The organism is Acidovorax sp. LjRoot204 (genome assembly GCF_056175785.1).
In genome coordinates this window covers 1-46,470 of sequence record NZ_JBGFFF010000017.1, presented here as the reverse complement: position 1 = coordinate 46,470, position 46,470 = coordinate 1, and the positions used below count along the sequence as shown (strand labels likewise).

Annotated in this window: 68 protein-coding genes; 36 read left to right on the top strand and 32 right to left on the bottom strand. The window is 63.5% G+C overall.

Features of this window, described 5'->3' with window-relative positions; translation table 11 throughout:
- The 5 genes from AC04MI_RS05770 to AC04MI_RS05750 form a co-directional block, all read left to right on the top strand.
- The coding region (locus tag AC04MI_RS05770) for a glutamine synthetase family protein (RefSeq protein ID WP_476497325.1) at window positions 1-604 on the top strand (604 nt) is incomplete at its 5' end.
- A 222-nt stretch (window positions 605-826) separates the two neighbouring features.
- Window positions 827-1,348, top strand: a complete 522-nt coding sequence (locus AC04MI_RS05765; protein WP_476497323.1) for a hypothetical protein — start codon at window positions 827-829, stop codon at window positions 1,346-1,348.
- 81 nt (window positions 1,349-1,429) lie between these two features.
- Complete coding sequence (gene glnL / locus AC04MI_RS05760) at window positions 1,430-2,455, top strand: nitrogen regulation protein NR(II) (RefSeq protein ID WP_476497326.1); 1,026 nt, start codon at window positions 1,430-1,432, stop codon at window positions 2,453-2,455.
- 51 nt (window positions 2,456-2,506) lie between these two features.
- Window positions 2,507-4,144, top strand: a complete 1,638-nt coding sequence (gene ntrC, locus AC04MI_RS05755) for a nitrogen regulation protein NR(I) (protein WP_476497322.1) — start codon at window positions 2,507-2,509, stop codon at window positions 4,142-4,144.
- A gap of 228 nt (window positions 4,145-4,372) precedes the next feature.
- Window positions 4,373-5,320 carry a ferritin-like domain-containing protein gene (locus tag AC04MI_RS05750; RefSeq protein ID WP_056743687.1) on the top strand — a complete coding sequence of 316 codons (948 nt, stop codon included), beginning with the start codon at window positions 4,373-4,375 and terminating at the stop codon, window positions 5,318-5,320.
- Between the two features lie 146 nt (window positions 5,321-5,466).
- On the opposite strand, the gene xth is transcribed toward AC04MI_RS05750, so the two are convergent.
- From xth to AC04MI_RS05590, 32 genes are all read right to left on the bottom strand, one after another.
- Window positions 5,467-6,246, bottom strand: a complete 780-nt coding sequence (xth, locus tag AC04MI_RS05745; protein ID WP_476497321.1) for an exodeoxyribonuclease III — start codon at window positions 6,244-6,246, stop codon at window positions 5,467-5,469.
- A gap of 117 nt (window positions 6,247-6,363) precedes the next feature.
- A complete protein-coding gene (locus tag AC04MI_RS05740; protein ID WP_476497319.1) occupies window positions 6,364-6,561 on the bottom strand; it encodes a helix-turn-helix transcriptional regulator in 198 nt (65 codons plus the stop codon).
- Window positions 6,558-6,767: a hypothetical protein gene (locus AC04MI_RS05735; protein WP_476497318.1), complete on the bottom strand. Its 210-nt coding sequence runs from the start codon at window positions 6,765-6,767 to the stop codon at window positions 6,558-6,560. The genes AC04MI_RS05740 and AC04MI_RS05735 overlap by 4 nt, the downstream gene beginning before the upstream one ends.
- A complete protein-coding gene (locus AC04MI_RS05730) occupies window positions 6,764-7,261 on the bottom strand; it encodes a DUF1643 domain-containing protein (RefSeq protein ID WP_476497317.1) in 498 nt (165 codons plus the stop codon). The genes AC04MI_RS05735 and AC04MI_RS05730 overlap by 4 nt, the downstream gene beginning before the upstream one ends.
- Window positions 7,258-7,575: a hypothetical protein gene (locus tag AC04MI_RS05725; protein ID WP_476497316.1), complete on the bottom strand. Its 318-nt coding sequence runs from the start codon at window positions 7,573-7,575 to the stop codon at window positions 7,258-7,260. Before AC04MI_RS05725 ends, AC04MI_RS05730 begins: the two co-directional genes overlap by 4 nt.
- Complete coding sequence (locus tag AC04MI_RS05720; protein WP_476497315.1) at window positions 7,572-7,778, bottom strand: hypothetical protein; 207 nt, start codon at window positions 7,776-7,778, stop codon at window positions 7,572-7,574. The genes AC04MI_RS05725 and AC04MI_RS05720 overlap by 4 nt, the downstream gene beginning before the upstream one ends.
- On the bottom strand, window positions 7,775-8,734 hold the full coding sequence (locus tag AC04MI_RS05715; protein WP_476497314.1) for a phage Gp37/Gp68 family protein: 960 nt from the start codon (window positions 8,732-8,734) through the stop codon (window positions 7,775-7,777). The genes AC04MI_RS05720 and AC04MI_RS05715 overlap by 4 nt, the downstream gene beginning before the upstream one ends.
- 62 nt (window positions 8,735-8,796) lie before the next feature.
- Complete coding sequence (locus AC04MI_RS05710) at window positions 8,797-9,399, bottom strand: hypothetical protein (protein ID WP_476497313.1); 603 nt, start codon at window positions 9,397-9,399, stop codon at window positions 8,797-8,799.
- Window positions 9,399-9,638, bottom strand: a complete 240-nt coding sequence (locus AC04MI_RS05705) for a hypothetical protein (protein ID WP_476497312.1) — start codon at window positions 9,636-9,638, stop codon at window positions 9,399-9,401. Before AC04MI_RS05705 ends, AC04MI_RS05710 begins: the two co-directional genes overlap by 1 nt.
- Window positions 9,635-10,669, bottom strand: coding sequence for a hypothetical protein (locus AC04MI_RS05700; protein ID WP_476497311.1), 1,035 nt, complete (start codon window positions 10,667-10,669; stop codon window positions 9,635-9,637). Before AC04MI_RS05700 ends, AC04MI_RS05705 begins: the two co-directional genes overlap by 4 nt.
- 379 nt (window positions 10,670-11,048) lie before the next feature.
- Window positions 11,049-12,806, bottom strand: coding sequence for a DNA cytosine methyltransferase (locus AC04MI_RS05695; protein WP_476497310.1), 1,758 nt, complete (start codon window positions 12,804-12,806; stop codon window positions 11,049-11,051).
- Between the two features lie 80 nt (window positions 12,807-12,886).
- Window positions 12,887-13,420, bottom strand: coding sequence for a hypothetical protein (locus AC04MI_RS05690; RefSeq protein WP_476497309.1), 534 nt, complete (start codon window positions 13,418-13,420; stop codon window positions 12,887-12,889).
- 2 nt (window positions 13,421-13,422) lie between these two features.
- Complete coding sequence (locus tag AC04MI_RS05685; protein WP_476497308.1) at window positions 13,423-13,569, bottom strand: hypothetical protein; 147 nt, start codon at window positions 13,567-13,569, stop codon at window positions 13,423-13,425.
- Window positions 13,566-14,720 carry a recombination-associated protein RdgC gene (locus tag AC04MI_RS05680; protein WP_476497306.1) on the bottom strand — a complete coding sequence of 385 codons (1,155 nt, stop codon included), beginning with the start codon at window positions 14,718-14,720 and terminating at the stop codon, window positions 13,566-13,568. Before AC04MI_RS05680 ends, AC04MI_RS05685 begins: the two co-directional genes overlap by 4 nt.
- Before the next feature lie 42 nt (window positions 14,721-14,762).
- On the bottom strand, window positions 14,763-15,770 hold the full coding sequence (locus AC04MI_RS05675; RefSeq protein WP_476497305.1) for a DNA-methyltransferase: 1,008 nt from the start codon (window positions 15,768-15,770) through the stop codon (window positions 14,763-14,765).
- Between the two features lie 59 nt (window positions 15,771-15,829).
- Complete coding sequence (locus AC04MI_RS05670) at window positions 15,830-16,138, bottom strand: KTSC domain-containing protein (RefSeq protein WP_476497304.1); 309 nt, start codon at window positions 16,136-16,138, stop codon at window positions 15,830-15,832.
- Between the two features lie 62 nt (window positions 16,139-16,200).
- On the bottom strand, window positions 16,201-17,997 hold the full coding sequence (locus AC04MI_RS05665; protein WP_476497302.1) for a YqaJ viral recombinase family protein: 1,797 nt from the start codon (window positions 17,995-17,997) through the stop codon (window positions 16,201-16,203).
- 8 nt (window positions 17,998-18,005) lie between these two features.
- Entirely contained in the window at window positions 18,006-18,893 is an 888-nt protein-coding gene (bet, locus tag AC04MI_RS05660) for a phage recombination protein Bet (RefSeq protein ID WP_476497300.1), read from the bottom strand.
- Window positions 18,890-19,090 carry a hypothetical protein gene (locus AC04MI_RS05655; protein ID WP_476497299.1) on the bottom strand — a complete coding sequence of 67 codons (201 nt, stop codon included), beginning with the start codon at window positions 19,088-19,090 and terminating at the stop codon, window positions 18,890-18,892. The genes bet and AC04MI_RS05655 overlap by 4 nt, the downstream gene beginning before the upstream one ends.
- A 98-nt stretch (window positions 19,091-19,188) precedes the next feature.
- Entirely contained in the window at window positions 19,189-19,914 is a 726-nt protein-coding gene (locus tag AC04MI_RS05650) for a hypothetical protein (RefSeq protein ID WP_476497298.1), read from the bottom strand.
- A complete protein-coding gene (locus tag AC04MI_RS05645; RefSeq protein ID WP_476497297.1) occupies window positions 19,911-20,159 on the bottom strand; it encodes a hypothetical protein in 249 nt (82 codons plus the stop codon). The genes AC04MI_RS05650 and AC04MI_RS05645 overlap by 4 nt, the downstream gene beginning before the upstream one ends.
- 1 nt (window position 20,160) lies before the next feature.
- Window positions 20,161-20,334, bottom strand: coding sequence for a hypothetical protein (locus AC04MI_RS05640; RefSeq protein WP_476497296.1), 174 nt, complete (start codon window positions 20,332-20,334; stop codon window positions 20,161-20,163).
- 8 nt (window positions 20,335-20,342) lie between these two features.
- Window positions 20,343-21,053: a phosphoribosylanthranilate isomerase gene (gene trpF, locus AC04MI_RS05635; RefSeq protein ID WP_476497294.1), complete on the bottom strand. Its 711-nt coding sequence runs from the start codon at window positions 21,051-21,053 to the stop codon at window positions 20,343-20,345.
- Window positions 21,050-21,247 carry a hypothetical protein gene (locus AC04MI_RS05630; protein ID WP_476497292.1) on the bottom strand — a complete coding sequence of 66 codons (198 nt, stop codon included), beginning with the start codon at window positions 21,245-21,247 and terminating at the stop codon, window positions 21,050-21,052. The genes trpF and AC04MI_RS05630 overlap by 4 nt, the downstream gene beginning before the upstream one ends.
- A gap of 51 nt (window positions 21,248-21,298) precedes the next feature.
- Window positions 21,299-21,508: a hypothetical protein gene (locus AC04MI_RS05625; protein ID WP_476497291.1), complete on the bottom strand. Its 210-nt coding sequence runs from the start codon at window positions 21,506-21,508 to the stop codon at window positions 21,299-21,301.
- Between the two features lie 3 nt (window positions 21,509-21,511).
- Window positions 21,512-22,225: a hypothetical protein gene (locus AC04MI_RS05620; RefSeq protein WP_476497290.1), complete on the bottom strand. Its 714-nt coding sequence runs from the start codon at window positions 22,223-22,225 to the stop codon at window positions 21,512-21,514.
- Between the two features lie 429 nt (window positions 22,226-22,654).
- A complete protein-coding gene (locus AC04MI_RS05615; protein WP_476497288.1) occupies window positions 22,655-22,852 on the bottom strand; it encodes a hypothetical protein in 198 nt (65 codons plus the stop codon).
- 652 nt (window positions 22,853-23,504) lie between these two features.
- Window positions 23,505-23,822 carry a hypothetical protein gene (locus AC04MI_RS05610; RefSeq protein ID WP_476497287.1) on the bottom strand — a complete coding sequence of 106 codons (318 nt, stop codon included), beginning with the start codon at window positions 23,820-23,822 and terminating at the stop codon, window positions 23,505-23,507.
- Window positions 23,823-23,943: 121 nt separating this feature from the next.
- Window positions 23,944-24,243: a hypothetical protein gene (locus tag AC04MI_RS05605; RefSeq protein ID WP_476497285.1), complete on the bottom strand. Its 300-nt coding sequence runs from the start codon at window positions 24,241-24,243 to the stop codon at window positions 23,944-23,946.
- A 112-nt stretch (window positions 24,244-24,355) separates the two neighbouring features.
- On the bottom strand, window positions 24,356-25,177 hold the full coding sequence (locus tag AC04MI_RS05600) for a DUF3037 domain-containing protein (protein WP_476497283.1): 822 nt from the start codon (window positions 25,175-25,177) through the stop codon (window positions 24,356-24,358).
- A complete protein-coding gene (locus tag AC04MI_RS05595; protein WP_476497281.1) occupies window positions 25,174-25,905 on the bottom strand; it encodes a hypothetical protein in 732 nt (243 codons plus the stop codon). Before AC04MI_RS05595 ends, AC04MI_RS05600 begins: the two co-directional genes overlap by 4 nt.
- Window positions 25,902-26,405 carry a hypothetical protein gene (locus AC04MI_RS05590; RefSeq protein ID WP_476497280.1) on the bottom strand — a complete coding sequence of 168 codons (504 nt, stop codon included), beginning with the start codon at window positions 26,403-26,405 and terminating at the stop codon, window positions 25,902-25,904. The genes AC04MI_RS05595 and AC04MI_RS05590 overlap by 4 nt, the downstream gene beginning before the upstream one ends.
- A gap of 86 nt (window positions 26,406-26,491) precedes the next feature.
- Between AC04MI_RS05590 and AC04MI_RS05585 the strand changes: the two genes are divergently transcribed.
- From AC04MI_RS05585 to AC04MI_RS05435, 31 genes are all read left to right on the top strand, one after another.
- Window positions 26,492-26,749 carry a YdaS family helix-turn-helix protein gene (locus AC04MI_RS05585; protein ID WP_476497279.1) on the top strand — a complete coding sequence of 86 codons (258 nt, stop codon included), beginning with the start codon at window positions 26,492-26,494 and terminating at the stop codon, window positions 26,747-26,749.
- 135 nt (window positions 26,750-26,884) lie between these two features.
- Window positions 26,885-27,148: a hypothetical protein gene (locus tag AC04MI_RS05580; RefSeq protein WP_476497278.1), complete on the top strand. Its 264-nt coding sequence runs from the start codon at window positions 26,885-26,887 to the stop codon at window positions 27,146-27,148.
- Between the two features lie 90 nt (window positions 27,149-27,238).
- Window positions 27,239-27,655, top strand: a complete 417-nt coding sequence (locus tag AC04MI_RS05575) for a transcriptional regulator (protein WP_476497277.1) — start codon at window positions 27,239-27,241, stop codon at window positions 27,653-27,655.
- Window positions 27,652-27,918 (top strand): hypothetical protein, encoded by a 267-nt coding sequence (locus AC04MI_RS05570; RefSeq protein ID WP_476497276.1) that lies wholly within the window; start codon window positions 27,652-27,654, stop codon window positions 27,916-27,918. The genes AC04MI_RS05575 and AC04MI_RS05570 overlap by 4 nt, the downstream gene beginning before the upstream one ends.
- On the top strand, window positions 27,918-28,199 hold the full coding sequence (locus AC04MI_RS05565; RefSeq protein ID WP_476497275.1) for a hypothetical protein: 282 nt from the start codon (window positions 27,918-27,920) through the stop codon (window positions 28,197-28,199). Before AC04MI_RS05570 ends, AC04MI_RS05565 begins: the two co-directional genes overlap by 1 nt.
- Window positions 28,196-29,146, top strand: coding sequence for a DUF1376 domain-containing protein (locus AC04MI_RS05560; RefSeq protein ID WP_476497273.1), 951 nt, complete (start codon window positions 28,196-28,198; stop codon window positions 29,144-29,146). Before AC04MI_RS05565 ends, AC04MI_RS05560 begins: the two co-directional genes overlap by 4 nt.
- Window positions 29,130-29,990, top strand: coding sequence for an ATP-binding protein (locus AC04MI_RS05555; protein ID WP_476497272.1), 861 nt, complete (start codon window positions 29,130-29,132; stop codon window positions 29,988-29,990). The genes AC04MI_RS05560 and AC04MI_RS05555 overlap by 17 nt, the downstream gene beginning before the upstream one ends.
- Complete coding sequence (locus AC04MI_RS05550) at window positions 29,987-30,205, top strand: hypothetical protein (RefSeq protein WP_476497271.1); 219 nt, start codon at window positions 29,987-29,989, stop codon at window positions 30,203-30,205. The genes AC04MI_RS05555 and AC04MI_RS05550 overlap by 4 nt, the downstream gene beginning before the upstream one ends.
- Window positions 30,202-30,471: a hypothetical protein gene (locus AC04MI_RS05545; protein WP_476497270.1), complete on the top strand. Its 270-nt coding sequence runs from the start codon at window positions 30,202-30,204 to the stop codon at window positions 30,469-30,471. The genes AC04MI_RS05550 and AC04MI_RS05545 overlap by 4 nt, the downstream gene beginning before the upstream one ends.
- The gene (locus AC04MI_RS05540; RefSeq protein WP_476497269.1) at window positions 30,468-30,659 is read left to right on the top strand and encodes a hypothetical protein; all 192 of its coding nucleotides are present in this window, start codon (window positions 30,468-30,470) and stop codon (window positions 30,657-30,659) included. Before AC04MI_RS05545 ends, AC04MI_RS05540 begins: the two co-directional genes overlap by 4 nt.
- Complete coding sequence (locus AC04MI_RS05535) at window positions 30,652-30,930, top strand: hypothetical protein (RefSeq protein ID WP_476497267.1); 279 nt, start codon at window positions 30,652-30,654, stop codon at window positions 30,928-30,930. The genes AC04MI_RS05540 and AC04MI_RS05535 overlap by 8 nt, the downstream gene beginning before the upstream one ends.
- A complete protein-coding gene (locus AC04MI_RS05530; protein WP_476497266.1) occupies window positions 30,920-31,237 on the top strand; it encodes a hypothetical protein in 318 nt (105 codons plus the stop codon). The genes AC04MI_RS05535 and AC04MI_RS05530 overlap by 11 nt, the downstream gene beginning before the upstream one ends.
- Window positions 31,234-31,584, top strand: a complete 351-nt coding sequence (locus AC04MI_RS05525) for a RusA family crossover junction endodeoxyribonuclease (protein WP_476497265.1) — start codon at window positions 31,234-31,236, stop codon at window positions 31,582-31,584. The genes AC04MI_RS05530 and AC04MI_RS05525 overlap by 4 nt, the downstream gene beginning before the upstream one ends.
- Entirely contained in the window at window positions 31,577-32,077 is a 501-nt protein-coding gene (locus tag AC04MI_RS05520; protein ID WP_476497263.1) for a hypothetical protein, read from the top strand. Before AC04MI_RS05525 ends, AC04MI_RS05520 begins: the two co-directional genes overlap by 8 nt.
- Window positions 32,078-32,241: 164 nt before the next feature.
- Window positions 32,242-32,661, top strand: a complete 420-nt coding sequence (locus tag AC04MI_RS05515) for a nuclease domain-containing protein (RefSeq protein ID WP_476497261.1) — start codon at window positions 32,242-32,244, stop codon at window positions 32,659-32,661.
- An 18-nt stretch (window positions 32,662-32,679) separates the two neighbouring features.
- Window positions 32,680-33,171, top strand: a complete 492-nt coding sequence (locus AC04MI_RS05510) for a hypothetical protein (protein WP_440597227.1) — start codon at window positions 32,680-32,682, stop codon at window positions 33,169-33,171.
- 176 nt (window positions 33,172-33,347) lie between these two features.
- Window positions 33,348-33,884, top strand: a complete 537-nt coding sequence (locus AC04MI_RS05505) for a phage protein NinX family protein (RefSeq protein ID WP_476497260.1) — start codon at window positions 33,348-33,350, stop codon at window positions 33,882-33,884.
- Between the two features lie 31 nt (window positions 33,885-33,915).
- On the top strand, window positions 33,916-34,599 hold the full coding sequence (locus tag AC04MI_RS05500) for a terminase small subunit (RefSeq protein ID WP_476497258.1): 684 nt from the start codon (window positions 33,916-33,918) through the stop codon (window positions 34,597-34,599).
- Window positions 34,596-36,182 carry a terminase gene (locus AC04MI_RS05495; protein WP_476497257.1) on the top strand — a complete coding sequence of 529 codons (1,587 nt, stop codon included), beginning with the start codon at window positions 34,596-34,598 and terminating at the stop codon, window positions 36,180-36,182. Before AC04MI_RS05500 ends, AC04MI_RS05495 begins: the two co-directional genes overlap by 4 nt.
- Window positions 36,183-36,187: 5 nt before the next feature.
- Window positions 36,188-38,320 (top strand): portal protein, encoded by a 2,133-nt coding sequence (locus AC04MI_RS05490; protein WP_476497255.1) that lies wholly within the window; start codon window positions 36,188-36,190, stop codon window positions 38,318-38,320.
- 303 nt (window positions 38,321-38,623) lie between these two features.
- Window positions 38,624-39,064 carry a hypothetical protein gene (locus AC04MI_RS05485; protein ID WP_476497254.1) on the top strand — a complete coding sequence of 147 codons (441 nt, stop codon included), beginning with the start codon at window positions 38,624-38,626 and terminating at the stop codon, window positions 39,062-39,064.
- A gap of 36 nt (window positions 39,065-39,100) precedes the next feature.
- Complete coding sequence (locus AC04MI_RS05480; protein ID WP_476497253.1) at window positions 39,101-40,141, top strand: hypothetical protein; 1,041 nt, start codon at window positions 39,101-39,103, stop codon at window positions 40,139-40,141.
- Between the two features lie 168 nt (window positions 40,142-40,309).
- Window positions 40,310-41,410, top strand: a complete 1,101-nt coding sequence (locus AC04MI_RS05475) for a N4-gp56 family major capsid protein (RefSeq protein ID WP_440597235.1) — start codon at window positions 40,310-40,312, stop codon at window positions 41,408-41,410.
- A gap of 71 nt (window positions 41,411-41,481) precedes the next feature.
- On the top strand, window positions 41,482-41,895 hold the full coding sequence (locus AC04MI_RS05470) for a hypothetical protein (protein WP_476497252.1): 414 nt from the start codon (window positions 41,482-41,484) through the stop codon (window positions 41,893-41,895).
- 85 nt (window positions 41,896-41,980) lie between these two features.
- Window positions 41,981-42,331, top strand: a complete 351-nt coding sequence (locus AC04MI_RS05465) for a hypothetical protein (protein ID WP_476497250.1) — start codon at window positions 41,981-41,983, stop codon at window positions 42,329-42,331.
- A gap of 3 nt (window positions 42,332-42,334) precedes the next feature.
- Complete coding sequence (locus AC04MI_RS05460) at window positions 42,335-43,006, top strand: phage adaptor protein (RefSeq protein WP_476497249.1); 672 nt, start codon at window positions 42,335-42,337, stop codon at window positions 43,004-43,006.
- A 49-nt stretch (window positions 43,007-43,055) separates the two neighbouring features.
- Window positions 43,056-43,718 (top strand): hypothetical protein, encoded by a 663-nt coding sequence (locus AC04MI_RS05455; RefSeq protein WP_476497248.1) that lies wholly within the window; start codon window positions 43,056-43,058, stop codon window positions 43,716-43,718.
- On the top strand, window positions 43,718-44,971 hold the full coding sequence (locus AC04MI_RS05450; protein ID WP_476497247.1) for a hypothetical protein: 1,254 nt from the start codon (window positions 43,718-43,720) through the stop codon (window positions 44,969-44,971). The genes AC04MI_RS05455 and AC04MI_RS05450 overlap by 1 nt, the downstream gene beginning before the upstream one ends.
- The gene (locus AC04MI_RS05445; RefSeq protein ID WP_260667521.1) at window positions 44,968-45,489 is read left to right on the top strand and encodes a hypothetical protein; all 522 of its coding nucleotides are present in this window, start codon (window positions 44,968-44,970) and stop codon (window positions 45,487-45,489) included. Before AC04MI_RS05450 ends, AC04MI_RS05445 begins: the two co-directional genes overlap by 4 nt.
- 13 nt (window positions 45,490-45,502) lie before the next feature.
- A complete protein-coding gene (locus AC04MI_RS05440) occupies window positions 45,503-45,946 on the top strand; it encodes a hypothetical protein (protein ID WP_476497246.1) in 444 nt (147 codons plus the stop codon).
- A gap of 5 nt (window positions 45,947-45,951) precedes the next feature.
- Window positions 45,952-46,470: hypothetical protein (locus tag AC04MI_RS05435; protein WP_476497245.1), on the top strand; the 519-nt coding region annotated here is incomplete at its 3' end.

Sequence of the window (46,470 nt, the reverse complement as noted above, 5' to 3'; positions counted from 1 at the left end):
GCACGTGCACCAGTCSGTCTGGAAGGACGGCAAGAACCTGTTCGCYGGCGACGGCTATGCKGGYCTGTCGGACTTCGCGCTGYACTACATCGGCGGCATCATCAAGCACGCMCGTGCMCTGAACGCCATCACMAACCCYGGYACCAACAGCTACAAGCGCCTGGTGCCYSRCTTCGAAGCMCCGGTGAAGCTGGCCTACTCGGCCAAGAACCGYTCSGCTTCGATCCGYATCCCTTACGTGGCCAACCCCAAGGGCCGTCGCGTGGAAGCCCGCTTCCCCGATCCACTGATGAACCCCTACCTGGGCTTCGCAGCCCTGCTGATGGCCGGTCTGGACGGCGTGGAAAACAAGATCCATCCTGGCGAAGCCGCTACGAAGGACCTGTACCACCTGCCTCCAGAAGAAGACAAGCTGGTGCCCACCGTGTGCCACAGCCTGGACCAGGCCCTGGAACATCTGGACAAGGACCGTGCGTTCCTGACCAAGGGTGGCGTGTTCACCGACAGCATGATCGACGCCTACATCGATCTGAAGATGAACGAAGTGACCCGCTTCCGCATGGCAGTGCACCCCGTCGAGTWCGACATGTACTACTCGCTGTAATCGTCTGCCTGCAGACCATTGCTCAGGAAAAGGCGGCGCAAGCCGCCTTTTTTCATGGGTGGGCGGTGGCGCTACCTGCGCCGAACGCGTGCGGCGGAACCAAGACGCCAGGTGTTGCATCCGTATACACAGCCCTTCAAGGGTCTGCCCTTGTTGGATTGGAGATGTAGGGTGATTGGGAGATACTCCCCTGTCCCCTGCATGTCAGTGCGAGGAAACCGAATGAATAAAACGCTCATCACCCTGCTCCTTATCGCCGCCACCGTCCCCGCAGTCCAGGCGCAAGACCGCATCTACCGTTGCGGCAACGAATACACCAACAACGCCCAGCAAGCCAAGGAGCGCGGCTGCAAGCTGGTGGAGGGCGGCAACGTTACTGTGGTGCAGGRCACCCGCCCAGCGTCTGCCGCAGCTCCTGCAGCGGGTGGTGCGGCAGCCCCGTCGTCTGCGACCTCGCCTGCCAACGCTCCACGCGTCAGCAACAACGAACAAAAATCCCGCGACTCGGATGCCCGCGCGATTCTGGAGTCCGAGCTGCGCAAGGCGGAAACGCGCCATGCCGAACTGCTCAAGGAATACAACAACGGCGCCCCCGAGCGCAACGCACTCGATCTGCGCAACCCCCAGCGCTACACCGAACGCACGGCCGAGCTCAAGGCCAGCGTGGCCCGCAGCGAGAGTGACATTGCGGGTATCAAGCGCGAGATTGCCCGCCTGCCTGCCCCTGCTGCACCCACCAACTGATAGCGGTGATTGCGTGTGAGTGCCCCTTCTTCCTCCGACCTTCCCGGCACTGACACCGGGCGTTTTCATTCCCTGGACCTGATGTCCACCCTGGTGGCGGTGCTGCGCGCTGACGATGGCGCGGTGCAGTTTGCCAATGCCGCGCTGGAAAACACACTGGGCCTCTCGCGCCGCACCCTGGAAGGGGCGGACTTCTCTACCTTCTTCACCGACCCCGCCTTGCTGCAGACGGCCCTGGCGGGCGCCAGGGGCAAGGACTTTGCCGCGCTGCGCTACGAGGCCAGCCTGAAGCGCCTGCACCAGGACCCGGTGCCTGTGCATGTCAACGTGGCCGATGCCGAGCAGGTGGGCGAAATCCTGGTGGAGTTGTGGCCGCTSGAGCAGCAGGYSCGCCAGGACCGCGARGAGCGCCTGCKYGACCAGGCSCAGGCCAACAAGGARCTSATCCGCAAYCTSGCSCACGAGATCAAGAACCCGCTGGGCGGCATTCGGGGTGCGGCACAGCTGCTGGAGATGGAGCTCGACAACCGGGAGCTCACCGAATACACCCAGGTCATCATCCACGAGGCCGACCGCCTGCAAAGCCTGGTGGACCGGCTGCTCGCGCCCCATCGCCACCCCCACCTGGTGGGCGATGTGAACATCCACGAGGTGTGCGAGCGCGTGCGTTCGCTCGTGCTGGTCGAATACCCGCAGGGCCTCAGGGTGCAGCGCGACTACGACACCTCGATTCCCGAGTTTCGCGGGGACCGCGCGCAGCTTATTCAGGCGGTGCTGAACATCGTGCAGAACGCGGCCCAGGCGCTGTCAGAGCGCATCGCCAAGGGGGATGCCGTGATCACGCTGCGCACGCGTGTGGCCCGCCAGGTCACGTTCGGCCGACAACGCTACCGGCTGGCACTGGAATTGCATGTCATCGACAACGGACCGGGCGTACCCGATGCCATCAAGGAGCGGATTTTTTATCCACTGGTATCGGGTCGGGACGGCGGATCAGGGCTGGGGCTGACGTTGGCGCAAACCTTCGTGCAGCGTCACCACGGGTTGATCGAATGCGACAGCGTACCGGGTCGCACCGACTTCCGAATCCTGATCCCCTTGCCCTGAGAGCGCATGACGGTCCCTGACACGCAACCACAGGGAAGGTAAGAAAAACATATGAAGCCGATCTGGATAGTAGATGACGACCCCTCGATCCGCTTCGTCCTGGAAAAGGCGCTGGCCCGCGAGAACCTGCCCACGCGCAGTTTCACGCACCCGCGCGAAGTGCTGGACGCACTGGCCGATGTCACCGCAGGCGACCCCGCGCGCCAGGGCCCCCAGGTTCTGGTGAGCGACATCCGCATGCCCGGAGGTTCGGGCCTGCAACTGCTGGAGAAGGTGCGCGAGCTGCAGCCCGGCCTGCCCGTCATCATCATGACGGCGTWYTCCGACCTCGACAGCGCSGTKTCGGCSTTYCAGSGCGGYGCSTTCGAATACCTGCCCAAGCCSTTYGACCTGCCCAAGGCGGTGGAGCTGATCCGCCGAGCGGTGGAAGAAAGCCAGCGCGAAGAAGTCACCGAAGAGCGCCAGACCGCGACCCCCGAAATGCTGGGCCAGGCGCCCGCCATGCAGGACGTGTTCCGCGCCATCGGSCGGCTSTCGCARAGCMASGTCACGGTGCTCATCACCGGCGAATCGGGCTCGGGCAAGGAACTGGTGGCGCGCGCGCTGCACAAGCATTCGCCCGTGGCAGACGGCCCCTTTGTGGCCATCAACACCGCAGCCATTCCCAAGGACCTGCTGGAGAGCGAACTCTTCGGCCATGAGCGCGGCGCCTTCACCGGCGCCCAGACCCAGCGGCGCGGCCGCTTCGAGCAGGCCGAGGGCGGCACGCTGTTCCTCGACGAAATTGGCGACATGCCGTTTGATTTGCAGACGCGCTTGCTGCGCGTGTTGTCCGACGGCCAGTTCTACCGCGTGGGCGGCCATGCGGCCGTCAAGGCCCATGTGCGTGTGATTGCCGCCACCCACCAGAACCTGGAGCAGCGCGTCAAGGAAGGCGGCTTCCGCGAGGACTTGTTCCACCGCCTCAATGTGATCCGCCTGCGCCTGCCCGCGCTGCGTGAGCGGCATGAAGACGTGCCCATGCTCACGCGCCACTTTCTGCAGCAAAGCGCGCGGCAACTGGGCGTGGAGCCCAAGCGCATTGCCGATTCGGCACTGGCGCGGCTGGAGCAGTTTGCCTTCCCGGGCAACGTGCGCCAGCTSGAGAACATCTGCCAYTGGCTSACSGTGATGGCRCCKGCCCAGGTGATCTCGCTGCAGGACCTGCCGCCCGAGGTGCTGGAAGCCCCGGTGTACCAGCCGCCAGTGCGCGCCACGGCGGGCGCCGAGCCTGCGGCGGCCACGGTCACATCAATGCCGGTGGCCCCGCYGGCGCCTGTTGCGCCAGTGGCGCAGCCTGCACCCGAATTGGTGGGGGGCCTGCACCCCGCAGCGCAGGTGTCCGCTCCAGTGTCGGCGTCTGCACCTGCGGCCGTTGCGTCCTGGTCGGCCGACGCCGCCGTAGCCCCTGTGGCTGCCGCCCACAGCTGGGAGCAGGCACTGGAAACCGAAGCGCAAAAACTGCTCGCAGGCGGCCAGCCCGAGGTGTGGGATGCGCTCACGCGGCGCTTTGAGTCGCGCCTGATCCGCACGGCCCTGGTGGCCACCCACGGCCGTCGCATGGAGGCCGCGCAGCGCCTGGGCATTGGGCGCAACACCATCACCCGCAAGATCCAGGAGTTGGGGCTGGACGCACCGGATGAAGTATGAAAATGGCCGCAGGTGCGTGTTTATCATGCCTCTGCAGCTATTGAAATAGTAGCAATGCAAGGTGCCACTACATCGCTGGTGGCATCGCTGTAACCCGGCCCGGATGCGCGCTGCGCATCGCACTGCATGGCGGGCCATGTCCTACATGCAGGCCCTCCCTGGGCCGACCCGGCACTCCGGAGGTGGCTTCAACAATGAAGTCACTGTCAACCAACCGGAGATGTTCCTATGTCGGATTTCAACGATGCCAACCGTGACCCCTTGACCAATGAGCCAGGTGCTCACCCCGTCGGAACGGGCGTGGGCGCCGCCCTCGGGGGCGCCGCTGCCGGGGCTGCTGCAGGTGCTTTTGGCGGCCCGGTCGGCGCTGCCATTGGTGGCGTGGCGGGTGCTGTGGCGGGCGGCCTGGCGGGCAAGGCGGCTGCCGAGGCCGTCAACCCCACCGAAGAAGACGCCTACTGGCGCGAGACCTACCACCGCGAGCCCTACTACGTGGGCGGCCGTACGTACGACCAATACCGGCCGGCCTATGAACTGGGCTGGTCGTCGGTAGGCCGCTACGAGGGCAACTTTGACGCCATCGAGCCGCGCCTGGCCGACGACTGGCGTGCACGCCACGGCAGCGACGGCCTGGCCTGGACCGACGTGCGCCCCGCCACCCGCGCCGCGTGGGAGCGCGCCGCCAACCGCGCTGCGCTGGCCAGCGACCGCCCGATGGACGTGATCGACGCCGAAGACGTGGTCGATGTGCTCAACGACCTGCTGGAGTCTGCACGTGACGGCGAATACGGCTTCCATGCCTGTGCCGAGCACGCAGAGTCGGGCCAGCTCAAGGGCATCTTCCAGCGCCACTCGCGCGAGTGTGCGGCTGCCGCCGTGGAGCTGGAGCACGAGATCCGCCGCCTCAATGGCGACCCTGCGCAGGGGGGGACCGTGGCGGGCGCGTTGCACCGGGGCTGGGTGTCGGTGAAGACCGCTTTGTCCACCCAGGACGATAAGGCCGTGCTCGAAGAATGCGAACGTGGCGAGGACGCTGCGGTGGCCCGCTACCGCAAGGCGCTGAAGGCTGCGCTGCCTGCCGATGTGCGCGCTCTGGTGGAGCGCCAGGCCCAAGGCGCCCAGCGCAACCACGACGAGGTGCGTGCGCTGCGCGACGGGTTCTCGCCCCGGCCCTGATCCCAGGTGCCGAGGGCGACCCTTGGGTAAACCGCACCTGACCGGGCGTCGGTTGCTGCGCTGAGGGCTGACCCCAAGAAAAAGGCTGCCAGAGCATTCCTCTGGCAGCCTTTTTTGCGTCGCGTGCGGACCGGCTCAGGGGCGCATCAGGCGCTCATCGTGACAACCACCGGCGCATGGTCGCTGGGCTGTGGGTTCTTGCGCGGGGCGCGGTCCACCAAGCAGGCCGTCACCGTGGGCTTGAGGGCCTCGCTCACCAGAATGTGGTCGATGCGCAGGCCCCGGTTTTTCTGGAAACCCAGCATGCGGTAGTCCCACCACGAAWAGCTCTTTTCGGGCTGCTCGAACATGCGGAAGGCATCGGTCAGCCCCAGGGACAGCAGGGCCTGGAAGTGGTTGCGCTCTTCGGTGGTGTGGTGGATGGTCTCGCGCAGGCCCTCGGGGTCGTACGAGTCGCGGTCTTCGGGCGCCACGTTGAAGTCGCCCACCAGCACCAGGCGCGGGTGGGCGGCCATCTCGGCGCGCACCATGTCCTGCAGCGCCTGCAGCCAGCGCATCTTGTAGGCGAACTTTTCCGAGCCCGGCTCCTGGCCGTTGACGAAGTAGCCGTTGAGCAGGCGCAGCGGGCCTGCCGGCGTGTCCAGCGTGGCGGCGATGACGCGGGCCTGCTCGTCGCCAAAGGCGGGGATGTTGCGCACCACATCGCGCAGCGGGTGGCGGCTCAGGATGGCTACGCCGTTGTAGGTCTTTTGGCCGAAGGCGACGGCTTCGTAGCCGGCCTCTTTCAACGCGTCGTGGGGAAACTTGTCGTCGGTGAGCTTGAGCTCCTGCAGGCACAGGGCATCGACCGGGTTGGCGGCCAGCCAGGCCAGCACCTGGGGCAGGCGCACCGACAGGGAGTTCACGTTCCAGGTGGCAATTTGCATTGGCTGAAAAATCTCTTGTAAATCAATCGGTTGCTGTTGTGTGGGTTGCATTTTTTGGTCTAGCTACCCACCTGGCTACCCGGATTTTGTGCCCTTGGGTAGCCGTGTTGGAAGGGCCTAGCCGGCATTGTCGCCGCACCGAGACTCCAGGTAGTCGTGGATGCTTTTCGCGGTGATCCGGCTGGCACGCTTGCCGACTTTCACCAGCGTCAAATGCTTGTCCTTGACCAGCCGGTAGATGGTTGCGCGCGAGACATCGAGCTTTGCGGCGGCGTGGTTGATTTGATAGGCGAGGGGATGTTGTGCGGTGTTCATGTTGTTCTGGCTCCTGGCAATTCGCCGGTAGCGGGTAAGGCGAAGTACGCGACGCCCGCATCAGTGGGGCGGTGGTTGATCCCTTGGAGCAGGCCCTTGCGGTGCAGGGCCTGCAGGGTGCGGTGGTCATTGGAGGGCGGCTGCCCCACCGTTGCGCGCCACAGCGCGTTGCGCTGGGCGGGCGAGAGGGAGGGGCGTTTGGTCATGCCGAGCGCCCATCAAGAAAGGATGTCAGAGGTGTGTCGTACCCCAGCATCAGCGGATGCATTGGGTCACCCGCCTTTGTGAGGCCGAAGCAGCGCACCGGCTTGCCGGAAGACACCAGCGCGTCAGCCAGCACATCGAAGAACTCCTGCAGCGCGGGCGGCACCTTCGATGTGTTTCCCCAGCACGGAACCAGAATGTCGGCCTCCGTGATGATGTCGGTGATGTGGTCGCCGATGTCAGGGCCGTGTGGGTCATCGACGGCGGCCAGCGTCTTCACATCTGTGGCTCGGTATGCGAACACGTTGCCCACTATGAAGCGCGAAGCGCCCCAGCGCTTGGCGAAACCAGTCCACTTGCGCACGGTGGCGTCGTCCTCTGTGGCATCGGCAGTGCTGGGGTTGATGCCGAAGAACGCGTACACCGGACCGTCCATGGCCACCTGGCGCTCCAGGCGGTAGCGGTACAGGCCGCATGGCGAAAGGACGGCGCTCACGCTGCACCGCCTTCCAGCTCAATGCGCGCACGCTCCTGCAATGTCGCCAGTTCGGCGCGCTTGTTCTCGATGTGGGCTCGGATCACTGACTCGGCCAGCACCGGCGAGACATTGAGGATGCGGTGGGCGTTCTCGCCGCTCGGAATTCCAAGCTGGAGGTGCCGTGGTTGGCCGAAGGCGTCTCTGATGGTCGGCGCTGTCTTGTCCAGGCGTTCGCGCTCTCGGATGGTCTTCATGTCATCGAGCAGCGTTTGGCCCGCTTCGAGTTCTCGGTAAGCTTGGTAGATCAGGGCGGCGGTTTCTTGGGTAATCATGGTGTGGTCCTTACCGGCCGCTTCAGCAGCCAGGTGAAATGCGGGGGCATGCCCGCGGCTCGATAGGTGGCCCACAGCTCCGTGCCCGTAGGGCAGCGCTGCAGGTTGTTGGGGTTGCCGCCGGCGGCGCGGCATGTGGCACAGCCGGTGTGGTGGAGCTGGTAGGCCTTGTCTGCAGCTGACCAGTCGGGCGGGGTGGTCATGGGTTGGGGAAGCCGTCCCAAGTGCGGCCATCCAGCAGGCGGCCTGCCGCCTTCTTGCCCACGCGCGCGGCGCCCTGTCCGTCAGGCCAGTCGTGGAATGCTGGCTGGTCAGGGCCGTGTGGCGCGCCCTTCTCAAACACCAGTTTCACGGTGTCGCCTTCGCGGATCGTCGGCATCCACTCGCCCCACTGCTTGAACAAGAACGGCACCCCAGCGGCCTCGCACTGGTCGCGCAGGCTGCGGGCCCATTCGGGGTGCATGGGGCGCGCGCCGGGGCCGCTCTCACCGCCGACGATCACCCAGTCCAGCGCTGGAACATCGTCGGCTGGCTCACCCTCATCATTCACGCAGTTGGTCGTGCCCTTGAGCGGGAAAATCACGGCGTCACCGCCGAAGACATCAATGCTCGTCAGATCAACCGGCCCCAGCAGCGGCTCCATGCTCAGGAACCGCACGCGCGCTGGCACCTGCAGCAGCTTGGGTATGTCGCGGTCGGCCTCGGCCTGGTTCACGATGGTGGCGCCGATCCAGACATTGGGGAAATGCCGGTCGAAGTCGAAGGGCACCGGCAGCATGTTGCCCACGTTCCCGATGCGCTTTGTCAGCAGCAGCCAATCGAGTTTGGGCGTTGCGGCGATCAACTCGAATAGGTCCGAGCGCCACTGCGGGTCCACCGCGTTGTCGAACACATCGGCCAGCGAGGCGCAGAAAACTCGCTGGCGGCGGCCGTACTGCGCCATGAAGGCATCGGCCTGAGCATTCCAGCGCAGCGGCATCTTCCAGTTGGCTGGCTTGGTGCGCACGCGCTCATTGCCAGGGCCCCAAACGGCCACGCCCATGCGCTTGTCCATGAGGTTTTCGGCATAGCAGTGATCGCACCCGGGGCCCACCTTGGTGCAGCCAATCCAGGGATTAAAAGTGTGATCCGTCCATTCGATCTTGGTGTTTTCGGCCATGTGTGGCTCCAGAAATGACAAACCCCGCATGAGCGGGGCTGTTGATGGGGTGGGGGTGCCTGTCAGGCAGACGGTTCCTTGGTCTTGAAAAGCGGGCTCTGAATCCGCCTGTTCTCTGCTTCGATCATGGGTTTTGCAATGGCTCGCATTTCGCTGGCATCGTGTCCAGACCACCAGGCGACCATGCACTCCACGGTGTCGTAGTCGGTGGTGGTGATGTCGGAGAACGCATCCCAGTCCACGCGGCGGTCGAAGGCCGTGGCCACGAATGCGTCAGACTTCGCCAGCATGGCCTCGACGGTGCGGATGCCTCCATTCATACCGCGATAGCGCCGGTTTTCGAGTGCCCAGGCCATCATGAATCGGCCTTCGGCGGTATTCGAGAAGCGGTGTTGATCGCCGATGGTCAGCATCTGCTCTGCAGCGTGTGTGAAGCCGCTGCCGCCGTTGCAGCCCATGAATGTCATGTACGACGCACAGACAGAGGCCTCGCGCTGGCCAACGCTGGACCCCGTGCTCCACAGGATCGTGTGCAGGCGGCCCGGGTCGGCGGCCATGTAGTCCTGCCAGAGCTTTAGGTAGATGCCCTCGCCGGGTGTGCCCGCTCGCGGTGGGCGGATGGGGGTGTGCAACAGCTCCAGCAGTTCTTCCTGATCGCCTCCCATCACGCACCTCCTTGCTTGCGGGCTGCGATGGCTGAATCAATGGCCTTTGCCACATCGAAGAGGCAGGAGTCGCAAAGATCGAATTTGCGGGTTGCGTCCGCGCAGGCGTGGCCGTGCATGTCCAAGGCGTGGGCGTTGAGCGTCAGCTTGCCCTCTTGGCGAGAGTTTTGGCCGTCCATCGTCACGGTGCAGCAGTCGCAGGTTTTGATGGTATGGGCTGGGATGGTTTTTGTGCTCATGGCTTCTCCAGTGGGCCGAGCGGCCACGGGTCAACGATTGCGGTGATTTCTGACATGGCGTCATGGGCGCTTGGCCCGTCTGGCAGCAGGTATCGCTGCACTATCCCGAGGACTTTGCGCAACGCCGTCTGCGCATCCTCCAGCACGCTGTCTGCCTTTGCGCGGTCAGCAGCCATGAAGTCGCGCCAGTCGGGGGCGGTGCGCAGGATCGCCAGAGCCGTTCCGGGCTCTGTCGCCGAGTCCAGCACTCGGTAGCAGGCATCCATCGTCTGGTTCGGGTTGCGGCCCCAGCCAAGCATGAGCATTGCAAGCGCGCTGCGCAGTTGCGCCCAGTTCACCCCACCCGCTGGTTCCGTCACGCTGTCTGCCGGGGCACGGGCTGCGCGGTATGGGGCAAGCTCTTTGGCAATGCTTTCAATATGTCCTTGTGCAAGTTGCTTTGCGTCATCCGTACTCGCGGCGCAGCCAATGTATTCACCGTTTAAGTACAGACAACGCGCGTCATGCTCTTTCCAGCTTTTCCACTCGATGCGAAACGGCCCAAGCGGGGTTTGCGCCGTGCAATGGTCATAGCTACAAATGCCGTGAGTTGGCGGCGTGTCTTGCGTCCACTGTAAATTGCGCACTGGCGCTGGCTGGCTGTCTGCCTGGGGCGTGGGTGATTGCGGCAGTGGTGAGTGCTTCGGCTTTGCGGCCTGCTTGGCTCGTATCTTTGCCACCAGCTCGGGGGCGTTGATGCGCACCAGCTCCACCTCGCCGGCGTCATGCATGTCCAGGCCGCTGGCCAGGCACAGCGCAGCCAGTGTGACCATCACGCCGCCGACTTCCTGCGGTGGATCGCCAACGGGGCGGCCAAACACGTAGTCCACCAGCTGGTGTGCCTCGCTTGCCGTGCAGCCCAGAGACTGCACCAGCTCAAGCGACTCTTCCAGAAAGCGATGGTTGCGCTCCATGCGGTCTGCTGCAATCTCGGCGCCGAAGCACTCCAGCAGCCAGGGCTGCACGCGCTGTTGGAAGGCTGGCGCAGCCACGGGGGCGCTGCTGGCCCGGGGCGCTGCATTGAGCGCAGCCAGCCGACCGCACTTTGGCGTCTTGCAGTAACTTCCAGGGATGCATCCTGGGCAAGGGTCTGCTGCCGCAGCCGATGGGGCGGGCTGCTGTGCCTCTACCAGGGCGGCGCAAGCAGCGTCAATGTAGTCCCAGTGAGTGCGCTCCGGTTGGTCGCGGATATGCGGGCGACAAAAGCCTAGGCTGGATTGCACAGCGCGCAAGCCCTCGATGATCTGCGCTTTCGTAGGTGCTACGACGGTCAGCGCTTCTGGCGCCCCTTGTTGGTTGGTCATGTGTATTCCTCAGTATTTGGGCGCAGCGCTTGACCAACAAGCGCTAGCAGCTATGTTTTGTGTAGCACTACGCGGCCTTGCGCATCACGCCGTTGGCCGCCTCGGAGTAGTTCGCCGCCACGATCAGCCGCATGGGCAGCGGGCTCACGCTGTTGCCCGCCATCCGCACCTGAGCGGTCTTCGTGAGCTTTTTGCCGCTGGAAGTGCGATCGATCACGTAGTCGGGCGGGAAGTCCTGGGCGTTGTAAAGCTCGCGCGGGGTCAGCATGCGCAGCGTGATGTCCACGATTACCCAGGGCTCGCCCTTGAGCCACACCGTGACGAGCGCCAGGCGGTCGTGCGTGGTGATGGTGGTCATGGGGTCGCGTGGGTCTGCCCACTGGCCGCCGCTGGCGTGGTATCGCATGAGGAAGGCAGCGCAGCGCAGGGCTCCCGCCTCGTCTTCCTTGCCCAGCTCGTACTGCACCAGGGCGTGATGCTCGCCGCCGGCGGATACCACTGGCACCGGGTCGCGCGCATCGCGGCCGATGCTGTGCTTGCGCAGCGTGGTGAGGTGGGCCACCGCCAGCTGCTGCTGACTGCCGCTGGTGGTGATGGTTGATACACCGTCGCGCAGGTCGCGGGCGTGCACGGTGTTGTGGCCGCCGTTGGCCTGCACCATGAACGCCGTCGCCAAGCTCTGGCCGCCACCGCTGGCAGTGACCGTGCCCACCGGGCCTGTCACATCGTTCACCCCGTAGCTGCGGCGCTTGCTGTCGCCCGATCCCTCGCCGTGGCCTGCCTGCACAAGGTAGGCAGACGCAACCGCGTGCTTGATGCCGCCCGCCACCATGGTGCCGATGGCGGATTGGATGTCCATGGCGCGCGGGGCTTGGCCCTCTGCCTCACCGTAGCCAGTCTGCACCAGCGTGCGCGCCGCGCCGTCCACGATGAACGGATCTTTGCTCTCCAGCACGAACCGCTTCATGCCGTAGGCGATGCGCCGCATGGTGGCCTCGGCCAGTTCCTTTTTGCGGCCGAAGATGCTGGTGCCCGGGATGCTCCAGTCGATGCATTCGGCGGCCTGCTTGTACGGCTTGAGCTTGCCCGTGGGGTTCTTGGCGTGGGTCAGCTCGGGCCAGACGATGGGCAGGCCATCGCAGCGGGCGATCATGTAGAGCCGGGTGCGCGTGCTGCGGCAGCCCACCTTGGCATTGCAGATCACCCGCCACTCCACCTTGTAGCCCATGGCCCGCAGGCCTTCTACGAAGTGGTCCCAGTTGTGGCCCTTGCGCGTGGGGTCGGGCACCAGGAACTGATTGCCCCGGGGCACCACCTCACCCGGGTTGGCCACGCGGTAGGTGGGCTTGCCGTTGGCGCCCATCACCTTGTCCAGTGTGATGACGCGGCCGGTGGCCGGATCGCGCTTTGCCACCAGCGGGGACCACTGCAGCATCTGCTCCACGTTCTCCAGCGTGATGACATCGGGCCGGGTCTTGCCCGCCCAGCGGTGCACCATCCAGGCCAGGGAGCGGATCTCCTGGCTGCGCGGCTGGCCGCCCAGCGCTTGGCTGTGGTGGGTGCAATCTGGGGATGCATGCAGCAGGCCCACGGCCTCGCCGCGCGTGACTGCCAGAGGATCTACCCGGCGAATGTCCTCCCGGTAGTGCCGGGTCTGCGGGTGGTTGATCTCGTGCATGCCGATGGCGTCGGCATCGTGGTTGATCGCCACATCGACGTGCCGGCCAATGGCCTGCTCGATGCCGGTGCTGGCGCCGCCGCCACCGGCAAAGAGGTCGATCACCAGTTTGGCGGACAGGGCCAGGATGAATTGAGGTGTGAGCATGGTTCTTCCGGTTGGGCCCAGGGCGGGCCAGAAACGAAAGAGCCCGCGTGGTGCGGGCTCTTTGTGGTGTGGGTTAGTGCCTAAGCCAGCTGCTCGATGGTCTGGATGTTCTTGAGGTTGATGATGTCGCCGCCGTCGCTCTTCACGCGTGCCGTGGCCAGGCGGTATGCCTCCTGGTGCTCACCGTAGGAAATTTGGCGCAGTTGGAAATCATGGGCAACCACCAGCATGCGTATGGCCTCCAGCTCTGAGGCGCGCAGCGCGCCGGGTTTCCAGCCTGTTGGGCTGTCCTGGCGTGTGCTGATTTCCTCCAGCGCATTGAGCGCTGCCTTGAGGTCGCTGCGAAAGCCCTTCACCACGCCGCCGTCCTCGATGGCCATGCCCACGTTCACCAGGGTGCACAGGCGTAGCCAGTCTTTGAAGTTGCCCTTTCCAACGCGAAATGCCTCCACCGCCCGGCGGCTGGGCACGATGTAGTGCTCAATTTCTGGGGTGGTGAGCTTCGTTGCGTTGCGGATGGCCACGTTCACCGGAGACTCCGGCAAGTCTGTGACGAACTTCATCCACTCGGGTTGCTTGCCCTTCGCGGCAAGGCGTCGCAGCTGTCGGTTCATGGTCAATGTCCGCAGGGGAGGGCACCGCCCACGGGCGTGCCGTCTGGGTTGATGGGGTGGCGGGCGCCGCAGCCCAGGCAGGTGCGGTGCTCGGGTTTTGGTAGCGGCTGGATGGCGAATGGCCAGCGTTGCGGGGTTTGTTGGGTCATGCCAGTACCTCGCGCGTGCCATCGGCTCTCATCGCGCTGACCACCCCCGCCTTTTCCATGGACTCCAGCAGCCGCGCGGCGCGGTTGTAGCCAATGAGCAGCTTGCGCTGCACGTAGGAAATGCTCGCCTTGCGGTCTTTGCGCACCAGCTCGGCGGCCTGCTCGTACAAGGGATCTTGGCCGCCGTCTTCGAAATACGGATCTTTTGGCAGGGCCTCTATCAAGGCGGCAGACTTTGCTTCCAGCGCAGCAATGCCCACGGCGCTCTCTGCCTCCCCGCCCAGCGCCTCGATCAGGTCCGGGATCAGCTTGACCAGCTCGCCAGTGGCAATCGCCACATCGGTGTCGAAACCGCCGTCGTCTGCCTTGGTGCCCTCGAAAACGGTGTCCAGGAAGGCCAGCTTGCGCACCTGCAGCCCCTCGGTCAGCAGGAAAGAAACCCGGTCATCCCAGGTCATCGCCAGCTTGGTAGGCAGCTTGCCCGCGTCGATGTGGCCCTGAACCTCGGCAATGTCCAGCGGGTGGCGGCCGTAGCGCACCACGGCTTTTTCTTCGTTGGCGCTCTTGAGCTCGCACTCGCGGTCCACTGTGAAGCCGACGGGCGGCTCCTGTTCCTTGAGCCAGTGCGCCATGGCAGCCTGCGGGCTGGTCTGGGTGCTGAGCAGCGACACGGACAGGCCGGGCAGCGCCTCGACCAGCAGCGTCACCACTTCATCTGCGCGGCCCTGGCTGGCCGTGCCCAGTACCAGAAGGCGCGATGTGGGGTCGATCCACACCCACATGCTGGCCTGCTTGGTGAAGGCCATGGGCAGGAGATCCAGCTTGGCCTCGTCCTTGAGCTCGCGGGATTCCTTTTTTCCGGGCTTGCGGCCCGTCTCCTGCTCAATGCGGTCGGCCTTTTCCTTGACCTTGCGGGCCAGCACGCTGCCGGGCAGGGTCTTGTACTCGGTCATCAGACGGGCGATCCACTGGCCGCCGATGCTCTCGACCAGGGCACCGTGGGCCTCGCCGCGGGGTGGCACCCAGCCGCAGGACTTCTCCTGGGTGGCACCGCACTCCATGAATGGAGCCTTGGCCAGGGCTTCCTCGGCAGCCTGCAGGTCTGGTGCCCAGCCTTGGGCGATGCGGTAAATGATCAGGGACTTGAACATGGGGACTCCATGAAAAAGCCCGCACTGGGCGGGCTTGGGGGGTTAGGCGAAGAGTGGTCCCACGGCAGTGGCTATTCGAGCATCCTGCAGTGGTTGGTATGCGGGGTTCAATTCACACCCCAGGTACTGGCGGCCATGCTGCAGCGCTACGGCGGCAGTGGTGCCGCTTCCCATGAACGGGTCCAGCACAATGTCGCCAACTCGAGATCCCGCAAGAATGCAGGGTTCAATCAGCGCGGGAGGAAACGTTGCGAAGTGGGCGCCTTTGTAGGGGCGCGTGGCCACTGTCCAGACACTGCGGCGGTTTCGCATCGTCCCCTCCCAAGGCACTGAGCCAGCCTGGTGGCGGCTGTCACCCGGCAGCCCTGGACGTGGTTTGCGTGCCAAGTTCCCAGAGCGGCGAGCAACCGCTTTCATGGTGCCGTTGGTCTTTCCCGGAACCCTATCGCTTCCGGCTTGTTGCTCGAGATCCTGGGACAAACGCGCAACCGTGCTCGCTGCAACCTGTTCCATCACCGCTTCTTGGTCGTAGAAGTAGCGCTCCGACTTCGACAGCAGAAACACATACTCATGCGCTTTGGTGCAACGGTCGGTGACGCTCTCGGGCATGGGGTTCGGTTTCGACCAGATGATGTCCTGGCGTAGATACCAGCCGTCGGCGCGCAGTGCAAATGCCAGCAGCCAGGGTATCCCGATCAGGTCTTTTGGCTTGCAGCCGCCGGGTACACCAGCGCCGATCCCTTGGCCCTGGGTGACGGCTCCGCTTCCAGAAACTCGACCGGGTTGGGTGCCGCGCTGCCCCGCATAGCTGTCCCCGATGTTCAACCATAGCGTGCCATCGTCGGACAGCACGTCGCGCACGCAGCGGAACACCTCGACCATGGCCGCGATGTATTCCTCGGGTGTCTGCTCCAGGCCAAGCTGGCCAGGGTGCCCGTAGTCGCGCAGGCCAAAGTAGGGCGGGCTGGTAACACACATTTGCGCACGTACGCCGTCAGCAGCCCAGGCGCGCATCGTCTCTCGGCAGTCGCCGGTCACAGTGATGTTCATAAAAGGGCTCAAAAAAAGCCACCTCGGCGGGTCGCTTGGGGGTTGGGTTGCTGGGTGGGTCAGGCTGCAGACTTGGCCTCTTCACCCTTTGCCTTCGGCGCCGGGAACTTCTTGAACGGCAGCGGCTTGATGTGCTGGCCGAAGAAGGAGCCGATGGACTCTGCGGCCACGAACTTGGCGTGCACCTCGGGCTCCACATTGGGGTAGTGGTAAATGTGGCCCGGGCCGCGCGTGAACTGGCAGGCCAGCGTCTTGGTGCTTGGGTCGTAGCCGATGCAGGCCACCTGGTTGCTGGTGACAGGCGCCATGGGAATGGGCGTGTAGGGCTCGTCGGAGAAAGCGGCGGGTTCAATGCGTTTGATGTTCACGGGGATCTCCAGAATGAAAGCGGCCCGCGCGTGGCGGGCCTTGGTTGCGGGGTTGGGCGGGATCAGGCTGCGACTGCAGTCCGGGATTTCAGGAACTCAGCCTTGGCGGCCAGGGCCTGAGCGGCGATGGCTTCACAGATTTCTGGGAAGTCGTCTTCGTGGTACAGCGGTGCGGCGCGCTCGCGGCCGGCGGGCTCGAAGCCCAGGGCGCGCAGGTCTTCGGCCGTCACGGTCATGTGGCCCAGGCGCTCTTTGATGGTTCCGATGCGCAGGGTGGGCGGGCCGGTGCGCTCTGCAGGTGCTGCAGGTACTGCAGGCGCGGCAGCCGGAGCGGCAGCCATGCGCTGCGCCGTCCCGATCACCTGCTGTGCGTCCAGCCCGGCCACAGCCTCGGCGTGCTGCTCGCGCACCAAGGTGCCCAGGTCGGCAGCCACTGCCGGGTGCAGCGTCTCGGCCTGCGCCGCTTGGGTGATGGCAGCTTGCGCGGCGCGTTCATCGGCGGCCAGCTTCTCGCGCGCCTCACGGTCGGCGCGGTCGGCTTCTTCCTTGCGGATGCGCTCGCGCTCCACTTCCTGCCGTTCGCGCTCTGCCGTCACCCGGTTGGCGATGATCGCGGCCAGGTCGTCTGGAGCCTTGAGCACCAGGGCGGCGGCATCGTGCACCACCAGCCCGCTGGCCTGCAGTGTCTTGACGTTGGCGTGGATGCGGTTGGCGATCTCGCTGGCGGCGATCTTGGCGCGGGCCAGTTCGTCGTTCACGGCGCTGCGCAGGCTGTCCACGGTGCGCTTGCCCTTGATGGCCCCGGCGAAGTCGGCGGGCACCTGGGGCATGTAGTTCACTGGCATGGCCGCGTTGAGCTCGTCGATGTGCTTGCGCAGGGCTGCGATGCCACCGGCCACGATCTCGCCCCGAATCTCTTCCTTACGGGCTTTCACCAGCTTGTCCAACTCCAGGCGCGTGCGGCGGGCTTCTGCGCTGATGTCGTCGATGGTGCGGAACAGCTCGTCGATGGTGGCCGTCTGGCTCAGGGCATGCTCCTTCGCAGCAGCCAAGCGGCTTTCCACATCGGCACACCACTTCACCGTGCTCTCTGCTGTCGCAAAGTCCTGGTCGGTAGACAGCGTGCGGTTGATGCCCCGGAACACCTCCAGCGCATGGGCCTTGTACTCGGGCAGGTTGCTGGCCGTGACCGCGCCGGTCACCTGGATCAGCAGGGCGGGCAGGTTGTCGGGGGTCTTGCCAACCACGGGCGYGGGCTTCGCCTCGGCTGGCGCCCAGACTGCCAAATCGGCGGCAAACTGCTTCCAGCCTGCGATCAGTTGGGCCCGGCGCTCTGGTTTAGATTCGTACCAGACCCAGGCGCTGCGCCCTGCGGTGCCGTCGCTGGTGGCGAACATGATGCGCTTGGCACCAGACACCAGCAGCTGCTGCTCCAACTGCCAGTAGTGGTGCGGCGCGGGTTCTCCGGTATCCGCAAGCTGGGCCGCCACTTTGCCGGACCACAGCTTGTGCTCGAACCCGATGGTGCGGTCCATGGTCAGGCCGTCAAAGCTCGCCAGCAGCGGAAGGCCATCCACATCACGGGTGCCGGTGATGTTGTAGAGGTCGTCGTCAATCTGGGCTTCAGCGATTGGGCGGTAGCCCGCCTCGGCGTCGTGCCCCGCCTGAAACAGCGCCGCCTTGTGGCTGTCGATCTCGGCATCCACCAGCCGCAGCGCCTTCTGCTTGAGCAGTTCGTCGCGGGACAGGTAGGGCGAAACGCCCATCATCGCGGGGGCTTCGCTGGCCGTGAAGTGGTCGGCGCGCAGCGAGTGCCATTGGTTCGTGCCTTGCTGCACGTCGTGAACGATCATGGTCATGTTGTTCCTCAAGCGGACATTTCGTCCATGCGGGTTTCGTAGATGGCGTTCAACTCGGCCTGTTGGGCTGGGTCGGTGATGGAGCCGATCAGGTCGGCGGCCACGTTGAGTGCGTCAGCGTCAACCGCGCCGCGCAGCTGGTGCGCAACCTGGTCGAAAGTCGGCCCCTGCTGTTGCTCCTGCGGCTTGAGCGCACGAATGGCGGCTTCCTGCTCGGCGGTCAGCGCGCCCTTGCTGCGGGCGAACTTCACGATCTCTTCGACATCGGAGCCGCTGTTGACTGCGGCCTGCCACTTGGGCAGGCGGGCATTGAACGAGTCATCAGGCCAGGTCGGCGGCGCAGTGGGCTCCACAACCTCGACCATGCCCATTGCCTTCGAGGCGGGCGTAGCCTCCACGATGCGCTCGGCCTCGTCCTGGTCATAGATCCCGCCGTAGCCGAATGCCAGGCGAGCGCACTGGATCATGGCCTTGTGGCGCAGCATGCGCTTTGGGTGCGACTGCCATGGGCCGGTGCCACGGGCGCACTCTTCGCGGTACTCCGTCACCTTGATAGGCCGGTTGCGGTCCTTGCGGTAGATGATGCAGGTGCAGCTTTCGGGGCTTTGCTCAAACTCGATGCCGTCGAACTGCGGGTGTGAGTTGATGATCCGGCTCCAGCCGTCCACACCTACAACGGGCACGATGCCGTTGTTCTTGTCGGGGAAGGCGTAGATTTCTTTCGTCCACGGGTTCAGGGCGTACTGGTTGGCAACTACCAGCAGAGCCGTCATTTGCGCGTCGCTGACCTGACCCTTGAAGGCTGTGGCCTTGAGGGTTCCGATCAGGTCGGCGCCGTCGCCCATGTCGAGCTTGGTTGCCAGGGTGCGTGTCAGGGTGGTAAGGGCATTACTCATGTGAACCTCAATTGGTGGTTGTTTCGGATGGTCTTGATCGGCCTCTTAGGCCGGTTGGGCTCGCCCAGGTGGAGCGCTCCGCAGAACTCGCAGCGGTACGTACTCATGGGCTTGCCGTGTTTCTTGTTGGAGCGCTTGCGCGCTTTCTCGGCCAGCTCGTAGCTGGTGATGGCCGACTTCCCGGTGGGGCAGTCCATGGCATCACCTCAGATGAAGGGTTGATGCACCCAGGCCATGTAGAGGGCCAGGGCAGCAGAGGTGGAAAGGAGCCAGGCGGCGAAGGCGAGGGCGGCTTTCATGGCAGCCTCCGGAACTCGATGGCCCATACCCAGGGGTTGGCGGCCCAGCTGTCGGGGCCGTTGATCTGCTCCCAGAGCGTTCGAAACAAATCGCAGGCGTTGTCGTTGAAGTGCGACTTGCCGTCAGGCATGCGCAGCTCGTAGATGCCCATGCAGTCCTCTGAGCGGCGAGCTTTTGCACTGAAAGTCAGCCCCTCGGCTGCCGCATCAGCCTCGCTGATGTCCTGCAGGCGCTCCACGCGCACGCTGGTGATTTCCAGGGTGATGCGGCTGACCCAGCGGGGCATGTGGATGCTGGGGCGCCAACGACGATCCCGCGCGTGGTTGTCGATGCTGTAGTTCTCTGGGTCGGACAAACCAGCCCAGATTTCGGTCAGACGGTCTGCCTGCTCTTCAGGAATGCGCAGCGGCCACTTTGAGGCGTTATCAGCAGCGAAGCGAACGCACGGCTGCCCATCCTCGGTCCAGTCGTAGAACTGCCAGCTCTCGCGCACCCAAAGCCGGTCGCCGGGCTGGCCGTAGGGGCAGGCAATGTGCACATACGGCGCTTCGACAGAAATCTCTTGACCTGGGCTGCGCTTGGTCGCGGGTAGGTGGTGCCCGCCGACAAACCTTGCGTCTGCAATCGGTTGCGGCTTACACACCCGCCGCGTCTGCGTCTTGCTGCCATCCAGCAGCGCGCGGACCATGGGCCCGCTGAAAAGGATGGGGCGCTCTTTCATGGCTGTACGCCCCGCGCCACCATCCCGGCTGCCGCATCTGCGCGGGCGCGGCGCTCGGGCGTCCAAAGGTCGGGCCGCTCCTGCTGTGCCTGGGCCAACGCATCGCGCAGATTGGCGGCATCGTCGGCCTTGGACTCCCATTCAGTGGGCCCGTCCAGCAGGTGGCTCCCGCCGAGCAGGAACGAGGTCAACAGGACTGCAGCGGCGATCCAGGCAAAAGCCTTGAGGTTTTCAAAGGGTGGCATTTCAATCTCCTTGCTCCAAAGATTCCGGGTCCAGCTCCGCGCCAATGGCGGCAGCCTCATCCCTGAGTGCGGCCGCGCGGGCGGCTTCGTCGTTGCGGCGCTTGGTGTCGGCCTGGGCTGCCATGGATGCAGCCAGGGCATCGCGGCGGGCGCTGGTGAAGTGCGGGGCGGTCATGGGGTCGATCACGCTGCACCGCTCTCTGTGTGGCCGAAAACCGCTTCGCAAACACGTCGGCACTTCGCTATGGAAAAGTGGTCGTTCTCGTCACGGACGCCACTTTCCATGTCGATCCAGTAGTGCTTCTGTCGCGCCCCGATATGGCGAACAGCTTCGGCTACGTTCTCTGGTTTGAGTCCACCAGCAAAGCCGACATATGACTCTTCGGGCGCCGTTGGCCATCCTTCTGGTGAAGTGCCACGGCCACCCGATTGGTCAAAAAGCCAACTCACTGTTGATCCGGGAGGAAACCGCTGCGGGTCGCGTGATTGCAAAATCGTTGCGAGGCCTCGTCGGAGGCCCCACAGGAAAAGCGTCTCGCGTTTGTCGAAAGCAGATGGATCGGCGGTGTTGATCTGGATGCGGTTGAAAGCGCCACTTCGCAAGATCGGCTCCAGTGCCGCCAAGCTGTTCGCGCCCAGTAGCTCCCGGCTGTGGGCGCCACAGATGTGCGCGGACAAAGTGATCAGGCCGCTGTCTCCAACGACCTCAATCAACTTAGATACCCATCGCTCCGATGGATATCGGCCGTGCCCAGTGCGCTGCGGCGAGAAGAGAATGCCGAACTCAACTGGGTAGTCCAGTGACAGGCTCATCATCTGTTCGACATCGGTGCTGTCATCAGCCCCGGTGAAGGTGATCAGTTTTGGGCTGAAAATGGAATCGGTATTGCTCACGACCGCACCCCCATGTACGCGTTGTGCTGGACCTGATCCACCAGGGCGCGGTGGTAGCGGGGATCGCTGGCCTCGATGGCGGCCACCTCTGCCCAGGCCTGATTGCGCAGCCGCTGCAGCTCTTGCGGGGAGATTGGCGGCGGTGCGCCAGGGATGCGCAGCAGCGGCTGCGCCGTGGTGTTGACGTTTTGCATTGCGCCTCCTGGGCGGGAAAAAGAAAGCCCGCGTGGTGCGGGCTGGGTGAATCAGAAGGGGATTCCGTCGTCTGGTTGGTATCGCTGCCAGTGGGGCCGCGTCAACGGGTCTTCGTGCTGCGGGTGCTGGTCCCATAGCACGCGCCAGCGCCGGACAAGGGCGGGCTCGCCGTGGTACATGAACCCGTAGCCGTCATAGACGCGGGCCTCGCGGTGCGCGCGGCGGTAGAGGGCGCGCGTCCAGCGGAACTTGCGGGCCATGGTTCAGCCCTGCTGCAGTTCCGGGGCTGCTTGCGCCGCCTGCTTCGCCTTGTCGTAGGCCTTGATGCCCCACGCGATGGCGTAGCAGTTCCACAGGAAATCAAACTTGAAGACGCGGCAGTCCCACTCCCAGCAGTCCTCCAGGTTGAACCCCGGCACCTCATCGCAACGGAAGTCGCGGGCCGCGTCGTAGGCGCGAATCGAGCCGTCATCGGCAAGCGCGAGCACCTCATCTTTCAGCGCGGCCCAGAGCGCATCCCGCTGCTCTTCAAATTGGCGCCGGTCGGCATCGGTGGTCCATTCGTCGTCGTCGGGCTGATTGCTCTCCTTCCAGCTATCGAACGCCTCTTGGACGTGCTGGCGGAAGCTGTCGGCGCAGTATTCCTGGGCATCGCGTGGCGCTGGCGCGCGCAGCTTTTCGTCCCAGTAGCTGGCGTTGATCGCCAACTGGTCGGCGCGGCCCGTCCGGTCGTAGTGCTCCTGATCCGTGCGGAAGAACACGAACATGTCATGCAGGCGCCGGAACACGAAGGTGCCCATGTCGCCGTCAACGCACAGCGTGCCGGGCCAAGTGATGATGTCGAACCAGTAGGCGTTCGATTCGGGATTCTTGAATCGCAAATGGCGGTTCACGCCGTCATCGCGCAGCACCTCCATCTGGTGAGCTGCCGCGTCTTTGAGGAATCGTTCCTCGGTGCAGGAATACTTGCGGGCCATGGGAACTCCGAATAAAAAAGCCCACGCGAGGTGGGCGAACCCCTGCGCAAGGCAGGAGGGGAGGGAGAGGGTGGGCTACTTGCCGGGGGGATTCGCAGCACCGTCCAAAGTTTTGCGAAGTGGCTTTTGCCCGTGAGGGTTGATGGTGGCCGGAGGTGATCCCGGCTTGAACTCTTGCGGCTAAATCGCCGGCAGCTCTGGCTCTCGATTTCCCCAGCCCATCACCACTGGGCATTCACCATCACATCAGGACATGCGGGAATCGAACCCGCGTACTGTCAGCGTCACGCCTTATCTGCAGATTGACGTGGGCTGCTGGTCATACCAACGAAACCTTGCTGCCCTGATGTGATGGCCCCGGCGCTGGGCCGGGACGGTGGCAGCAGCTGTCAACCGATCGTTGACAACTGACAAGTATTCCTTGACAGATCAAGCGCCCATGCGCTCCGCAGTCCTGCCGTAGGCACAGCCTCTGCGGTAGGCCAGGAACAGTTCATTTACGTGGCCGTCTTGATAGACAACGCCCTGTGGCCATAGCTCTTTTGCTTCACGATCCAGTCGGCGGTGCTTGAACTCTCGTTCAAACATCGCCATCAGCTCGCTGTGCTCTTTGGTTCCTATCCCCATGCTCGCGCTCCTTGAAAACCTCAACCGCCTGTCACGCGGCTCAGGTTTTGGCCCCTTCCTGCTCTTGGTGGGGCCAACCTCATCTGTACTTGGCGCGCCCAGAGCGGCGCCCGATCTTTTTGATCTCGCTGGATACGGCACCCAGCGCGCAACGTTGAAAGCGTCTATGTGTGCCACGCACTTCTTTTGAAAGCACATGGAGGGTTCGAGGCTGTTGAGGCCAAGGTGGTCCACTGAGTTAGCTCCATCGTCCTGACCCATGCCAGCGATCCCCGGACTCACGCCCACTACACACCGGTTCACCCGGCACCTGCGTTGTTTGCTTGTTCAAGTCGGTGTGCTCCGCTTCCAAGAACTCCGTGGTGACCGCCGATCCGCTCACCCTGTCGCTGCGTTTTGCTGCGATGGGTGAATTATTAGCTATGCGCTAAGCGTTTGTCAATCGCGCAGCGCTAAGTATTTTCGCTACACTGCTGTTACGCCCAATCCGGGCGGGCAACAAAAAACCGCCTCAGGGGCGGTTTGGAGGGTTGTTATGGAAAGCGACGAATTGCTCTATGAGCTGCGCAGCCCCGAGGGGCATGTGTGGCKCTTGTATTTGGACGGCCGCACTGAGGGGTTCCCTGCAGGCACTCTTGTGTCCAACTTTGCTCTAGCCTGGAGTGCGCGGGTGGTCGGGGAAGTGGAAAAGCAATCCGCCTGCTTCGCCGCACAGTAGACCAAGGCTGAACTCATTGTGCGTAGGCCTGTCGCAGGCTGTGGCACCAAATTGGGTGGCAAGAGCACTTGCTGCTGGTGTGAAGTACATCTCCACGTTGTCTGCGCGCCTGTCGTAGCGTGAGAACAAGGCCCACTCAGGGCGCGGCGCGCCGTGAGCGATCAGCAGCGCCATGAAGGCATCCTGAATTTTGCGCGTGGGCGCGAAAGCGTCAGCCCCGTTGCCGAGGTCGAGTCTGTACCATGAGCTCATTTGAATGCCCTCTCTGGATGGTTGTTGAGGAACTTCCATCGTAGCCCGAGAGGGCCTTTCTTTTGCAGGGCCGCGCAGGCGAAAAAAGCCCACCTCAGAAAGCGGGCATGCGGGGCGCTGATCAGTCCCCGAACCGCAGCCGCCAAGCCTGGGCCACCCAGTCACCCTCGGGCGTCTTCTCCAGGCCGTGGATTTCCAGGGCGCCAGACACCATGTCCACGATGCGCGGCTCGAACAGGCGTTGGGGTTCGTAGCTGGCCAGGTGCAGAGCTGGCACGGTTCCGAACCGGCCCTCAAGGCGCACCACGGTCAGTTCCCCGGTGCACTCATGCATCTTGCTGGCGAACGGCCGCCGACCGCCCTTGCAGTAGAGCATCAGGATCGTGGCCTTGATGGGGAAGGAGATGGTGGTCGGCTGCATAAATACTGTATGAATATACAGTTATAATTTGCAGCAAATGGAACACCCCATCAGCCAACGAGGTTATGAAAAAAGCCACCCGAAGGTGGCTTGTGATGACGGGGTGATTGCGTCAGTGTGGAAGCGGAAGAGGCATGCCAGGCTTGCCAGTTGCCTTCCCAAGCAGCCCCATCAACTCGTTCATGTCTGCCGCACTTTCCCAGGTGTAAACGTGCTCGCTGTAGTCTTCCATCAAGGCTTTTGCTTCGCTCATCATCGGGCTGTCAATGCCCGCCAGAATGGCATAGCGCGCCGTGTTCTTTGCAGCCTTACGCGCCATGTCCAGGGTTAGAGCCTTGGAGCGCGCGTCGTGACGTTTCGCCGATGGGTTTGTGGTGCGCAGATCAAGAGACTCAATGACATGAAGGCGACCATTCTGCAGGGCAAATTCCGCAGTGGTCATCGGCCCGATTGGGTATCGCTCCACAATTTCGTGGTTGTCAATGTCCCGGCCAAGCCAGCCCTTGGCATTGAAAGCGGTTTTGAGATCCATGTGCAGGCGCGACACTTCGGCGCRCTCGCGACGGTCGCTCTTCGGAGCGGATACCAGACTGTGCAGAGCATTGGCGACGCGCTGCAAATACTTGTCTTCGTCCGTGTAGGAGAACTTGCCAAGGTTTGGCGACAGCCTCCACTGACCAAAGTTGCGCAAATATGCGGTTGCCTGCTCCTGACTCTGGCCGGCCAACATCTTTGGTAAGCCGCTCTCCCATGAGCGCACGGCATCGAGATCAACCTGAGGGTCCATGGCCCGCAGCTTTTTCAAGTCCTGTCCGAAGTGAACGCGCACCGATCCATCAGCCAGAAAAACCACGATGCCGATGTTGGCATGCTCTGTTCTGTTCGGCTGTGGGTAGTGAGAAAGCACTCCGTAGTGCGCTATGTTCGGGGTCATGGTGTGAGTAGCTTGATGGCCTGCTCTGCCCTTTTGGAAGACTCAGATTGCCACCACCGGCCGGCGGCGGCACAGTCGAAATTATCGCGCCAAAGCTCTGGAGCTGCTTCCAAAATTGCTTCAACCTGTTGTCCCGTAATGGCTTGTATGCGGTCCATTCGGTCCTGGGTTTCCTTGGGATTCACCAGTGGCGGGGTGGGGCCCGTCAACCACTGCCACACCTTGGCGCTATTGCAATCCGCAGACCATGGCCATGGCGCAAAGAGCCTCGTTCGGGACCAGTCGAAAGCCAGTGCACGCATCCTCCCGCCAGCCTGAGTGAATAGAATGTTGCCAAGATGGCGGTCATCGTTGGGCATGAACGCGTCAAGGGCGAACATGGCTGATATGTCGGCGCGGGAACGATTCAACCACCCGATGAACTCGGCGTCCGACACCTTCCCCGGGGAGAACTGCTTTGCGGTTTCCTCCCAGCGCGATCCAAATGCCTCACTGCCATCCAGGCGTTGGACGATTGCGAAGTCAGGGGTGAGGATTCCTGCCAAGCCGCACAGGTGGTAGCACAGCCATTCCGTCAAAGGAAGGTATTTGTGTCCAGGCTCGACCGTTTTCAATGCGTAGCGCCTGTCCTGCTCATCCAGACCGATCCACAACAAATCCTTGCTGGCGCCAGGTTCTGGCGGCTGCTCGTCCACGAGAACGACGGGCAGCAAATTCATCTGGCTCATGAGGGCTGTTTGGTTTTATCGAAGATTGGCGGGGGGACTGGTGGAAGGAAGTCCTTCGATTCAGGTCCGGGAATTGGGCTCATTCCCGACTGTGCAAGCAGCTCAGCCAGTCTTGTTCGATAGGCGGCAGCATTTGTATCGAGCAGCATTGCCAGCAGCTGCTTGAGTTCTTCCTTCGCGGTTGACTTGACCATTGAATCCAGAACAACGGCTAGCGCCAGTGCGATGTTCGGTGGTGAAAAAGAAGTTCCTTTCAACAGGTCCGGGTCCGTGTCCATCCAGCCACGCGGCTTTTGCAATTTTTCTTCGAGAAGTCTGGCTTGGTCCGAGCCCATGGTTTTGGGCTTCCCGGTCTTGCTTCCTACGGATGCATTCGATATTTGACTCAGGGTGGAATCAGTCGGGAGTCGATCAATCTTTGCGTTGATGGCGGCAAAGCTGCCGAACTCGGCCTTTAGTTCCGCCAGCCTTTCACGGCGAACTTCTTCTACTGTTTTCATAGCAGCCTATTTGATAGCGCTTGGCTAATCTTGTGTTACAGCGCGGCGCTATTGACAATGGTTAGCGCGGCGCTATCATTGGCGTTATGCAACTCGCTAACTACTTCGCCGAAACACGCGGCGCGCAAGCGGACCTGGCGCGGGCGCTTGGCGTCCCCCAGTCCTTGCCGAGTGCTTGGGCCGCAGCGGACCAAGAGAAGCGCCGCCCAGTGCCGATACAGCACTGCTTGGCCATCGAGCGCGCCACCAATGGCGCCGTCACCCGCCGTGACCTGCGCCCTGACGACTGGCATCTGATCTGGCCTGAGCTGGGTGCCGCCAACGAAGCCAAGGAGGCCGCATGACCTCAATGCCTTTTCGTGCGTTGGCGCCACTTGGCACGCTCTGCTCTCCGCCTCAGCTCCAAGCGGCTGTAGTGCAGGTCCACCAGCACGTACCCAACGGCGACGCCAACGTACGCAACTTTGACCCACACCTGATTGGAGTTGGTGCCCATGACTGAGCCCAATACCCAGAGCGCGCTGGCCACGCCAACGAACCGTGTCCAGTGCATCAACGCAGCCGCTCGCAAAAAGCGCTTCTGGCGCGCCTGCAACAGCGCCTTCCTGGCTATCCATCTGCTGGCACTGGCAATCGTTGGCTTCATGGTCGGTGACGGATGGCTGTTTCGCGTGGTTGCTGCATCCATTGTCGTCGGCCCCGTGCTGGCGTATCTGGCGCACAAGACCGCCCAAGCGGCCTGAGCCATGAATTTCCATCTGTGTTTCGTTTTGCATGACCCAGATGGTTGCTTTTTTTTGCCCTGACAGGGTACTCAACCCGGTTCAAACATCATGACCTCGATTGAAGACCAGCACGAACTGGCCCTGGCGCGGGCCCCGCAGCGGGCCTCTGTCCCGCTCGAAATGATCCGCGCGCAGAAGACGGCCGCAGCAGCTTTCACGCTGGCCTGCAGCGTCTCAGGCCTGGAAGACAAGGAGATCTATCTGGCGCTGGGCATTGACGCTGGGTACTTCTCCAACATCAAGAAGGGCAAGGCCACGCTGCAGGCAGATCTGGTTGCCCAGTTCTGCGAGGTGGTGGGCAACACGATCTATCCCGAGTGGGCCGCATTTCAGGTCGGCTGCACGCTGGTGATGATCAAGACCGAGGCGGAGCGCCGCGCCGAACTGGCAGAGCAGCGCGCCCAGGCCGCAGAGGCTGAAAACCGCCTGATGCGCCAACTGCTGGCCGGGAGGGTTCCAGCATGAACCATAGCCTCCCACTCAACGCTTTCCAGTCGGTGCGTCCACGCGGCCCCGATCTGGACATCCCCGCAGCAGCCCCACGCAAGACCAACCACAGCCGCGCACCGATTGAGGGAAATGTGCAGCGCGCACTGGATTCCAACGGGCGCCCCACGGTAACCACCGGGCCGCGCACCCAAGGTGCGATCACTCTCAACACTCGCCGACCCAGCGCCGCCACCCTGGCGAAGCAGGCGCGCGCGGCCAGCGGTGGAGGTGCCGAGTGATGCAAGCCCAGCACCTGGTTCGCGCGAGCGACCCACTCTCCAGCGTTCTCGCAGCCGAGCGCGCTATCAAGTTCGCAGGCAACCACTGTGACCGCATCCTGGCTGCGCTCAAGGCAGCAGGCCAAGCCACACCCCACGAGCTGGAGGACACCACCGGATTGACCGTGGTGCAGATCGACCGCCGCCTGCCCGACCTCAAGAAGGCCGGCAAAGCGCAGGTTGTGCAGCGTGGTGGCATGGACCTCATGCGCGGGAATGCGCGGGTGTGGGAGCTCGTGTGACCCAAACCCCCGAACCGCTGACACCAGCGGAATGCGACCTGACCGATTTCCAGTACATGGAGCTGGACGTTCGCCGCCTGCGTGATTCGAAATTTGCGGCCACGCCCAACGGCGATGCGTTCCGCGCCGGAATCATGCTGTGGTGCGCCGCCTGGCACCAGATCCCAGCCGCCTCATTGCCTGATGACGACGTGGAGCTTGCCAACCTTGCCGGATACGGGCGCATGCCTATCTCTGTGAAGGAATGGAAGAAGGTGCGCGCCGAGGCACTGCATGGGTTCGTGAAGTGCTCCGATGGACGCCTGTACCACCCCGTCATCGCAGAGAAGGCGATTGCCGCCTTTGAGTCCAAGCGCAAGTACGCCTACGAGAAGTATTGCGACCGCCTGCGGAAAGAGAACGCCAAGCGCGGGAAAGAAGGCAAACCCCTGTTTGGAATTCCTTCACGCGATCTTTGGATTTCCGGCGCGTACCCACACGGAATTCCACCAGAACAAGAGCAAATTCCGGCGGAAAACGCTCAAGGTTCCGCAGGAAATCCAGACGAAAACGCTCTTAGAGGGAACAGAACAGAACAGAACGGAGAGGGAACAGAACCTTATTCCGTTACTGACGTAACGGGCGGCGCTGCCGCCAAGTCGTCCGAGCAGATGACCAAGGACGAGCTGTGGAAGGCGGGCAAGTCACTGCTCAGCCAAGCGGGCCTGCCGCCTGCGCAGTGCGGGTCTTTCGTCGGAAAGCTGGTCAAGGACTACGGGGACCAGATCGTGGTGGAAGCCGTGCGCACCGCCGTGACAACCCGCCCCGCCGACCCCGTGGAATACCTCAAGGCCACCTGCATGCATGCCGCCAAACAGCGCGGCACCAAATCGAAGCCGTCTGCGCACACCGGACTGGCCAACCTCAACTACTCCGAAGGCGTGAACGAAGATGGAACATTTGCCTGAACCCTCGGCGGCGCCAGTTGCCGCAAAGTTGAACATCGGGAAGCATGACCTGGGCGAAATCGCCAGCACCTGCGAGAAGCACGGTGAGTACACCTCGACTGGTGTCCGCTACCTGCTTGGCCGGGTCCAGCGCGAGGTGTGGACTCCCTGCCCGGATTGCGAAGAGGCTCGCATTGCTGCCGAGCGCAAGGCGGAGGCGGAGAAGGCTGCGACAGCCGCCCGCCAGCGCCTGGAAGCCATGCTGCATGAGGCCGCGATTCCCGCCCGGTTTGCAGGACGCACCTTGGCGTCATTCAACGCTGAAACGCAGGAGCAACAGCGCGCGCTGCGCGTGGCCACCGACTTCGCGACGAATTTCGATGACCGTTTGCGTCGCGGCGAATCCCTGATCCTGCTGGGCGCACCAGGGACAGGGAAGAGCCACCTCGCGGCTGCCATCCTGCAGGCGATCATGCCCGAGCACTGCGGGCTGTACACGACCTGCGCCGGCCTGATCCGCGCCGTGCGCAACACATGGCGCAAGGACTCGGAGCGCTCCGAAGGGCAGGTGTTGGCCATCCTCGCCGAAGTCCCTCTGCTGGTCATCGATGAGGTGGGGGTGCAGTACGGCACCGACAGCGAACAGAACATCCTGTTCGAGGTGCTGGACCGTCGCTACCGCGACATGATGCCCACCATCCTGCTGGCGAACCTGAAGCTCAAGCGGGAGAAGCCCGAAGACCCAGCAGGGCTGCGCGAGGTGCTGGGTGATCGCGTTTATGACCGCCTCACGGAAACGGCGCGCATCGTCACCTTTGAGGGAGAGAGCTACCGGGCTAGGGCTCGCAAGGAGGCCTCATCGTGACCCGCGCCGAAGCCCTCCGCAAGCTTCTGGCCATCGGTGCCCTGTGCCGCCAGGAGATCGAGAACGTCATGGGCGGCGAGCCCGCCGAGGTGGCCGGAGCCATCAGCACCCTGCGTGCCCGTGGCGAGATCGTCTATGTCCGCGACGGCCGCCAGCAGACGTTCTACCGCCTGACTGACGAGGCCCGCGCCCGCGCCTTCGGGAGCCCAGCATGACCGGCTCCGAAAAAGCCCAGCTTGGGCAATGTGGCATCTGCGGGCACAAGACCGCGCACGGCCCATGGAGCACCGGGCAAATCGCTGAGGTCCTGGCCGACACAGGTATTGAGGCCAGCGAGTTCGAAGATTGGTGCGACGACTGCTTTGTGGAAAACATCACCGGCGGCGATGTGCGCGAGGCGGCCCGTCTGTTGGGCGGCCGAACTCTGCAGCTGCGCAATCCATCGCTGGCCTTTCGTGTCCTGCTGGGAGCATGCGCATGACCCAGAAACTCCATTGCGCCCGCTGCGGCCGCGTCACCCTGCACCCCGCCGTTGTGATCGGCGCCCAGCCCTTCGGCCGCGTGTGCGCGCGCAAGGCCGGGCTGATCCGGCCCAAGCACCGGGGCCGGGCATCCGAGGCATGCCGGGACAACCGCACCCTGGATTTGTTTGGAGGTGGCCATGCCTGACATGCCAAAGCGCTACACATTGCGCCAGCGAAAGGTCATGGACCTGCTCAGCTCCGGCCAGCCTGTCAGCCCCACGGATTTGCGCCGCGCCTGCGGCCTGGGCGTCAACGCGCTGCACCGCGTCCTGATCCAGCTCACAGAGGCCGAGCGCATCCATGTGGTGCTGGTGGAAGGGGAGCAGTGGTACGCCAAGTCAGAGGGGCCGCTGCCGACGCTGGCGACGGCGTGGGCCCGCACAGCATCAAAAGAAGGAGTGAGCCATGAACTGTAAGCCTGGGGATTTGGCAATTGCGATCCGTGGAGATATGAGCGCTGGTCGTGTGGTTCGCTGCCTGCGACTGATGAAGAAGGGCGATTTCGTGCCAACGAAATGTGGTCGGCGCATCGGATTGAGCGAGGACGCCGATGTTTGGGCGGTGGAGGGATTCATTTTCTTCACGGCGACCAACGGCGAGCTTGTCGAAGCAGCTATGGCGCAAGACGCCCAGCTGCGCCCCATCCGCGACCCAGGCGAAGACGCCCAAGACGAAACCCTGTCCTGGCTGCCGGTGCCAAGCCGTGAGGGAGTGGAGGCATGACCACGCTGCAGCTTACCCTGCCATGGCCGCCCACGGCTCTAAGCCCAAACACCCGCCAGCATTGGTCGGCCCTGTCGCGCGCCAAGAAGGCCTACCGCAATGCCTGCGCCATCACCGCCCGCCAGCAGGGTGCGGCCCGCTCAGAAGCGAAGAAGCTGCACGTCTCCATGGTGTTCGTGCCGCCAACGCGCCGCGCCTACGACCTGGACAACCTGCTGGCCCGCATGAAGTCTGGCCTGGACGGGCTCGCCGACGTGCTGGGGGTGGATGACCGCCATTGGAAGTTGGAGATCGACCGGTCCGACGAGATCGGTGGATTCGTTCGGGTGGAGGTGTCCCATGGCTGATCTTGTCATTTCCGCGAACTGGAATGAGCCCGTGCAGGCAAGGCAGCACCTGCAAAACGTGCTTGCCCCCTGGTGCAAGAGCATGTGGGCCGCAGGCCACCGGCTGCACGTCGAGGTCCGACTCCACGAGGACGCCAAGACTGACCRCCAGCGCCGCTACTACCACGGGGTGGTGCTCAAGAGCATTGCCCAGCAGGCCAGGCCAAACGGCCAGCAGTACCCGTTGGCGGTGTGGAAAGAGCACTTCCGCAAGGAATACCTGGGCTTCAAGACCGTCACGACCAAAAACCCGTTGACCGGCAAGAAGAGCAGGACGCGGCAGCGCGTGAGCACTGAAGACCTGGGCGTGAAGGGCTACAGCCAGCTGATCGACCGGGTGAGCGCTTTCGCCGCGACGGAGCTGGGGGTGACCTTCCCGGCCACCTACCAGCAGTGGGAGGGGATGCAGGTGGACCCGGACACTGGGGAAATCATCGGGGGTATGCAAGGATGAAGCGCAGCGCACCCCTCAAGCGCACCGCGTGGAAGCGCAAGCCGCGTGAGCAGCGGCGCCAGATTGCCCCCCACGATGCCGGAATTCCGGTATCGGCTGAAACGTCCATCTCTATTGCTCTGAGTGCTTCAGAAAATGTAGCAAGGCAGCGCGGAACCTACGCTTTGCCCCCCACGACCAAGGCGGTTCCAAAGTCTTCCGCCCAACGCAACGCCCACCTGCGCGACATGGCCCGAGGCATGCCCTGCCTGCTGCGCGTGCCCGGCATCTGCACCCAGGACCGCGCCACGGTGGTGTGCTGCCACAGCAACCTGAGCATCCATGGCAAGGCCGGAGCCCGCAAGGCAGACGACCACTACAGCGTGTGGGGGTGTGCAGCATGCCATTCCTGGCTGGACCAGGGCCCAGCGCCGCGCGCACAGAAGGCTGCCGCGTTCATGGCCGCCCATCTGGCCCAGGTGTTGGAGTGGCGCGCTATCGCCTTCGACAGCCGCAGCCAGCCGCGCGACCGGGCCGCCGCCGAATGGGCGCTGGAGCGGCTGAATGCCACTCGGACGGATGGGCAGATGCAAGCGAATTTTTGAACAGGGAGGCATGACCACATGAGCGCAAACGAAGAAAAAGCCACTACAGGTCAGATCATCTGGGAAACCATTGTTGGGCTCACGAACGATGAGCGCGACATCAGCCGCCAAGTGCTGCGCGATGCAACCGGTTTGTCCTACGAGGTGATTGATGACCACATCAAGCGCCTGGAGACGGCCGGCAAGGTGTTCAAAGTCGGCAAGGGCCTCATCAAGGTGGTGCCGCTGTACCCACCAGAGAGGGCCCAGAGTCTCACTGCGCTTCCCGATGGCCGAGTGAAGTTCGAGATCGGCGATGAGTACTTGGTGCTTACACCACCTGAGGCTCGTCGTCACGGCCTGTTGTTCACTGGGTTCGCACGTACCTTTGAAGACATTGAGGGCAGCAACAAAGCGCTGATCAGGACTGCCGAACTCGCGGACGAGGTGCGCCAATTGCGCCGAGAGATTGCTGCTCTCAAGAAGCCAAAAAACGATGCTCAGTTTGACTTGCTGGAGGCGGGCCAGTGAGAAGATCGGAAAACTATGAATGGACGCCTGAAAAGGTGTCCTTGCTGGGGACCCTCCCTGACAGTCATCTTGCGGAGCGCTGGGGAATGATGCCAAACAAGGTTGCGAAGGCGAGGATCGCGAGGGGGATTGCTGCATTCCAGTTCCAGAGACGCTAGACTCAGGAAGAGCGGGAAATGTTGATCACCCACTCTGATTCGCAGGCGTGCAAGGTGCTGGGCCGTTCGCTTGGCTCAGTTCAGGCAGAGCGACGAGCTTTGGGCATAAAGAAAGTGGGGTCGGCCGCGCATCCGCACCTCGAAGAGATACGGACGGCCTACACCACCACATCCWTGACAGTGCAGGAGATCGCCGAGAAGTACGGCGTCAGCCCGCAATATGTGCGGAAGCGCGCCCATGGCAGGAAATGGCAGAGGCCCGACAATCCGGCCATGAAGACTTCGGACCTTTCCGGCGCTGCCCTCGACACCTGGGTGGCCAAGGCCATCAGCAAATCACCTGGCTCCTCCTACTCGTCCTCCTGGGAGGCTGGCGGTCCTCTCATCGAGAAAGAACGCATCCACGTCGCACCGATGCCCGGTAAGGGCTGGGTCTGGTGCGCTGTCGTCGTGAGTGAATCCACCAAGGGCGCCTGGCAGGAAGGGCGGACGCCATTGATCGCGGCTATGCGGGCGCTGGTGGCCAGCCGGTATGGGAACGACCTGCCGGATTGAACACCCCCAGTAGGGTTCGACCCAGAGGGCCTTGCCCGGAATCATCCGTGGCATGGCGCCAAAAAAGGTAGAGAAAACTGCCCGTTCCACCAAAAAGACTTCCGCAGCATCTGAAAAGGGTGCTGCAGCTACGGCGCGCGTCGATGGTTTGCTGCCGARACAGGCGAAGTTTGTAGCGGAATACCTGATTTCGGGAAATGCCACGCAAGCCGCGCTGGCTGCGGGTTACAGCCCCAAGACCGCCTACAAGATTGGGGCGGAGAACCTCAAAAAACCACAAATCGCTTCCCTTTTGGAAGCAAAGCAGTCGGAAATCGCCGCGCGCCAGGATGAACGCCTCGCCGCGATGGAGCTGACTCAGGCCCGCGTGCAGCGCGAGATTGCCCGCATCGCCTTCTTCGACCCCCGCAAGATGTTCCATGCGGATGGCCGACCGAAGGATGTCACGGAGCTGGACGACGACACGGCCGCGTGCATCGTCGGCCTCGATGTCCTGGAAGAGTGGGAAGGCCATGGCGATGACCGCGTGCTGATCGGCCACGTCAAGAAGTACAAGATCGCCAACAAGAACGCGGCGCTCGACCAGGCTTCGAAGATCCTGGGGCTGTACGAGAAGGACAACGACCAGAAATCCAACCCAATCTTGGCGATGCTGGCGGCGATGAAGGGCAGCGCGCTGCCAGTTGTCCGTGACGGCAAGGAATCGGGCAAATGAAGAAGATCCCGCTCGACTTCGTGCCCACCAGCGAGGAAGAGCTGCTGCGCTGCCTGGCTGACCCCATGTGGCGCCTGTGCTCTGGGCATCTCTACAAGATCATGGTGAAGACCGACGACGGCGAGGGCACTGTTGTGCCGTTCAAGCCTAATCGGGCGCAGCGGCGGCTTATCAGCAAGCTGTGGCACCGGAACGTGATCTTGAAAGCGCGCCAGCTTGGGTTCACAACTCTGGTCGCCATCTTGTGGCTGGATCACGCCCTGTTCAACGAAAACCAGCGCTGCGGGATCATTGCGCAGGACCGCGAGGCAGCCGAGGCAATCTTCCGCGACAAGGTCAAGCTGGCCTATGACCACCTGCCGCCAGAGCTCAAGGCGGTCATGCCGCTGGCACGAGACAGCGCCAGCGAACTGCTCTTTGGGCACAACAACAGCAGCATCCGCGTCGCAACGTCCATGCGCTCGGGCACGATCCACCGGTTGCACGTCTCGGAGTTCGGAAAGATCTGCGCCAAGTTCCCCGACAAGGCACGCGAGGTCGTCACCGGTTCTCTGCCAGCCGTTCCTCTGAGCGGCATCACCATCATCGAGTCCACCGCCGAGGGCCGCGAAGGCGAGTTCTTCCGCATGACTCAAAAGGCCATGGCCTGCGCAGAGCAGGGCAAGGAGCTTTCCGAGCGCGACTACCGATTCCACTTCTTCCCATGGTGGGAGGCTCCTGAATACCGCATCAACCCGCAGACGGTGTTGATGACTCAGAAGGATCGCGAGTATTTCGAGAAGGTGGAGGCGCTGATCGGCCTGCAGATCGAAGCTGAGCAGCGCGCCTGGTATGTGGCCACGCGCGACAACGACTTTGGCGGCGACCCTGAGTTGATGTGGCAGGAGTACCCCAGCACTCCGGAAGAAGCCTTTCAGGTATCCACGGAGGGCACCTACTACGCCGTCCAGCTCGCCGCCGCCCGCAAGGATGGCCGGATTACGCGGGTGCCCTACATGCCCGGCGTGCCGGTGGACACGTTCTGGGACATCGGCCTCAACGACGAGAACTTCATCTGGTTCCACCAGAAAGTGGGCCTGCGTCACTGCTGGATCAAGTCGTACGGCAACAGCGGCGAGGCTCCCGCGCACTACGTCGCCGAGATGCAGAAAACTGGCTGGGTTTGGGGCCGTCACTACCTACCGCACGACGGCAACGCGCGCCGCATTCAGGCTTCCACGACCAAGACCTATGCCGAGCTGCTGGGCGACCTGGGGCTGAAAAACATTGAGATAGTGCCCCGCATCGAGTCGGTGACCACCGGCATTCAGATGGTGCGAAACATCTTCGGCAACTGCTGGTTCGATGAAGAAGGCTGTGCATCCGGCTTGGCAGGCCTGCAGTCCTACCGCAAGGAATGGAACAAGCGGCTGGGCGTGTGGGCGGACCACCCGCGCCACGATGCGGCCAGCAACCCGGCCGATGCTCTGCGGCAGTTCGCCCAGGGCTATCGCGAGATCTACGCCAAGGGCGAGCGCCCACGCAGCTGGCGCGACCGCCTCGGCATCAAGAACAAATCACAGGGATCGGCCCAGGCCGCTTGAAAACCATGGCAACAGCATCGACCCCAGCCGACCAGTCCGCGCGCGAGAACTGGCAGCGCTACTGCTACGGCAAGGACCGTGGGCACATCGAATACACCGAGCAGGCCGCCAAGTGCGAGGGCATGTACCTGGGCGGCGGTGAGCAGTGGAGTGCAGCCGACAAAGCCATCTTGACCGACCAGAAGCGGCCGTTCTACGAGTTCAACGAGGTTATGCCCAGCGTGAACAGCGCCGTGGGATACCAGATCCAGAACCGCATGGACATTGCGTTCAAGCCGCGCGGCGGCAAGAGCGATCTGGGAACGGCGACCGTGTTGCAAAAGGTGGCCATGCAGATTGCCGACTCGACCAATCTGCACTGGCTTGAAACCAAGGTCTTCAGCGACGGGCTGATTGAGCAGCGCGGCTACTACGACGTGCGCATTGGCTTCGACCGCAACATGTTTGGCGAAGTGACGATCTTCGATCTGGACCCGCGCGACGTTATCCCAGACCCGGACGCCAAGAGCTACGACCCTGACAAGTGGGGTGACGTGATCATCACCCGATGGCTCACTCTGGACGAGATCGAGCAGATCTACGGTAAGGACGCCCGGGTCAAGGCGGAAGCCTCGAACGACCACGGCCAGGACTTTGGTGATTCCGACGAGGAAGTGCCGCGCAACCGCTTCGGCACGGTGAACACCGCTCTGTACGACGCCTACGGCGCCGAGGGCGACGGCATCAACCGCTATCGGATCATCGACCGCCAGAAGTTCGTCTATGAAATGACCGACTGCCTGGTGTTCCCGCAAACCGGCGATGTCCATGTGATGGCAAACATGGCGGCTGATTCGATTCAAGACGCCATCGCCAAGGGCGCTGTGAAAGCCCGCCGCATGCGCCGCCGCGTGAAGTGGATCGTTTCGACCTACAGCCGCACCATCCACGACGAGTTCAGCCCGTACGAGCACTTCACCGTGGTGCCGTACTTCGCCTACTTCCGTCGCGGAAAGACGCGCGGCATGGTGGACAACGCCATCGGACCCCAAGAGGCGCTGAACAAGGCGGTCAGTCAGTTCGTCCACATCATCAACACCAGTGCGAACAGCGGCTGGGTGGTGGAGGAAGAGTCCCTGACCAACATGGACACGGAGGATTTGGAGACTGTCGGCGCCCAGACCGGCCTGGTGCTGGAGTTCAAGAAGGGCTCGACCAAGCCCGACAAGATCCAGCCCAACTCGGTGCCGACCGGCGTTGACCGGTTGATCGACCGCGCCACCCAGGCCCTGAAGGATGTGACGGTTCCTGAGGCCATGCGCGGTATCGGCGGCAACGATGAGGCGGGCGTCGCCATCCAGTCCAAGCAGTTCGCCAGTCAGCAGCAGCTCGCCACGCCTCTCGACAACCTGGCATACACGCGCAAGCTGCTGGCCCAGCGCATCCTGAAGCTGATCCAACGGTACTACGACAGCTACCGCATCTTCCGCATCACCGAAACGGACCCCATGACGGGCAAGCCGAAGCAGGAGACGCTGGAGATCAACAAGTTCGACCCCGAGACCGGCAACTACATCAACGATGTGACGGTGGGCGAGTATGACGTGGTGATCTCTGAGCAGCCGATGCAGGTCACTTTCGAGAACAGCCAGTTCCAGCAAGCGTTGGAGATGCGCAAGGCGGGGATCGCGATCCCAGATGCCACAGTGATCCGCTACTCGGGCCTCACGGACAAACACGAGATCCTGGGGAACATGCAGAGCCAGGCCGCGCCAGCGCCAGACCCGAAGGCGGAGGCAGACGCTGCGCTCAAGGCAGCCCAGGCCGAGAAGGTCAAGGCCGAGACGGAGCTGGTGCACACCGAAAACATCGCAAAGCGTGGCGAGACCCTGTACAGCACGATGCAGAGCGCCCAGGTGGTGGCAGGCAATGCCCAGATTACGGGCGTGGCAGACCAGCTGCTGGGGACCATCGGTTTCGAGGACCAGGACGCTGCGCCATACGTGGAGGCGCCACCTGCTGGCGCTGCCGTTGAGGCCGTTGGCTTGGACATGCCAAAGAACACCGACCCCATGACACCAGCCAGCCCTGCGCGCGGGCTGATGGATGGCATTGAAACGCCCGAGGCCGATGGCATGCAACCGGGGATCGGCCAATGACCGTTGTTCCGTTCAAGCGCAAAGAGCCCGAGCCAGTTGCAGAGCAGCACGGCGCGGGCGAGGCCTTCTGCATCGGCTGCGGCCATGTCTGGGCTGCTGTGGCGCCAACTGGCACGGTATCCCTGCACTGCCCAGCGTGCCATAGCGAAAAGGGGCGATGGAAGTTTGAGTTCGCGCCATCTCCGGGGCAGATGGTCCGCGAGTGCGGCTGCGGCAATCAGCTGTTCTACCTCACGCCAGATGGCCACCTTTGCGCCAACTGCGGCATTTATCAGAGCTATTGACCACCACTGAAGGAAGACCATGACCACCTATTGCGGATCACGAAGAACGACGGGCCACGGCGAGGCCGACATTTGCGGCGAAATGGGACCGGGCGGCGTGCACCAGTGCGCTGCCTGCGAATTGAAGGACCACAAGGCCGAGGAACAAAAGGACGCAGACAAGTACGCCAACTACGCCCAGGACGCCCTGGTGAAAGCCATCGCACGCGTGGCCCATGAGTCCGTCGCAGCCCACAACTCCGCCTATGGCGACTACACCACCCCGCCTTGGGAGCGTCTGCCCGAGAAGGACAAGGACCACACCTGCGCCAAGGTGGCGGCGTTCCTGAACAACCCTGATTTGCATCCCACGGCCCACCACGGGACATCCGTCGCGGTGCTGACCGCAAGCCAGCGTGCGGCGGCCTATGTTTTCCACGGCGTTGTGCACGCCATAGCTCGCGAGCAGACCCGCGACTGACCCTCACCGATTGACTAACCACTGGAGAGCAACACCATGAACATCCGAGAACTCAAGCGCCGCCTGCAGCCTTACAGCGGCTTCATGAAACCAGCCGAGGACGATGGATCCGACCTGGGCGGCGAGGTCATTCAGGTGAGCAATACCGGCGATGCCGATGCTGGTGACGGCCAGGAAGACCGCGGCGACACGTTCACCCCGACCGCCGATGCGGCCGATACAGATGCAGGGGCCGGAGCAGACGCTGCCGGAGCCGGAGCTGCAAGCGGCGCGGGCGATGCGGATAGCGCTGACGCCGGTGATGGCCGCCGCCAGGCTGGTATTCCCAAGGCGCGTTTTGACGAGGTGAACGAAGGGCGCAAGGAGGCGCTGCGTAAGCTGGAAGAGGCCCAGGCTGAAATCGAGCGCCTGAAGAAGGCCGGTGCTGGCGCCGAAGGGGCTACTGCAGCTCCTGCGACCGCGAAGCCTGCTGCCCAAGCGGATGCGGGGGCTGGTGCCGGCGGATTCGACGTGGACGCCAAGGAGCAGGAGTACGCCGAAGCGCTGTATGCCGGAGACGGCAAAAAGGCCGCGTCCATCCGCCGTGAGATCAATGCCCACCTTGTGACCGAGGCAACCTCCAGGGCCCGCGAAGTGGCAGCGACCGAGTTCACCGCGCGCGAGACGCAGACCTTGCTGAAGGCCGCGGTTCAGACCGCAGTGGCTGCGTACCCCTGGCTCAACAAGCCCGAGGGCGAGGAAGCCCTGGACCTGATCGTGGCAGCCCGTGACCAGCGCATCAAGAAGGGCATGCCGCCCCATTTGGCCCTGCAGGAGGCGGTGAACAAGATCGCTCCGAAGTTCGCTCCCGAGGGTGATACCCCCAGTAGGGAATCGACAGACACACCAGAGCGGAAAGACACTAGAACCGCACAAGCACTGGCGCGTGGCGCTGCAGATTCCCTGCTGCAACCACCTCCGGTGCAGGCTGGTATCGGAAACCGCGCGACGGCGGCCAGGATCGATGTCGAATCGCTCACCGAAGAGCAGTACGACGCACTTCCTGAAGCCGAGAAAAAGCGTCTGCGCGGCGACTGATCCAGCCACAACGACCAGCAGGTTTCGCCCGGCCTGCTGGTCTTGAACTCAGGGTGATCTCGTCACGGGAGGACGTTAAACCACCCGGCGCCCTTGACCGCCACCAAGTCATGTCTCTCGCATTGGCAGCGCACGCCTCAGTCCGTAACCAATTCAAGGAGCATGACAATGCTTACCAACTTTGCGGCGTTGACGCCCAAGCAAAAGATCGTCTGGCAGCGGGACACCTGGAAGGCCGCGCGCGACCAGATGTTCATCAAGAACTTCATCGGCACGGATGACAACAGCGTCATCCAGCGCATCACGGATCTGACCAAGACCGAAAAGGGCGAGCGCGTCATCATGCACCTCGTCGCCGACCTGGTCGAAGACGGCGTGATCGGTGACAACGAGCGCGAAGGCAACGAAGAAGCGATGCAGTCGTACAGCCAAGAAATTGGCATCGACCTGTTGACCCACTCGGTGCGCAACAAGGGCAAGTTGGCCGAACAGAAGACGGTCATCAAGTTCCGCGAAATGGGCCGCGACCGCCTCGCATTCTGGCTGGCCAACCGCTGCGATCAGCTGGCGTTCCTGACCATGTCGGGGATCAGCTACGCGTTCAAGAACAACGGCGCACCTCGGGTGAACTCGCCGTTCCCGAACCTCGCGTTCGCAGCCGACCTGACGGTCCCATCTGCCAAGCGCGCTCTGATGTTCGACGGCACCAGCCTGCAGACGTCCAACACCGGCAGCATCACGACCGCCTACGTGCCTAAGTACACGATGATCGTGGACCTGATCGCCTATGCGAAGGAGCACTACATCAAGCCGCTGATGTCCGGCGGCAAGGCGTACTACGTGTTCTTCGTGCAGCCCGGCACGCTGGCGGCTCTGAAGAAGGACCCCGACTACCAGCGCGCCGTGGTGGCCGTGGCTACCAAGGGCGGGACCGATTCGCCATGGTTCACCGGCGCGACCGTGACTGTGGACGGCGCCGTGATTCACGAACACAACCTGGTCTACAACACCAAGGGCGCCGCCTCGGGCTCGAAGTGGGGTTCCGGTGGTCTGGTGAACGGCACGCGTTCGATCCTGGCTGGCGCTCAAGCGCTGGGCATGGCCGACCTGGGCGCACCCGAATGGGACGAAAAGACGTTCCAGTACGGCAGCCAACAGGGCATCAACATCGACAAGATGCTGGGCTTCCTCAAGCCGCAGTTCTATTCGATCTACGACCAGTCGGTCGAAGACTTCGGCCTGCTGACGGTCGATACCTACCTGCAGTAATGCGGGCCCCGGAGGACGGGGCCTGCGGGCTCTGTCCTTCCATCTTCCCCTGATGTTGAAGGAACCTCATCATGCCAATCACCAAGAAATCCGGCCGCCAGGAAGTCATCGCGGCCACCGCCGACTTCACCTATGCCGACGTGACCGACGACACGTACATGGCTGCCGTTGATCTGCCAGGCGGAGCCATCGTCGTGGGCGGCCATCTGGCCATCACCACCATCTTCAACTCCGGTACGGACGACAAATTCTCCATCGGCGACAAGGTGGGTTCGGCTTCGGCGACCAAAGACACCYACGCGGCACTGTCGGCAGACATCACCGCTGCAGGCGCCGTGCCCATCGTGGCCACCGGCAAGAAGTACAGCGAGCCCAGCACCGTGGGGGTGGTCTGGAACGGTTCCGGCACTGCTCCCTCCGCAGGGGTTGGTCGCCTGACCGTCCTCTACATCGTGGACGGCCGCGCAGCCTTCAGCCAAGGCTGATCCATTGTTTCTCAGTGGTCAGGCCAGCAATGGCCTTTTGCACCCGGCGGCTTGATCCCCGCCGGGTTTTTTGAAGGACACCATCATGAAATTCCGTTCCCCCACTGACGAGCCGCTGTATGTGGCTCTGACCACCGGCCACACCTGCGTGATCTCGCCCGAGGGCGATGAGATCGACCAGATGTTCCACCGCGAAGCGATTTCGCGTGGAGCAGTGCCTGCATCCGTGACCAATGAGGTCGGCCCCGCTGGCGGTGGGTTCGACCGCAAGCAGGTGATCGCTGACGCCATGAATGCCATGCTGGACAGCGGCGCCGAGGACGAGTTCACCAACGACGGCAAGCCCGACCTGCGCAAGCTGAGCGCACGCACTGGTTTCAAGGTGGCACGCGAAGAAGCGGACGCCATCTGGGCCGAAGTCTCCGCCAAGGACTGACCCGTGAAGGTCGCGGACTTCATTGACGAGTTCCGGAGCACGGTGGCCGATCATGTCGAGCCGCCGTTCTGGTCCTCGGAGAACATCGTCCGCTACCTCAATGAGGCGGTGCAGGAGGCGTGCGAGCGCGCCAAGCTGATTGAGGACCGCGCAACTGCTGCGGTTTGCTCAATCGCTGCCTTGGCCGGTGAGTCCACCTACTCACTGCACCCTAGCGTCTTTGAGATCCGGCGCCTGACCTTCAACGGCCGGCGTCTCGACGAAACCAGCGTGGAAGAGCTGGACCAGGATTGCCCGGGATGGGAGAGCCGCAGCGGGCAGCCGCGAGCATTCATTTTCGAGCAGGCCAGCGGTGTGCAACCGGCCAGGGTTCGGCTTGTGCCGACTCCAACCGCTGCTGGCTCCATTGCGATGACTGTCTGCCGTGGCGCCCTCAAGCCTCTGAGCGCTGACCTGGACACCGCAAAGCCTGAAATCCCCGAGCGTTTCCACGAGCGCCTGATGGACTGGGTGCTGCATCGCGCGTACATGAAGCAGGACGCGGACACCTTCGATCCCAACAAGGCGTCCCAGTCGTACGCCCTGTTTGTGCAGGCCTTCGGCGAGCGCCCAGATGCCAACGTGCAGCGCAAGCGCAGGGACAAACGGCCGCCTGTCGTGCGCGTCAACTGGTGACCCCCAGTAGGGCTCGCGCGAATCGCCTGACCCCGGAATCATCGGCCCCATGGCAACCATCTTCCTCGACGCCTTCAATGGTTCCGGTAGCGTGCACGGCCGCGCACCGGACATTGGCACGGGTGCGTGGTATCAGGACACCGATGTATACCCGGCGGCCGCGACTGCCGTAGCCAGTGGCAAGGCCTCTCTGTCGGGCGGCTACACGGTGGTCTATGTCGATTACACGGCGCCCATTGGCGGCGACTTCCCCACCTTCGAGGCCATTTTCGAGTTTGTGGGCGACGCAGGTGCGGCCTCGTCGAACACCGAATTTGGCGCCAAGATGGCCATCACGGATGGCGCTGGAGCGGGCACGGTGGTGGGTGGCTACTACTACTCCTACACCAGCGGTTTCTACAACCCTCCACGCTTCCAGAGCTTCACCGACAAGCTGCCCAACTACGACGGTTTCGACTCTACGGATGTGGTGGTCGCAGCCCCTGTGGAGGGCGCCACCCGCACCCTGCGCCTGGCCATGAGCAATGGCGTGCAAGTGGTGGAGCTGGATGGCGTGGTCATGCTGTCGGGCAATGCAGCCATGCCGCCGGGTGTGGATGTGGCGTTGTCGTTCAAGCTGCTGGGCCCGCACTCGCTCAAGAACGCCACCGTCAACGCCACCGGCACGCCCATCTTCTGGACGCGGCACCGCAACACGCGGGAGGTGGCTTGATGGCCGGCAAGCTCCCCACCATCGGTCCATTCCCGGCAGGCGTCAACAACCGGCGCGATGCCCACGACCTGCGCCAGCCCGTGCAGCGCGGCAGCATCGACCTGCTGCGCAGTGCCACGAATGTGGACCTGACCGACGAGGGCAAGGTGCGCCGCCGCCCAGGCTTCACGCAGGCCATTGCACAGGACGGCTGCCATTCGCTGTGGGGCGACGGGAACACGGGGTTCTACGCTGCGGGCTCAGGCCTGTACCAGCTGCGCGAGAGCGGCCCTGGTGTGGTGGACAGCCTGGTGCGCAATGACCTGGCGCCCGGACAGCCCATGTCGTACTGCGAGGCGGGCGGCACCTACTTCTACACCGGCTCCGGTCACCTCGGCATGGTGCGCGACGGCGTGCGGATTGACTTCACGCCCCGCCTGAACATCACGCCTGTATTGAGCGCAACCCAAGGCGCATTGAGCGCTGGGCGCTATCAATTTTGCTTTACGCAGATGGGTGTTGCCGGTGAATCGGCGGCCACGGTGCCCCAGGTGATCGACCTTCCCACGGGTGGCGGCATCCGCATCAGCTCCATTCCTCCGGCTGCACCGGGCACGACGCTGCGCGCGTACATGACCGCCGCCAATGGCGAGGTGTTCGGCCGCGTGGATCTGCAGGTGTCGGCCGGTGTGGCGGAGATCGTGGCCCCTCCAGAGTTGGGCGCGCGCTGCCAGACCCTGCTGCTGGAGCCCATGCCCGCCGGGTCCATCGTGCGGCACGCCTTGGGTCGCTTGCTGGTGGCTGTAGGCAACCTGCTTTGCTACAGCGAACCGTACGCAAACGGCCTGTTTCGGCCCAGCAAGAACTACATCCCGTTTGCGGCTCCAGTCACGGTTGTTGAGCCCTGCGGCGGTGGTGTGTTTGTGGTTGCCGACAAGACCTATTGGCTGGATGGCGACCTGGCAGCGGCCAGCCTGATCGAGAAGCTCCCCTACGGCGCTGTGCCGCATTCGGGCGGCTCCGGCCCCACCGACAGCAACACGGTGTTCTGGATTTCCACACGCGGCCTGGTCTTCGGCGGCGCCGATGGCTCCATGCGCAATGCCCAAGAAAAGCAGCTGGCCCTGGCCGGTGGTGCTGCGGGCGCAACCCTGTACCGCGAGCAGGAGGGCTTGACCCACATCCTGACCGCAGTGCGTGACCCCATGCAAACAACCGCTGCGGCGAGCAGCTATTTCGACGCAGAGATCGTCAGGAAAGGAGTGGTGCTATGACCGCTACAACGAAGCAGGAAATGGCCGCACTGGCGGCCTCTGGTGTGACCTACACCCTGGAGCTGGTCCGCAAGGGCCAGGTCATCGAGCGCGAGGTGATCCACAACCTCATGCCCGAGCAGGGCCGCAACCACGTCGTGGGCGTGACCATCAAGGGCGTGACGCAGGTTCCCACCTGGTACATCGGCCTGTTCGAGGGCAATTACACGCCTGTCGATGCCGACACCGCCGCTGGTTTTCCGGCTGCAGCCACCGAATGCACGGCCTATGCGCCCAGCACCCGCGTGGAGTTCAACGAGGGCGCCGTGGTGGCCGGTTCTGCCGACAACACGGCCAACCGCGCGGAATTCACCTTCACGTCGGCCAAGACGGTGTACGGAGCCTTCATGGCATCCGGCCAGGCCAAGGGCGCTGTGACCGGCACGCTGCTGTCGGCTGCGCGCTTCGCCACCGCCAAGAACGTGCAGGTGGACGACGTGCTGCGCGTCACCGCCTCGCTGTCCATCGTGTCGGCATAAGGAGCACACCACCATGGTCGCACCAGTCATCGCATCCACCGGCCTCAAGGCCGCCATGCTCAACGCCGGAGGTTTCAAGGAAACCATGGACGGCGCGGAGTTCCGCCTGTACGCAGGCATCGTCCCAGCCCACGCCAATGACAGCATTGGTGCCGCCACGCTGCTTTGCACCATCAAGAATGGCGGCAGCGGCGTGACCTTCGACGAAACCACGGCACCCGGCACGCTCATCAAGCCCGCCGGCGAAACCTGGTCCGGCACCAACGCGGCCAGCGGCACCGCGACGTTCTACCGCCTGGTGCTGTCCGCAGACACTGGCGCTGCGTCCACCTCTGCGCCGCGCGTGCAGGGCACGGTGGGCGTGATCGACGCCAACATGAACCTGTCGAGTGTGGGCCTGGTCAGCGGCGCTACCCAGAGCCTGACCAGTTATGTGGTGTCGCTGCTGGGCGGCTGATCGGCATGAAGTTCCCTGACCGCCCCAATGGCGCTACGGGCGCCCTGGTCAGGGCCAATGAGTTCGACCAGTCCCCAACCGCGCCTTTCAGCAAGACGCGCCAGGGCTCACAGGTCATCCACAAGCGCAACGGCGATCTGCTGATCCGCAAGGACGACAACGCCGCGCCGCCGCCCCCGTACCTGCTGTGGTCCGGGCCGTGGGTGCAATCGGGCGCTGAGTCGGACATCCTGCGCCGCATCGGGCTGGACCCCGGCGACGCGGCCATTGACGAGGCCATCGAAACCACCACGCCCGCCATCCGCTCCGCAAACAACGGGGTGTATGTGGGCGACGGGTATTTCCTCGATTTGTGCGTGAGCTATGACGCATCCACGGCCGGGCTGCTGCAAGGTGCCAGCTTCCCGCGCCTGCGCAGCATCGACAACCTGGAGGGCGCCATCGTGCCCGCCGAGTCACCGCTGAACGTGGCCGGGGCGAATGTGGCGCTGGACAACGTGGAGCCCTTGCTGGTGGCTGAGACC

Excerpts from the sequence above, each read along its gene's own strand:
- AC04MI_RS05715 (WP_476497314.1), bottom strand. The coding sequence starts at position 8,734 with ATGGCCGAAAACACCAAGATCGAATGGACGGATCACACTTTTAATCCC.
- AC04MI_RS05675 (WP_476497305.1), bottom strand. The coding sequence starts at position 15,770 with ATGAACATCACTGTGACCGGCGACTGCCGAGAGACGATGCGCGCCTGG.
- AC04MI_RS05630 (WP_476497292.1), bottom strand. The coding sequence starts at position 21,247 with ATGCAAAACGTCAACACCACGGCGCAGCCGCTGCTGCGCATCCCTGGC.
- AC04MI_RS05440 (WP_476497246.1), top strand. The coding sequence starts at position 45,503 with ATGGTCGCACCAGTCATCGCATCCACCGGCCTCAAGGCCGCCATGCTC.
- AC04MI_RS05540 (WP_476497269.1), top strand. The coding sequence starts at position 30,468 with ATGACCCAGAAACTCCATTGCGCCCGCTGCGGCCGCGTCACCCTGCAC.
- AC04MI_RS05615 (WP_476497288.1), bottom strand. The coding sequence starts at position 22,852 with ATGGGGATAGGAACCAAAGAGCACAGCGAGCTGATGGCGATGTTTGAA.
- AC04MI_RS05740 (WP_476497319.1), bottom strand. The coding sequence starts at position 6,561 with ATGAACACCGCACAACATCCCCTCGCCTATCAAATCAACCACGCCGCC.
- AC04MI_RS05535 (WP_476497267.1), top strand. The coding sequence starts at position 30,652 with ATGCCTGACATGCCAAAGCGCTACACATTGCGCCAGCGAAAGGTCATG.
- AC04MI_RS05650 (WP_476497298.1), bottom strand. The coding sequence starts at position 19,914 with ATGAAAGAGCGCCCCATCCTTTTCAGCGGGCCCATGGTCCGCGCGCTG.
- AC04MI_RS05445 (WP_260667521.1), top strand. The coding sequence starts at position 44,968 with ATGACCGCTACAACGAAGCAGGAAATGGCCGCACTGGCGGCCTCTGGT.
- AC04MI_RS05555 (WP_476497272.1), top strand. The coding sequence starts at position 29,130 with ATGGAACATTTGCCTGAACCCTCGGCGGCGCCAGTTGCCGCAAAGTTG.
- AC04MI_RS05695 (WP_476497310.1), bottom strand. The coding sequence starts at position 12,806 with ATGCTCACACCTCAATTCATCCTGGCCCTGTCCGCCAAACTGGTGATC.
- bet (WP_476497300.1), bottom strand. The coding sequence starts at position 18,893 with ATGAGTAATGCCCTTACCACCCTGACACGCACCCTGGCAACCAAGCTC.
- AC04MI_RS05590 (WP_476497280.1), bottom strand. The coding sequence starts at position 26,405 with ATGAAAACAGTAGAAGAAGTTCGCCGTGAAAGGCTGGCGGAACTAAAG.
- AC04MI_RS05510 (WP_440597227.1), top strand. The coding sequence starts at position 32,680 with ATGAGCGCAAACGAAGAAAAAGCCACTACAGGTCAGATCATCTGGGAA.
- AC04MI_RS05545 (WP_476497270.1), top strand. The coding sequence starts at position 30,202 with ATGACCGGCTCCGAAAAAGCCCAGCTTGGGCAATGTGGCATCTGCGGG.
- AC04MI_RS05720 (WP_476497315.1), bottom strand. The coding sequence starts at position 7,778 with ATGACCACCCCGCCCGACTGGTCAGCTGCAGACAAGGCCTACCAGCTC.
- AC04MI_RS05530 (WP_476497266.1), top strand. The coding sequence starts at position 30,920 with ATGAACTGTAAGCCTGGGGATTTGGCAATTGCGATCCGTGGAGATATG.
- AC04MI_RS05485 (WP_476497254.1), top strand. The coding sequence starts at position 38,624 with ATGACCACCTATTGCGGATCACGAAGAACGACGGGCCACGGCGAGGCC.
- AC04MI_RS05750 (WP_056743687.1), top strand. The coding sequence starts at position 4,373 with ATGTCGGATTTCAACGATGCCAACCGTGACCCCTTGACCAATGAGCCA.
- AC04MI_RS05495 (WP_476497257.1), top strand. The coding sequence starts at position 34,596 with ATGAAGAAGATCCCGCTCGACTTCGTGCCCACCAGCGAGGAAGAGCTG.
- AC04MI_RS05605 (WP_476497285.1), bottom strand. The coding sequence starts at position 24,243 with ATGCAGCCGACCACCATCTCCTTCCCCATCAAGGCCACGATCCTGATG.
- AC04MI_RS05570 (WP_476497276.1), top strand. The coding sequence starts at position 27,652 with ATGAACCATAGCCTCCCACTCAACGCTTTCCAGTCGGTGCGTCCACGC.
- AC04MI_RS05490 (WP_476497255.1), top strand. The coding sequence starts at position 36,188 with ATGGCAACAGCATCGACCCCAGCCGACCAGTCCGCGCGCGAGAACTGG.
- AC04MI_RS05685 (WP_476497308.1), bottom strand. The coding sequence starts at position 13,569 with ATGACCCAACAAACCCCGCAACGCTGGCCATTCGCCATCCAGCCGCTA.
- AC04MI_RS05465 (WP_476497250.1), top strand. The coding sequence starts at position 41,981 with ATGAAATTCCGTTCCCCCACTGACGAGCCGCTGTATGTGGCTCTGACC.
- AC04MI_RS05480 (WP_476497253.1), top strand. The coding sequence starts at position 39,101 with ATGAACATCCGAGAACTCAAGCGCCGCCTGCAGCCTTACAGCGGCTTC.
- AC04MI_RS05565 (WP_476497275.1), top strand. The coding sequence starts at position 27,918 with ATGCAAGCCCAGCACCTGGTTCGCGCGAGCGACCCACTCTCCAGCGTT.
- AC04MI_RS05725 (WP_476497316.1), bottom strand. The coding sequence starts at position 7,575 with ATGATTACCCAAGAAACCGCCGCCCTGATCTACCAAGCTTACCGAGAA.
- AC04MI_RS05625 (WP_476497291.1), bottom strand. The coding sequence starts at position 21,508 with ATGGCCCGCAAGTTCCGCTGGACGCGCGCCCTCTACCGCCGCGCGCAC.
- AC04MI_RS05475 (WP_440597235.1), top strand. The coding sequence starts at position 40,310 with ATGCTTACCAACTTTGCGGCGTTGACGCCCAAGCAAAAGATCGTCTGG.
- AC04MI_RS05585 (WP_476497279.1), top strand. The coding sequence starts at position 26,492 with ATGCAACTCGCTAACTACTTCGCCGAAACACGCGGCGCGCAAGCGGAC.
- AC04MI_RS05595 (WP_476497281.1), bottom strand. The coding sequence starts at position 25,905 with ATGAGCCAGATGAATTTGCTGCCCGTCGTTCTCGTGGACGAGCAGCCG.
- AC04MI_RS05640 (WP_476497296.1), bottom strand. The coding sequence starts at position 20,334 with ATGACCGCCCCGCACTTCACCAGCGCCCGCCGCGATGCCCTGGCTGCA.
- AC04MI_RS05710 (WP_476497313.1), bottom strand. The coding sequence starts at position 9,399 with ATGGGAGGCGATCAGGAAGAACTGCTGGAGCTGTTGCACACCCCCATC.
- AC04MI_RS05690 (WP_476497309.1), bottom strand. The coding sequence starts at position 13,420 with ATGAACCGACAGCTGCGACGCCTTGCCGCGAAGGGCAAGCAACCCGAG.
- AC04MI_RS05455 (WP_476497248.1), top strand. The coding sequence starts at position 43,056 with ATGGCAACCATCTTCCTCGACGCCTTCAATGGTTCCGGTAGCGTGCAC.
- AC04MI_RS05680 (WP_476497306.1), bottom strand. The coding sequence starts at position 14,720 with ATGTTCAAGTCCCTGATCATTTACCGCATCGCCCAAGGCTGGGCACCA.
- AC04MI_RS05610 (WP_476497287.1), bottom strand. The coding sequence starts at position 23,822 with ATGAGCTCATGGTACAGACTCGACCTCGGCAACGGGGCTGACGCTTTC.
- AC04MI_RS05525 (WP_476497265.1), top strand. The coding sequence starts at position 31,234 with ATGACCACGCTGCAGCTTACCCTGCCATGGCCGCCCACGGCTCTAAGC.
- AC04MI_RS05620 (WP_476497290.1), bottom strand. The coding sequence starts at position 22,225 with ATGGCCCGCAAGTATTCCTGCACCGAGGAACGATTCCTCAAAGACGCG.
- AC04MI_RS05645 (WP_476497297.1), bottom strand. The coding sequence starts at position 20,159 with ATGCCACCCTTTGAAAACCTCAAGGCTTTTGCCTGGATCGCCGCTGCA.
- AC04MI_RS05575 (WP_476497277.1), top strand. The coding sequence starts at position 27,239 with ATGACCTCGATTGAAGACCAGCACGAACTGGCCCTGGCGCGGGCCCCG.
- AC04MI_RS05450 (WP_476497247.1), top strand. The coding sequence starts at position 43,718 with ATGGCCGGCAAGCTCCCCACCATCGGTCCATTCCCGGCAGGCGTCAAC.
- AC04MI_RS05705 (WP_476497312.1), bottom strand. The coding sequence starts at position 9,638 with ATGAGCACAAAAACCATCCCAGCCCATACCATCAAAACCTGCGACTGC.
- AC04MI_RS05655 (WP_476497299.1), bottom strand. The coding sequence starts at position 19,090 with ATGGACTGCCCCACCGGGAAGTCGGCCATCACCAGCTACGAGCTGGCC.
- AC04MI_RS05735 (WP_476497318.1), bottom strand. The coding sequence starts at position 6,767 with ATGACCAAACGCCCCTCCCTCTCGCCCGCCCAGCGCAACGCGCTGTGG.